General features: G+C 57.7%; 45 protein-coding genes and 9 pseudogenes (2 of these 54 only partly in view). 28 read left to right on the plus strand and 26 right to left on the minus strand.

Features of this window, described 5'->3' with window-relative positions:
* The 9 genes from ACQY1L_RS23835 to ACQY1L_RS23875 form a co-directional block, all read left to right on the plus strand.
* On the plus strand, positions 1–255 hold the 3' portion of the coding sequence (locus ACQY1L_RS23835) for a LysR family transcriptional regulator (RefSeq protein WP_430246147.1). 663 nt of this gene lie to the left of the window's left edge; only the last 255 of its 918 coding nucleotides appear in the window; its start codon lies beyond the left edge, outside the window; its stop codon occupies positions 253–255.
* A 125-nt stretch (positions 256–380) separates the two neighbouring features.
* On the plus strand, positions 381–1,499 hold the full coding sequence (locus ACQY1L_RS23840; protein WP_430246145.1) for an LLM class flavin-dependent oxidoreductase: 1,119 nt from the start codon (positions 381–383) through the stop codon (positions 1,497–1,499).
* Entirely contained in the window at positions 1,496–1,897 is a 402-nt protein-coding gene (locus ACQY1L_RS23845) for a RidA family protein (RefSeq protein ID WP_430246143.1), read from the plus strand. Before ACQY1L_RS23840 ends, ACQY1L_RS23845 begins: the two co-directional genes overlap by 4 nt.
* Before the next feature lie 51 nt (positions 1,898–1,948).
* Positions 1,949–2,947, plus strand: coding sequence for a BMP family protein (locus ACQY1L_RS23850; RefSeq protein ID WP_430246141.1), 999 nt, complete (start codon positions 1,949–1,951; stop codon positions 2,945–2,947).
* A gap of 8 nt (positions 2,948–2,955) precedes the next feature.
* Positions 2,956–4,464 carry an ABC transporter ATP-binding protein gene (locus ACQY1L_RS23855; protein WP_430246139.1) on the plus strand — a complete coding sequence of 503 codons (1,509 nt, stop codon included), beginning with the start codon at positions 2,956–2,958 and terminating at the stop codon, positions 4,462–4,464.
* Positions 4,461–5,561, plus strand: a complete 1,101-nt coding sequence (locus ACQY1L_RS23860; RefSeq protein ID WP_430246137.1) for an ABC transporter permease — start codon at positions 4,461–4,463, stop codon at positions 5,559–5,561. The genes ACQY1L_RS23855 and ACQY1L_RS23860 overlap by 4 nt, the downstream gene beginning before the upstream one ends.
* The gene (locus ACQY1L_RS23865) at positions 5,543–6,481 is read left to right on the plus strand and encodes an ABC transporter permease (RefSeq protein WP_430246136.1); all 939 of its coding nucleotides are present in this window, start codon (positions 5,543–5,545) and stop codon (positions 6,479–6,481) included. The genes ACQY1L_RS23860 and ACQY1L_RS23865 overlap by 19 nt, the downstream gene beginning before the upstream one ends.
* A gap of 25 nt (positions 6,482–6,506) precedes the next feature.
* Positions 6,507–7,532 carry a helix-turn-helix domain-containing protein gene (locus tag ACQY1L_RS23870; RefSeq protein ID WP_430246134.1) on the plus strand — a complete coding sequence of 342 codons (1,026 nt, stop codon included), beginning with the start codon at positions 6,507–6,509 and terminating at the stop codon, positions 7,530–7,532.
* Between the two features lie 121 nt (positions 7,533–7,653).
* A complete protein-coding gene (locus ACQY1L_RS23875) occupies positions 7,654–8,550 on the plus strand; it encodes a DMT family transporter (protein ID WP_430246132.1) in 897 nt (298 codons plus the stop codon).
* Positions 8,551–8,596: 46 nt separating this feature from the next.
* Here ACQY1L_RS23875 and ACQY1L_RS23880 read toward each other — a convergent pair whose 3' ends face one another.
* Positions 8,597–8,998: a Rid family hydrolase gene (locus ACQY1L_RS23880; protein ID WP_430246130.1), complete on the minus strand. Its 402-nt coding sequence runs from the start codon at positions 8,996–8,998 to the stop codon at positions 8,597–8,599.
* A gap of 201 nt (positions 8,999–9,199) precedes the next feature.
* On the opposite strand from ACQY1L_RS23880, the gene ACQY1L_RS23885 reads away from it, so the two are divergent.
* Positions 9,200–10,219 (plus strand): aldo/keto reductase, encoded by a 1,020-nt coding sequence (locus tag ACQY1L_RS23885; RefSeq protein WP_430246128.1) that lies wholly within the window; start codon positions 9,200–9,202, stop codon positions 10,217–10,219.
* A 416-nt stretch (positions 10,220–10,635) separates the two neighbouring features.
* Here the strand turns inward: ACQY1L_RS23885 and ACQY1L_RS23890 are convergent, their stop codons facing one another.
* Entirely contained in the window at positions 10,636–11,601 is a 966-nt protein-coding gene (locus ACQY1L_RS23890) for an alpha/beta fold hydrolase (RefSeq protein ID WP_430246126.1), read from the minus strand.
* A 78-nt stretch (positions 11,602–11,679) separates the two neighbouring features.
* On the opposite strand from ACQY1L_RS23890, the gene ACQY1L_RS23895 reads away from it, so the two are divergent.
* On the plus strand, positions 11,680–12,306 hold the full coding sequence (locus ACQY1L_RS23895) for a TetR/AcrR family transcriptional regulator (RefSeq protein WP_430246124.1): 627 nt from the start codon (positions 11,680–11,682) through the stop codon (positions 12,304–12,306).
* Positions 12,307–12,837: 531 nt separating this feature from the next.
* Here ACQY1L_RS23895 and ACQY1L_RS23900 read toward each other — a convergent pair.
* The 5 genes from ACQY1L_RS23900 to ACQY1L_RS23920 all read right to left on the minus strand — a co-directional run bounded on the left by ACQY1L_RS23900 (position 12,838) and on the right by ACQY1L_RS23920 (position 18,324).
* Positions 12,838–14,124, minus strand: coding sequence for a hypothetical protein (locus ACQY1L_RS23900; RefSeq protein WP_430246122.1), 1,287 nt, complete (start codon positions 14,122–14,124; stop codon positions 12,838–12,840).
* A gap of 49 nt (positions 14,125–14,173) precedes the next feature.
* Entirely contained in the window at positions 14,174–15,682 is a 1,509-nt protein-coding gene (locus tag ACQY1L_RS23905; protein WP_430246120.1) for a tripartite tricarboxylate transporter permease, read from the minus strand.
* A 10-nt stretch (positions 15,683–15,692) separates the two neighbouring features.
* Positions 15,693–16,160 (minus strand): tripartite tricarboxylate transporter TctB family protein, encoded by a 468-nt coding sequence (locus ACQY1L_RS23910; protein ID WP_032488983.1) that lies wholly within the window; start codon positions 16,158–16,160, stop codon positions 15,693–15,695.
* A 32-nt stretch (positions 16,161–16,192) separates the two neighbouring features.
* On the minus strand, positions 16,193–17,269 hold the full coding sequence (locus ACQY1L_RS23915) for a tartrate dehydrogenase (protein WP_032488981.1): 1,077 nt from the start codon (positions 17,267–17,269) through the stop codon (positions 16,193–16,195).
* 116 nt (positions 17,270–17,385) lie between these two features.
* Positions 17,386–18,324: a tripartite tricarboxylate transporter substrate binding protein BugD gene (locus ACQY1L_RS23920; RefSeq protein WP_430246388.1), complete on the minus strand. Its 939-nt coding sequence runs from the start codon at positions 18,322–18,324 to the stop codon at positions 17,386–17,388.
* 187 nt (positions 18,325–18,511) lie between these two features.
* On the opposite strand from ACQY1L_RS23920, the gene ACQY1L_RS23925 reads away from it, so the two are divergent.
* A complete protein-coding gene (locus tag ACQY1L_RS23925) occupies positions 18,512–19,258 on the plus strand; it encodes a GntR family transcriptional regulator (protein WP_430246118.1) in 747 nt (248 codons plus the stop codon).
* Positions 19,259–19,290: 32 nt separating this feature from the next.
* Here the strand turns inward: ACQY1L_RS23925 and pyk are convergent, their stop codons facing one another.
* Genes pyk through ACQY1L_RS23945 form a run of 4 tightly spaced genes read right to left on the minus strand, consistent with a single transcriptional unit; the run spans position 19,291 to position 24,406 of the window.
* Positions 19,291–20,715 (minus strand): pyruvate kinase, encoded by a 1,425-nt coding sequence (gene pyk / locus ACQY1L_RS23930; protein WP_430262156.1) that lies wholly within the window; start codon positions 20,713–20,715, stop codon positions 19,291–19,293.
* A gap of 6 nt (positions 20,716–20,721) precedes the next feature.
* Positions 20,722–21,990: a glycerate kinase type-2 family protein gene (locus tag ACQY1L_RS23935; RefSeq protein ID WP_430246116.1), complete on the minus strand. Its 1,269-nt coding sequence runs from the start codon at positions 21,988–21,990 to the stop codon at positions 20,722–20,724.
* Complete coding sequence (locus ACQY1L_RS23940) at positions 21,987–23,081, minus strand: tartrate dehydrogenase (protein ID WP_430246114.1); 1,095 nt, start codon at positions 23,079–23,081, stop codon at positions 21,987–21,989. Before ACQY1L_RS23940 ends, ACQY1L_RS23935 begins: the two co-directional genes overlap by 4 nt.
* 26 nt (positions 23,082–23,107) lie before the next feature.
* Positions 23,108–24,406, minus strand: a complete 1,299-nt coding sequence (locus ACQY1L_RS23945) for an MFS transporter (protein ID WP_430246386.1) — start codon at positions 24,404–24,406, stop codon at positions 23,108–23,110.
* A gap of 131 nt (positions 24,407–24,537) precedes the next feature.
* Here ACQY1L_RS23945 and ACQY1L_RS23950 point away from each other — a divergent pair, with 131 nt between their 5' ends.
* Positions 24,538–25,452 carry a LysR family transcriptional regulator gene (locus ACQY1L_RS23950; protein WP_430246112.1) on the plus strand — a complete coding sequence of 305 codons (915 nt, stop codon included), beginning with the start codon at positions 24,538–24,540 and terminating at the stop codon, positions 25,450–25,452.
* A gap of 88 nt (positions 25,453–25,540) precedes the next feature.
* Here the strand turns inward: ACQY1L_RS23950 and ACQY1L_RS23955 are convergent.
* Positions 25,541–25,928: pseudogene (locus tag ACQY1L_RS23955) on the minus strand (methyl-accepting chemotaxis protein); the annotation flags it as partial.
* A 6-nt stretch (positions 25,929–25,934) separates the two neighbouring features.
* On the opposite strand from ACQY1L_RS23955, the pseudogene ACQY1L_RS23960 reads away from it, so the two are divergent.
* A pseudogene (locus ACQY1L_RS23960) lies at positions 25,935–26,618 on the plus strand (M20/M25/M40 family metallo-hydrolase); the annotation flags it as partial.
* Between the two features lie 224 nt (positions 26,619–26,842).
* Here the strand turns inward: ACQY1L_RS23960 and ACQY1L_RS23965 are convergent.
* Positions 26,843–27,739, minus strand: coding sequence for an alpha/beta fold hydrolase (locus tag ACQY1L_RS23965; RefSeq protein ID WP_430246110.1), 897 nt, complete (start codon positions 27,737–27,739; stop codon positions 26,843–26,845).
* 513 nt (positions 27,740–28,252) lie between these two features.
* Here ACQY1L_RS23965 and ACQY1L_RS23970 point away from each other — a divergent pair.
* Positions 28,253–28,642 (plus strand): annotated as a pseudogene (locus ACQY1L_RS23970) (winged helix-turn-helix transcriptional regulator).
* A gap of 64 nt (positions 28,643–28,706) precedes the next feature.
* On the opposite strand, the gene ACQY1L_RS23975 reads toward ACQY1L_RS23970, so the two are convergent.
* From ACQY1L_RS23975 to ACQY1L_RS23985, 3 genes are all read right to left on the minus strand, one after another.
* On the minus strand, positions 28,707–29,588 hold the full coding sequence (locus tag ACQY1L_RS23975; protein WP_430246108.1) for an arginase family protein: 882 nt from the start codon (positions 29,586–29,588) through the stop codon (positions 28,707–28,709).
* A 544-nt stretch (positions 29,589–30,132) separates the two neighbouring features.
* A complete protein-coding gene (locus ACQY1L_RS23980; protein WP_430246106.1) occupies positions 30,133–31,101 on the minus strand; it encodes an SDR family NAD(P)-dependent oxidoreductase in 969 nt (322 codons plus the stop codon).
* Between the two features lie 97 nt (positions 31,102–31,198).
* On the minus strand, positions 31,199–31,954 hold the full coding sequence (locus tag ACQY1L_RS23985; RefSeq protein WP_430246105.1) for an SDR family NAD(P)-dependent oxidoreductase: 756 nt from the start codon (positions 31,952–31,954) through the stop codon (positions 31,199–31,201).
* Positions 31,955–32,070: 116 nt separating this feature from the next.
* On the opposite strand from ACQY1L_RS23985, the gene ACQY1L_RS23990 reads away from it, so the two are divergent.
* Positions 32,071–32,655, plus strand: coding sequence for a TetR/AcrR family transcriptional regulator (locus tag ACQY1L_RS23990; RefSeq protein WP_070147328.1), 585 nt, complete (start codon positions 32,071–32,073; stop codon positions 32,653–32,655).
* Here the strand turns inward: ACQY1L_RS23990 and ACQY1L_RS23995 are convergent.
* The 3 genes and pseudogenes from ACQY1L_RS23995 to ACQY1L_RS24005 all read right to left on the minus strand — a co-directional run.
* Positions 32,645–32,965 carry a hypothetical protein gene (locus tag ACQY1L_RS23995; RefSeq protein WP_070147329.1) on the minus strand — a complete coding sequence of 107 codons (321 nt, stop codon included), beginning with the start codon at positions 32,963–32,965 and terminating at the stop codon, positions 32,645–32,647. The genes ACQY1L_RS23990 and ACQY1L_RS23995 overlap by 11 nt on opposite strands.
* An 86-nt stretch (positions 32,966–33,051) precedes the next feature.
* Entirely contained in the window at positions 33,052–33,759 is a 708-nt protein-coding gene (locus tag ACQY1L_RS24000; protein ID WP_430246384.1) for an alpha/beta hydrolase, read from the minus strand.
* A 186-nt stretch (positions 33,760–33,945) separates the two neighbouring features.
* A pseudogene (locus ACQY1L_RS24005) lies at positions 33,946–34,128 on the minus strand (hypothetical protein); the annotation flags it as partial.
* A 140-nt stretch (positions 34,129–34,268) separates the two neighbouring features.
* Here ACQY1L_RS24005 and ACQY1L_RS24010 point away from each other — a divergent pair.
* The 7 genes from ACQY1L_RS24010 (at position 34,269) to ACQY1L_RS24040 (ending at position 39,968) form a co-directional block, all read left to right on the plus strand.
* Positions 34,269–34,883, plus strand: a complete 615-nt coding sequence (locus tag ACQY1L_RS24010) for an RNA polymerase sigma factor (protein WP_233741621.1) — start codon at positions 34,269–34,271, stop codon at positions 34,881–34,883.
* A 10-nt stretch (positions 34,884–34,893) separates the two neighbouring features.
* A complete protein-coding gene (locus tag ACQY1L_RS24015; RefSeq protein WP_070147330.1) occupies positions 34,894–35,238 on the plus strand; it encodes a hypothetical protein in 345 nt (114 codons plus the stop codon).
* On the plus strand, positions 35,235–35,627 hold the full coding sequence (locus ACQY1L_RS24020; RefSeq protein WP_070147331.1) for a periplasmic heavy metal sensor: 393 nt from the start codon (positions 35,235–35,237) through the stop codon (positions 35,625–35,627). Before ACQY1L_RS24015 ends, ACQY1L_RS24020 begins: the two co-directional genes overlap by 4 nt.
* Positions 35,628–35,802: 175 nt before the next feature.
* On the plus strand, positions 35,803–37,302 hold the full coding sequence (locus ACQY1L_RS24025; RefSeq protein WP_070147332.1) for a lyase family protein: 1,500 nt from the start codon (positions 35,803–35,805) through the stop codon (positions 37,300–37,302).
* Positions 37,303–37,550: 248 nt separating this feature from the next.
* Entirely contained in the window at positions 37,551–38,282 is a 732-nt protein-coding gene (locus ACQY1L_RS24030) for an MBL fold metallo-hydrolase (RefSeq protein ID WP_430246102.1), read from the plus strand.
* Positions 38,283–38,470: 188 nt separating this feature from the next.
* Positions 38,471–38,956 (plus strand): GFA family protein, encoded by a 486-nt coding sequence (locus tag ACQY1L_RS24035; protein WP_430246100.1) that lies wholly within the window; start codon positions 38,471–38,473, stop codon positions 38,954–38,956.
* Positions 38,957–39,137: 181 nt separating this feature from the next.
* Positions 39,138–39,968 (plus strand): class I SAM-dependent methyltransferase, encoded by an 831-nt coding sequence (locus tag ACQY1L_RS24040; RefSeq protein ID WP_430246098.1) that lies wholly within the window; start codon positions 39,138–39,140, stop codon positions 39,966–39,968.
* A gap of 141 nt (positions 39,969–40,109) precedes the next feature.
* On the opposite strand, the gene ACQY1L_RS24045 is transcribed toward ACQY1L_RS24040, so the two are convergent.
* Positions 40,110–40,844 (minus strand): TetR/AcrR family transcriptional regulator, encoded by a 735-nt coding sequence (locus ACQY1L_RS24045; RefSeq protein WP_430246096.1) that lies wholly within the window; start codon positions 40,842–40,844, stop codon positions 40,110–40,112.
* Here ACQY1L_RS24045 and ACQY1L_RS24050 point away from each other — a divergent pair.
* The 5 genes and pseudogenes from ACQY1L_RS24050 (at position 40,843) to ACQY1L_RS24070 (ending at position 48,588) form a co-directional block, all read left to right on the plus strand.
* A complete protein-coding gene (locus tag ACQY1L_RS24050) occupies positions 40,843–41,580 on the plus strand; it encodes an SDR family NAD(P)-dependent oxidoreductase (RefSeq protein WP_430246094.1) in 738 nt (245 codons plus the stop codon). The two genes, ACQY1L_RS24045 and ACQY1L_RS24050, sit on opposite strands and share 2 nt — an antisense overlap.
* Before the next feature lie 488 nt (positions 41,581–42,068).
* Positions 42,069–44,678, plus strand: a complete 2,610-nt coding sequence (locus ACQY1L_RS24055) for a bifunctional diguanylate cyclase/phosphodiesterase (protein WP_430246091.1) — start codon at positions 42,069–42,071, stop codon at positions 44,676–44,678.
* 24 nt (positions 44,679–44,702) lie between these two features.
* Positions 44,703–45,947, plus strand: a complete 1,245-nt coding sequence (locus ACQY1L_RS24060) for a type III PLP-dependent enzyme (RefSeq protein WP_430246089.1) — start codon at positions 44,703–44,705, stop codon at positions 45,945–45,947.
* A 7-nt stretch (positions 45,948–45,954) separates the two neighbouring features.
* Positions 45,955–47,199: a DMT family transporter gene (locus ACQY1L_RS24065; RefSeq protein WP_430246376.1), complete on the plus strand. Its 1,245-nt coding sequence runs from the start codon at positions 45,955–45,957 to the stop codon at positions 47,197–47,199.
* A gap of 57 nt (positions 47,200–47,256) precedes the next feature.
* Positions 47,257–48,588: pseudogene (locus ACQY1L_RS24070) on the plus strand (IS30 family transposase).
* A gap of 7 nt (positions 48,589–48,595) precedes the next feature.
* Here ACQY1L_RS24070 and ACQY1L_RS24075 read toward each other — a convergent pair.
* The 6 genes and pseudogenes from ACQY1L_RS24075 to ACQY1L_RS24100 form a co-directional block, all read right to left on the minus strand.
* Positions 48,596–48,790, minus strand: a pseudogene (locus ACQY1L_RS24075) (DDE-type integrase/transposase/recombinase); the annotation flags it as partial.
* 67 nt (positions 48,791–48,857) lie between these two features.
* Positions 48,858–50,388 (minus strand): annotated as a pseudogene (gene ltrA, locus ACQY1L_RS24080) (group II intron reverse transcriptase/maturase).
* Positions 50,389–51,039: 651 nt separating this feature from the next.
* A pseudogene (locus tag ACQY1L_RS24085) lies at positions 51,040–51,384 on the minus strand (IS3 family transposase); the annotation flags it as partial.
* Between the two features lie 588 nt (positions 51,385–51,972).
* A pseudogene (locus ACQY1L_RS24090) lies at positions 51,973–52,103 on the minus strand (transposase domain-containing protein); the annotation flags it as partial.
* Between the two features lie 195 nt (positions 52,104–52,298).
* Positions 52,299–54,653, minus strand: coding sequence for a bifunctional diguanylate cyclase/phosphodiesterase (locus ACQY1L_RS24095; protein ID WP_430246374.1), 2,355 nt, complete (start codon positions 54,651–54,653; stop codon positions 52,299–52,301).
* A 1,922-nt stretch (positions 54,654–56,575) separates the two neighbouring features.
* A protein-coding gene (locus ACQY1L_RS24100; protein ID WP_430246372.1) for a methyl-accepting chemotaxis protein crosses the window boundary here: on the minus strand, positions 56,576–57,532 show its 3' portion. Its footprint extends 984 nt past the window's final position; only the last 957 of its 1,941 coding nucleotides appear in the window; its start codon lies beyond the right edge, outside the window; its stop codon occupies positions 56,576–56,578.

The raw sequence follows: 57,532 nt of genomic DNA on the forward strand, positions 1-57,532 counted from the left end.
AACAATCTGGAATTGACGAAGAACCTTGCCATGACGGGTCGAACGCTTGCCATCGCTCCCGTCATGGCGGCGCGCAAGGAATTGAGCGACGGGCGTCTCAGGGCCATCCCCATTGAATCTCCTGATTTTGCCGAAGCGACATCGGCTGTCTGCATTCATCGCGACCGGCAGTTGTCCTATGCGGCAAACGAGTTCCTGAAGCGCCTCGTCAAGGCGTTCAAGTCCGCGACCGAGTCCTCGAGCTACCTGAGATAACGAGCATTCGCGTTGCCAAATAGGCAACATGACATGGATCACATTCGATTACGTCCCGCCAAAAATTGCTGCTAGCGTGATCTCCATGAAGACGGGTCAAGCCCGCGAAACTGAAAGGTCAGAGCATGAATTCTGAACAGACATCCGTTGAACTTGGCGTGTTTCTGCCGGTCGGAAACGGTGGCTGGATCACGTCGACGACGAGCCCTCAGTTGCCGGCGACCTATGAGTATAACAAGCAGGTCACCGTGCTTGCCGAGAATCTCGGCTTCGACTTCGCGCTGAGCATGGCCAAATGGCGCGGCTATGGCGGCCCGAGCAAGCACTGGGATGTGACGCTCGAATCCTTGACGACCATGTCAGGCCTGGCCGAGGCGACTAGTCGCATCGGCGTATGGGGCACTGTTCACACAATGATCTTCCATCCGGCTGTGGTAGCCAAGATGGTTGCTGTTCTCGACCAGATCTCGAACGGCCGCTTCGGCCTCAATCTGGTGGCCGGATCCAATCCTGTAGACCAAGGACAGATGGGTCTTTGGCGCGAACTCGACCATGGCGGCCGTTACGAACTGGCGGAGGAGTGGATCACCGTCGCCAAGCGTCTTTGGAGCGAGGAGCGCGTCGATCACGAAGGCAAATTCTACAAGCTGACCGACTGCATGTCGAACCCCAAGCCGGCAAAGCTGCCGCCGATCATCTGTGCCGGCGCTTCAGACAGCGGCTTCCGCTTCACTATCAAGAACTGCACCGGCAGCTTCCTGCTGGGTAGCAACCGCGACGATTTCGTCAAGACGGGACTGCGCGCCAAGGAACTGGCTGCCGAAGCCGGCCGTGCCGATTTCAAGACTTATGGTCTCTTCACCATCGTCCCTGGGGCGACGGACAAGGAGGCGCAGGAACGCGTCGACTATTATAATTCCGGCGTCGATGTCGAAGCACTCGACAACCAGACGCGGGAATATTCCTCAGATCCAAGCCTGAAGCAGAACACCATGGCCAATCGCTTCATCTCGCAGGGTCAGCAGCGCAACTCCATGTCGCCGGCGGCCGTGATCGGGTCGGCGGACACGATTGCCGAGAAGCTTGCCGACATCGTCAAGAACGCAAAGCTGGACGGCATCACTGTCATCGTCCCCGACTTCATCGACGATCTGAAGACCATCGGCACGGACGTGGTGACAGGTCTCTACGAGCGGGGGGTCATGACGACCGCCCACGCGCACCAGCACGGACAAGCATCATGACTGTGATCAACCCGAAGGGCCTGAAGCAACAGAGCTACTACAACCATGCCAAAGTTCGTCCAGGCGTTCCGGTTTTCGCCACCGGTCAGGTCTCTTGGGACGAGAACGGTGCGGTGGTCGGGCAAGGCGACATCGATGCACAGGTCGCGCAGACATACGCCAATGTCGGCCACCTGCTCGAAGGGCTCGGAGCAACCCCTGACGATATCGTCAAAACGGTCACTTACGTTACCGACCCGGGATTTGCGCCTGCCATACATCGCGGCCGGCTGAAATTCTTTGACGGCGTCGAACTGCCGGCCAGCACGTTCATCCACGTCGCGGGGCTCGCGGATCCGGACTTGCTACTGGAGATCGACGTCGTCGTCATGATCCCCGCTACGGACCGGGATGCCTAGCCCAGCACACCTTCACTCCATCATCCGCTCGAACAAAAAAGGGGAACGAGCATGCGCATGATCCTTCAATCGCTGACCCGGCGTCATCTGATGGCGCTTGCCATCGGCGGCACCATCCTGTCTGCGGGGCCACTGCCGGTTTCGCAGGTTTACGCAGCCGATCCGGTCGAGGTCGCGGCACTGTTTACCGGCGCGGTTACCCAAGGTAACTGGGACAAACCGGGCTATGCCGCCTTCGACAAGATGGTGAAGAAGTATAACTTCAAGCCGTCTTATATCGAGAACGCCACCTACGAAAAGGCGCCCGCTATCCTGCGTCAGCTCGCGTCGCGCGGCGTCAAGATGATCATCTGCCACAGCTCCGGCTATTCGGCAGCCATCCAGGAAGTCGCCAAGGAATTTCCCGATACGCAGTTCGTACTCTACAGCTATGCGGCGTCGACGGGTGACCTGAAGAACTACACTGCCTGGTCAGTAAACTGGGACGAGTATGGCTTCATCACAGGGGCTGTCGCTGCGGCGTCGAGCAAGAACAAGCATATCGCCATCATATCCGGCGAAGAAATCCCGTCGGCCAAGCGCGCCCAGGAATTCACCATCAAGGGCGCAAAATCGCTCGTCGGCGATATCCAAGTCGATACGGTCTATACCGGCTCGTTTACCGACGTCGCCAAGGCAAAGGAAATCGCCACCGGCGTCATCGCGCGTGGTGCTGATGTTCTCTTGCCGTCGGCGGACCTGGCCGACGTCGGTACCCAACAGGCTGCGGACGAGGAAGAGGCACACACGATCGGTGCCTATATGGACCAGAGTGCCGCCTATCCGAACGCTGTCATCACCAGTACGGTGCTCAACTTCGACAAGGCCTATGACCAAATGGGTGAACTGATGACCGCCGGCAAGCTCGGCGGCAAGGTCTACCAGATGGACCTCGCCCACGACGGCTGGACGCTTTTCAAACCGTTCAAGCATGTCGATACCAAGGTCGAGGCAGATGTGTTCGCCACCATGGCAAAGATTGCCAAGGGCGAGCTCGACGTCACGAAATAAGTTCGCAAATGCTCAACCGCCCGTATGTCGAACTGACCGGCGTCTCGAAGAGTTTCGTGCCAGGTTTTCCCGTTCTCGAGGATGTGTCGCTCGCCTTCAGGCGCAGCGAGATCCACGCGATCCTCGGCGAGAACGGAGCCGGCAAAAGCACACTGCTCAACATCCTCTTCGGGATGCATCAGCCGGATACGGGCGGCATTCTTCTGGATGGCCGTCAGGTCATCCATCGTTCGCCTGCCGATGCGATCGCCAATCGCATCGGCATGGTCCACCAGCATTTCAAGCTGGTGCCAAGCTTCACGGTTGCCGAAAATCTCCGATTGGCTGCCTCGCCCACTGTGCGCAAGACGTTGGCGCGCAATTCCGACATCACAAGACTTGCCGACCAGTTCGGCCTGTCCGTCGATCCGTCCGCCATGGTCGGTGACTTGCCGCTGTCGCTTCAACAGCGAGTCGAAATTCTGAAAGCGCTGATCAACCAGGCGCAGCTCATTCTTTTCGACGAGCCGACAACAATCCTCAACCCGTCCGAGATCGAGGCCTTCTACCGGGTGTTGCGGCAAATTGCCGACGACGGACGCGCGGTAGTCGTTGTCACACACCATCTCGAAGAGGTATTGGCATATGCCGAGCATGCCTCCGTCATTCGCCGCGGCAAGCTGATCAGCTCCGAGCCGGTCGCAAAGCGTCAACGCAGCGATTTTGTCCGCGAGATGGTCGGCAAGTCGGTCGATCTGGATACATCGCTCGCGACCACGCGCACCGGCGAAGGCGAGGTAGAAATCTCGCTTGATCGCGTCAGCGTCGCCGCAACGCAGTCCTCATCGGGTCTCAAGAATGCGTCACTGACATTGCGGGCCGGCGAGATTGTCGGCGTCGCGGGTGTCGAGGGCAACGGCCAGCGTGAACTGTTCGAACTGCTCGCGGGATTGCGCCGGCCGGAAAGCGGTGCCGTGCATGCACGACGCCGTCATGCGGACGGTCGGGCGGTCGCGGGCCTGGTTCCGGAGGACCGGCATCACGAAGGGCTGGTTCTCGATCTTCCCGTCTCGGTCAACCTTCTCCTGAACAAGATCGGTGAAAAACCCTATTCACGCGGTGGCCGGCTGAGGCATGCGGAGATAACACGTCGGGCGGAAGAGATGCTTGCAGCGTCGGATGTGCGGGCGCGATCGGTGCATGTCACTCCGCGCACACTGTCCGGCGGCAACCAGCAAAAAGTCGTGCTGGCACGGGCGCTGAACGAAGACGCTCCGACGGTGATCGTCTACCAACCGACCCGCGGCCTCGACGTCGCGGCGAGCGAAGAAGTGCTGAAGCGCCTGCGTGCCGCGGCAAACAACGGCAAGGCCGTGCTGATCATTTCCAGCAATCTCGATGAGATCATGCGCGTCAGTGACCGCATTATCGTCCTTTACGCGGGGCAGACGGTCGGCGAGGTCGGACGGGACACATCCCGCGAAATCATCGGAGACCTAATGACCGGCGGTACAAGCCACGGGAGTGCTCAAGCGTGACACCGATCGTTGACGTCAAATCCCAAACTGTCGTCGCTCCCTGGAATGAACGCCTGAGGCGGCTGACTTCTTCCAATGCATTCCTGGTGCTGAGTTCCTTCGGCGTCAGCCTGCTGGTTGGCCTGATTATCCTGGCAAGCCTCGGCGTCGAGCCCTTCGAGGCGCTCGGCGTAATGCTGAGCGGCGCGTTCGGCTCGCGGATGGCGCTTGCCGACACGCTCGTCTTCATGACGCCAAGGCTGTTGGCGGCGCTCGCGGCACTCATTGCGATCCGATGCGGTTTCTACAACCTCGGCGCAGAAGGGCAGCTGCAACTGGGGGCGATCGGCGCCGTTCTGCCTGCGACTATGCTGCCGCCGGAACTCGGCATCCTGCTATTGCCGATCTCGATCGTCAGCGGCGCAGCGTTCGGAGCCTTTTGGGGCCTGATACCGGTCCTCCTCAAGCTATGGCGCGGTGCCAACGAGATCATCGTCACCCTGATGATGAACTTCATCGGCATCTACCTGGTAAAATATCTCGTCCAAGGGCCGCTGCAGCCGCCAGGTTCCGACTTCAACATGTCGGCAAAGATTGCAGACGGGGCAATCCTGCCGGTTCTGATAAGCGGCACGCGGCTGCATGCCGGGGTGTTTCTCGCGCTTCTCGTGGCGTTCGTGCTGTGGCTTCTTCTTTATCACAGCACGTTCGGCGTGCGCCTTCGCGCCGCAGGCCTCAGCCCGCGTGCCGCGCAGCTTCAGGGCATGCCTTTGTCGCGGCTGATCATCAGTTCGATGCTGATTTCCGGCGGTATCGCCGGTATTGCCGGCGCCGGCGAAGTGCTCGGCGTACAATACCGGCTGATCGATGGATTCAGCTCCTCGCTCGGTTTCGACGGTCTGGCGATCGCGCTCCTTGGCAGCCTTGAACCGCTCGGCGCCGTCGTCGTCGCTGTCTATTTCGGTGCGATCAGTAGTGGCACCGTTGCATTGCAGAGCTCGCTCAGCATTCCGGCCGCGCTGGCGCTGATCATGACCGGTCTGCCGATCATCTTCCTCGCCGGCATCCACGGATACAGGTTCCTGAAAGGACGGCCGCTATGGTCTTTGACGCGGTAACATTCGGCCTGCTGCTGGCGTCCGCGATCAGGCTTGCCGCGCCGATCCTGCTGGCATCGCTCGGCGAACTGGTGTCGGAGCGTGCAGGCGTGCTCAATATCGGCCTCGAGGGTATCATGCTGTTCGGCGCCTTCGGTGCCGTCCTCGGGCTCCAGATGTCCGGCACACCCTATGCAGCCGTTGCTGCCGGTGCATTGTGGGGCGTTGGCGCCGCTGCGGTGCTTGGCATCGCCGTCGCCATCCTCCGGGCCGACCAGATCGTCGTCGGCATCGGTTTCAACATCCTGGCGCTCGGGGTAACTTCGCTCTTGCGCGAAATGACGCTGTCGGCCGCCTACCAGGCGCCGTCTCTGCGAAGTGTCTCGAGCTATCGCATACCCTATCTTTCGGAGATCCCGATCGTCGGTCGCGCGATCTTCTCGCAAAGCCCCATCCTCTACGCGGCAGTGATCGTGGCGATCCTGTTCTGGATTTTCTTCCGTTACACCCGTCTCGGCCTCGTCTTCCGGGCCGTGGGCGAGGGGGCGTCTGCCGCCGATGCGGCCGGCATTTCGGTCACTGCCATACGGTTTTCCGCAATGCTGGTGACCGGCGTAATGGCCGGCATTGCAGGGGCCTATCTTACCCTGGTCGCATCCGGCGGCGTATTCGTCGACAACATCACCGGCGGCCGGGGCTATCTTGCCGTCGCGGTGGTCATATTCGGGCGCTGGCATCCGATATGGGTCATGCTCGCCTCCATCCTGTTCGGGGCGGCCGATGCCCTCCAGTATCAGGGGCAGGCGATCGGCTTGGCTATATCTCCGCCGCTCCTGCTGATGTCACCCTTCGTGCTGGCGCTGCTTGCCTGGGTTCTCGTCGGCAAGAGCAAGGCCGGTCCGAGCGAAATCGGCATTCCGTTCCTCAGGGGACAGAAATGAGCATATGCGCGGAGTGGCGACAGATATGCTGAAGCTCTTCTCTTTCGATGCTTCGACGCTCGAGGAGCATCGACGGCTTGCCGCCTGGAGCGAGGTCCTGGCTGGCTTCAAGGCGAAGTCGGTCGGCGACGCCTCGCCGCAGAGTTTCTCCGCGTCGCTTTCCGGCCTGAAGGCACCCTGGGGATTCGTGATGGCGCGGCTCGAGATGTCGGCGCAGCACATTTCGGTCGAGACGCGCGCTTTTTCGGGCAGCATATGGCTCGCGCGAATTGCCGAAGGGGCGGGCACACTGAGGACCGAGCGCGGCAGCATGCCGTTCGAGACCGGCGACATGATTGTTGGCAAGATGCCGCGGGAACTGCGCCTTACGGCGACAACGAAGACCTCGATCGATTACGTTCAGTTCACCGGGTTCCAGAACAGCTTCCGTCTTGCCTCGCTCGCCACCCCGTCCATCGCCCTGCGTCTGGCCGGAGATGTCGGATCGACAACGTTTCTGGCCGACCTCGTGAAGCTGGCGACAGCGCGCGCCGGGACGATGACTGCTGATGAGATACGGCCGCTGGAGATCACGCTGGTGGAATTCTTGATGGCCTCGATCGCTACGACCGGTGCGTCCAGCAATGTGATCGATGGCTCCAGGACAAGGAACGCCATCGCGCTCCGCGCCACCCAGGCGATCGAGCTCAAGCTGTCCGACCCGGATCTTACGCCGAGTGGTATTGCAGACCATCTAGGAATCTCGCTGCGCTACCTGCAAAAACTGTTCGAGGACGTCGGCGAAAACGCCAACCACTACATTCGCCGCCGCCGGCTGGAGCGTTCCCATCAGGACCTGGCGGATCCACTGTATTCCGGCCTGTCGATCGCCGAGATCAGTTATCGCTGGGGCTTCAACGACTCTGCCTATTTCAGCCGTGCCTTCAAGGATCGCTTCGGCATGTCGCCCTCGCAACACAGGGACCACTGGCGTTCTCAGGAACTCACCTGGTCTAAGGCGCGACCGGACATGCGCGCAAGGCAGCCCTCCGACTTGCGGATCGCCCGTTAGCTGGCGCTGCGTTCTTTTTTAGAAGCGGCTGGCAAGCCTCAACTTAGTGTTTTCGCATGCCGTCAGTGTCTGGAGCTCATGCTCCCGCCCGGCATGTCAAGTCTCATACGATAGGACATTCATGCCGAACCTGTCTCTCGCCGAAAGCGGTCAGCCCTCTGCCCCGGCCTCCCAGGTCGGCAAGGGCGTGGCTCTGATGCTGCTCGCTGTTATGTTCATTGCCCTGATCGATCCCGCCGCCAAATATGCCAGCCGTCATCTGCCGGTTCTGCAGGTAGTCTGGGCCCGTTATGCCTTTGGCTGTCTGACGGCATTCGCACTCTTCCGGCCGAGCCTCGACCCGCGCCGCTGGGGCATTCGGCGGCCCGGCCTGCAGGCTCTGCGGGCTGCTTGCCTTTTCGGTTCAACGGCCTTCAACTTCCTTGCGCTGCGAGATATGGGACTGGTCGAGAACCAGGCCATCGTCATGCTTGGCCCCGTCGTCATCACCGCCCTGTCGATCCTGCTGTTTCGCGAGCGTCTCCAGTTGTTGGTAGGGCTGGGGCTTCTTCTGGGGCTGGTCGGCGCACTCCTCGTTATCCAGCCGGGTGCCGATGTGTTCAAGCTTTCGGCGGTCTACGCGGTCGGCAATGTCCTGAGCTATGCCTTTTATGTGCTTCTCTCGAAGCGCCTGCTGTCGACGGAATCGATGCTGAGCTTGAACATTGTCGCGGTCGCTCTTCCCGCCATTGTGCTCAGCATTGCCGTGGTGCCTATCTGGCAGTGGCCTGACGACTCCAGCGGCTGGGTGGCAATGGTTTTGGTCGGCATCATTGGCGGGCTCGGCCACTTCTTCCTGGTAGTCGCCCACCGGCACGCACCAGCAAGCACGTTGGCGCCGCTTGCCTATACCCAGCTCTGCTGGGCTCTCGCAGGCGGGTTGCTGATCTTTGCGGAATTGCCCGACCTCCATACGGTGGCTGGCGCAGTCGTCGTTCTGGCTTCAGGCGCGGTGGTCATGGCATCCGGGCGTCGCTGAGGCCTGGATCGGGACTCCTATCCCGATCCATCTGTCTTGCGCGGGATCAGGCCGATACGACGGCTGTGCTGATGATCTCGACCAGGTATTCCGGTTTGACCATGTCGGCCTTCAGGCATGCCCGTGCCGGCAGCGCTTCCTTGAAATATTCGACATAGACCGCATTCATCTTGTGGTAGTCCGCAAGGTCTTTCAGGAAGATCTGGTTGAAGGTAACATCGGCCATCGTGCCGCCGGCCGTCTCGACGACTTCCTTGACGCTGTCGAGAACGCGGCGGGTCTGAACCTCAATATCGCCGACGCCGACGGTGCTGCCGTCATAGGGGTCGGTCGCCAACATCCCGGCAACATAGATGTGGTTGCCGGCCTTCACGCCCCAGTTCAGATGGTTGGTGCCGTTGGCCGTTTTGCCGATGATCCAGTCTTTGGGATGGATGGGAGTGTTCATCTCAAGATCCTTGTGTTGTCCGATGGCGCAGCAGTCAGTGCGGCGGTCGAGAACTGCATGATAGTACCCGCCATGGCTGAGTGTTTGGACAAACGCGCACAAAGATCGGACGGCTCGAAGCCAATGGTTTGCGGGGAGGGGAGGGCTTGCTAGACCGAGGTCCAAAATCAGACATCGCGCCCGACCGGAAGGAACACGGCCATGAAGTACAACTATCTCGGCAGAAGCGGCGTCAAGGTGTCCGAACTCTGCCTGGGCGCCATGATGTTCGGCGGCGCGGCCGACGAAGCCACGTCCAGCAAGATTATTTCAAGCGCTCGGGATGTCGGCGTCAATTTCATCGATACGGCCGACATGTATAATGGCGGTGAATCCGAGCGCGTCGTCGGCAAGGCAATCGCAGCCGACCGCGACCACTGGGTTCTTGCCACCAAAGTCGGCAATCCGATGGGCGCCGGCCCGAACGAAAGGGGCATGTCTCGTAAATGGATCACGCAGGCGGTAGATGCCAGCCTGAAGCGCCTGGGCACCGACCATATAGACCTTCTCTACATCCATAAGGCCGACTTCGAAGCACCGCTGTCTGAAATGGTGCATGCATTTGCAGACCTTATCCGCATGGGCAAGATCAGCTATTTCGGCGTCTCGAACTTCAAGGCGTGGCGCATGGCCGAGACCATGGCGCTTGCTGACAAGGCCGGCATCCAGGGACCGATCGCCACCCAGCCGCTCTACAATCTGGTTAATCGCGAGGCTGAGGTCGAGCAGCTTCCGGCGGCGAACTTCTATGGCGTCGGTGTCGTCACCTACAGCCCGCTGGCACGCGGCATCCTCACCGGCAAGTACAAGCCAAATGCGGCACCGGAGCAGGGAAGTCGGGCCGGCAGAGGCGACGTAAGGATGATGGAAGCCGAATGGCGTCCGGAATCGCTGCTTGTCGCTGAAAAGCTCGCAGAGCATGCGGAAGCAAAGGGCGCCAAGTCGGCGCATATCGCCCAGCAATGGGTGATGCGCAACAAGCTTGTTTCCTCCGTGATCGTCGGGCCCCGCACGATGGAGCAGTGGCAGGACTATATCGACGCGCTCGACTACAGCTACACGCAGGCCGACGAAGCCTTCATCGATCAGCTTGTCTCGCCGGGCAAGACATCGACGCTCGCACCTAGCGACCCGCATCATCCGGTCGAAGGGCGTTACATTGCACTCGCCGAAGAAGGCTGACGGCGGATCGACCTTGAATACCTTTAGCCTCAACGGTGGTCGTGTTTGTCGTCGTTGGAAAAATCTAGTAACGGGCGATCTGGGGTGCTCAGCCGCCCAGACATCCGCAGGCCTAGAGGGCTTTTCCTGGTGCCACACCGAGATCTGCTGAGCATCAAGTAGTTACGCATTGGCGATCGAATAACGCGCCTCTGGTTCAAATCTGTTCAAGGCGTTCGCTGTTCGGTGTTAGGCTTGCCGACTAGGATCGTGGGGAAATATAAAGGGCTGGCCGTAGCAACTACGGTCAGCCCTTTTTGAAGATTGCTCAAGCCGCCGTCGGTAATGAGCTCACATCCAGCGGTTCTGGTTGACTCGTCCGGGGGAAAAACAATCGCCTTCGCTATTTCGGTCGGACTCACAGGCTAATCCAACAATCATAGATTATTAGCAGACCTCACGAAATCAGCGAGTTCCTTATTAAAGCGATGTGGCTCTTCGTAAAATGGGCTATGCCCGCTATGAGAGAAGATCGAGAGTTGGCTATTCAGATGGATAGCCTTAATTCTCTCCAACATCGCAATGCGTACCAACCTGTCGTGAACGCCATACGTCAAAAGAATCGGACCGGTATAGGCTTTAAAGACGGGTTCCAGATCGGTCGTCTTCGTTTGGAGAAAACCTTCATACACGGTACGTCCAGTCATACCGTTGATGACAAGCATCCGCTGCATCTCTAGCTCGGAAGGGGGCTGGTGGAAGCATGCGGCAAGAAAATCAGCCGTCCCTTTAGTTCTTGTCGCTAGATCGTGAGAGACCGTTGGGCCAATGAAGTCGACCGTTTCCTTGCTGAAAAGGTCGGGTGATAGCTTTGTGACCGCATCCACCAGATTTACGCCAGCGATTGCCTCGCCACCATATTTACGAAGGTAAGCTCCCGCAACGTAGCCACCGAGCGACCAGCCCACTATTACGGGCCGGCGAAGTTTTGACGCACTGATGATAGCCGCCACGTCGTCCGCCCAATTATCCGCCTCTGAATAAGCATCCAGCGACGTCGGTTTGTCGGAGTCTCCGTGTCCGCGCAGATCGAAGGTAACAATCCTGAAGTTCTGGAGAGCTGGGTCGGATAGTTGCTTCTCCCAGCTTAAGCGGCTCTGCCGCAGGCCGTGGATGAACAAAATCTCGGGAGCTTTGGGATCGCCCTGCACCTCGCCCACAAGCATCGTGCCGTCGCTTGAGCGGGCGGTGACTGCATCGCGGGCGATATCCCTTTCCTTGACGGCGACTTCTTTAATCACGGTAGGCGCCGCATAAACGTGCGGCGCACCTGTTGCCGTACCGATTGTCAGGGCAAATAACCCGGCCATTCCTGAAATTAATGTACGTCGTGAATGATGCATACGTCTTTTTCCTCGTTGTTTAGTGAGCGCTAGTCAACATTCTTGACTTCCGTTGTCAAGTGTTGTTTAGTAACCGCTATGAAACATAGTGAAAAATCACGCGGCGGCAGACCTTGGAGCTTTGACCGGGAAAAGGCTGTCGAAACCGCGATGCGCTTATTCTGGCGAAGCGGGTACGAGGGTGTGTCGGTCGGCGAGTTGACAAAGGCAATTGGTATCGCCCCTCCAAGCCTTTATGCCGCTTTTGGCAGCAAGGCCGGGCTCTATCGGGAAGCGCTCGACCTCTACGAGGAGAAATTCGCATCGCTCGATCTGGACTTAGCAGAAAAGGCTGCCTCCCTTGCGCAGGCCGTGCGGGCATTATTGGAGGGGGCGGTGAGGGCTGTCACGGATCCAGACAGGGAGGGCGGGTGCATGATCTCCAGCGGCATGACCGCCTGTCATTCAGAGCACGCCGCGCTTGCTCGCAACGCAGCGGCTCGGCGTGATGCCATGCGAGAGCGTATAGCAAAGACGCTGGCGCCGTTCGTAACCGATGGCCAAACACCGCCTCTCGAGCGCTACCTGTCGGCTGTGCTACAAGGCATCTCGATCCAGGCGCGGGATGGCGCAACGCAGGCGGAGTTGCAAGAGATTGTGGAGAATGTCGTTTTAGGTGTTGAGCGTGTTAGTGCTTCGAGCTGCAGAAGGGTGCCAAGCTTCTAGCCATCAGGCCTGATCATGGCCGGGGGAAAATTATCGCGAAGTGAATCGATTGCGATTAGGGGACTATCATAGCTTTCATCTTGGCATCGCGACGGCCCACGCCGACAGCGGTTAGCTGACATGGTCAACGCGTTTCGTTTCATCCAAGTTGGATTGCTTTTTTTGTGCCAGAGCCGACACCTCGCTACGAGAGGCCGACCGTCTGGCGTGTCCAAATGTAACGGGGAAACAGGCTTGTGTGTGCCGAGCGCACTGAGCACGGCGTCTTGACCGTTGACAGCCTGGCGCAAAGCCTTCTCATCCGAGCGTCTGCAACGGCGAACTTTGCTACCCTCGTGGGCGGCGATCTTGGCGATATCGCGAACGCCGATCATGGCTAGCCCTTCGCGGGCATGGGATCGAAGCGAACATCCGCGTGTATTCTCGGCTGAGTTGCGACGCGCTCTCCTATCCGCCCGCAAATGCTGCTGCTGTCGCGTCGGTGTCGCCGAACCACTGCCGTGTCGCAACGCATTCAGCAGTCTCTCGATTTCAGTGGAAGTGGACTTCGCAACCAGGCTGCTTGCAGATCTGCTGCATCACATCGTCTTTCCGCTTATCCCGCCAGACTGGATCACGGCTGTCGAACACGATCGGCTTGAGATAGTCGGTCGGGTCGACCAGCCAGCGAATTGCCGGACGGTCGGTCTGCGGCATTTTCATCAGATCCAGCTGCTCCAGATATCCGGCATAGACCGAAAGCGAGGAGGCCTCCCGCGTTGCCGTACCGGACGTCAGGTGATTGGGCACGAATATCTTCGGTTTCAGCGCCTCCTGATACTGGATGAGATCGCGCAGGCCGTTGTTGTTGAAATTCCCGCTGGAGGCCGTTCCCATCTGAACGTCGGTCGGAGGAAGAGCTTTCAAAAGCGCCACGATCCGGCGTCCGTCTTCCAGCGTTCCATCCCATCCGCGGCCCTTGCCTTCCTTGAGTGCGCCGGCGGAATTGTGCCAGACAAAGGAGAAATGGCTGCCGCTGCGCAGGATGAAGCTGAAGAACAGGCTTTCACCTCCACCAGGCTCGCCGCCGGTCTCTAGGTTCAACTGCCCGGTGAGCGGCGAATTGGTCTTTTCGTCCGGCGTCAGGGCAACACCCTTCGGAAAGAGATCGGCATCGCGCGGATCGACGACGATCTTCACCGGCGTCGGCGGAAAGGAAAGGTCGGGCGGAACCGCAACGGAGTGAAGATGGCGGAACGCCACGACGCAGGCTTGCGGCTCAATCACGTCGAGTTGGAGTATTTCCGTCCCCGGCGTGGACCCCTTCGAGGTGACTGCGGTGCAGTCGATCTTCGATGACGGGTCGAGTTTCGCGACCGCGTCCTTCATGATCAGCGGGTCCGTCTTCATGCGTTCGAGATCGGCGGCCATGACGCCGCAGGTTTCCTCCGTCGCAAAGATGCGGGCGCCGGTCTTGCCCGCGATATAGGCGGCATTGTCGGCATGGTCGTTATGCCCGTGGCCGAGCAGAATGGCTTCCGGGTTGAGGTCCACCATGTCCTTGATGACGATCGGCGTCCGTCCGGCCTCGACTTCGAGACGTGTGACATAGGTGTCCATGTAGAATACGCGGCCCTCGACCGATGTCGCGAATGTCGAGTTCGACAGCCAGGAAAAGATCACCTTGTCATCGGGCAGCTTGCCGGTGGCGGCATCGACATTCTCGATGCCAAAGATCTTCTGCCGGGCAGCGATTGTCTCGACCAAACCGGCGTGGCCGGCGCTGGGCGTCAGGATGCTGGCGGCCAGCAGGCTCAATGCAGTCATGCTACGGATCATGAAACTCTCCTCCAGGTTCACGTCTTGGATGATTCTCGAAAATGACGGCTCAGTCCTCCTCGACGAACACCTTGTCGCGCTTCGAACGTATGGATGGCAGCAATGCGATGACGATGCACGCGAGGCCGACGGCAAGAAGGCTTGCCGCGATCGGATTGGTCACGAATACCATCGCATCTCCCCGCGAAATGATCATTGCCCGCCGGAGATGTTCTTCCAGCAACGGTCCGAGAACGAAGCCGAGCAGCAGCGGCGCCGGCTCGCAACCCATGCGGATGAGAAGGAAACCGAGTATCCCGGCGACAATGATCGCATAGACGTCGAACGGGTTGCTGTTGATCGAGTAACATCCGATAGCCGCGAACACCACGATGGCCGGAAACAGCATGCGATAGGGGATGGTCAGCATCTTGACCCACAATCCGATCAGCGGCAGGTTGAGGATCACCAGCAGGAGATTGCCGATCCACATCGATGCGATAATTCCCCAAAACAGCGCCGGCTGGCTGTTGATGACATCAGGACCGGGGGTGATGCCCTGCAGGATGAAAGCTCCGACGATCAGCGCCATCACCGGATGAGCCGGAATTCCCAGTGTCAGCAGCGGAATGAATGAGGTCTGTGCGGCGGCATTGTTCGCGCTTTCAGGACCGGCAACGCCTTCGATGGCACCGTGGCCGAACTCTTCCGGATGTTTCGAAAGGTTTTTTTCGGCCGAATAGCTGGCAAAGGACGCCAAGACATGGCCACCGCCGGGCAACACGCCGAGGATCGAGCCGAGGATGGTGCCGCGGATCACCGGTCCGGTGATCCGGCGAAAATCTTCCTTGCTGAGCCAGAGGTTCATCACCCTCTTGACGCCGACTTCGCGATCGCTCTCGTCCTGGAGATTGCGGAAGATCTCGGCTACGCCGAACACGCCAACCGCTATGGAGACGAAATTGATGCCTTCGGTGAGTTCCATCTGTCCGAAGGTGAACCGTTCCTGGCCGGTATAGATGTCCTGCCCGACCGTGCCGAGAAGCAGGCCGACGACGATCATCCCGAGCGCCTTCAGGACCGAGCCGTGTGCCAGCGAAATGGAGACAAGAAGACCGAGCACGATCAGTGCGAAATATTCGGGCGCTCCGAACTTCAACGCCACCGAGGCGAGCGGAGGAGCGGCAATTGCCAGGAGCAGGGTCGCCACGCAACCGGCGAAGAACGAGCCGAGTGCGGCCGTCGCCAGCGCCTGCCCGGCTCGGCCCTTGCGGGCCATCTGGTAGCCATCGATCGCCGTCACGGCAGACGAACTCTCTCCCGGCAGGTTGATCAGAATGGCGGTGGTCGAGCCGCCATACTGGGCACCGTAATAGATGCCCGACAGCATGATCAGCGAGGTGACCGGCGAAAAGGTGAAGGTGATCGGCAATAGCATGGCGATCGTCGCGGTCGGCCCGATGCCTGGGAGGACGCCGACTAGCGTCCCCAGCAGGACGCCGACGAAGCACCAGACGATGTTGACCGGAGTAAGAGCTGTCTCGAAGCCGAGTGAGAGATTGGAGATAAGATCCATCATTACAATTACCTCAGCGTCCGAAGACTGGTCCGAAAGTCGGCAGCGTCACGGCAAGACCGATCTTGAAAATCACGAAACAGAGCACGGCCATCACGAGCGCCATGACACCCGCAGAGAAAACCGTGTTCTTGCGGGATGCCATCGCCGACATGAACGTGCAGATGACGACCACCGGTACCAGTCCGAGCGGTCTGGCGCCGGCACCGAAGATCGCCAGTGCCAGGCAGACGAGCACGAGCGCCCGCCAGGACACTGGACCGTCATGCGCCTCAGGGACCTTTCGAAAGCCGGCGATCATCGTGAAGGCGCCGAATATCGCAAGCAGAACCGCGAGCACGACGGGAAAGAACCCTGGGCCCATCTGCGTCGCAGTGCCGAATTCGTAGCGGGATCCCTGGATTGCGAACAGTGCTGCAATCGCGATGAAGATCCCGCCGGCGACCACGTCGCGCCGACTTCCTTGTTGTTGTTCAGTCATGGTTCCCTCCCTGTGCAGCCACTTCCTGATGGTTAGAGGATATTCGATCCAGCGATTGCTTCGCAGACAGCGTCGGTGACTTGCTGGGTATTGGCGGTTCCGCCGACGTCGGGGGTGAGGATGCCGGCCTCGGTAACGCGTTCGACGGCGCTCATCAGCCGGGTTGCTGCGTCCTTTTCACCGAGATGTTCGAGCATCTGCGCGGCGGTCCAGAAGGTTGCGACCGGATTGGCAATACCCTTGCCGGTGATGTCGAAGGCGGAGCCGTGGATTGGTTCGAACATCGACGGGAAACGGCGTTCCGGATCGATATTGGCGGTCGGTGCGACACCGAGCGAACCGGCCAGCGCGCCGGCCAGGTCGGACAGGATGTCGGCGTGCAAATTGGTGGCGACGATGGTGTCTAGGCTCTGCGGCTTTAGCGTCATGCGCACGGTCATGGCATCGACGAGCATCTTGTCCCAGGTGACGTCGGGAAACTCCTTCGACACTTCGGCGGCGATCTCGTCCCACATCACCATGCCGTGGCGCTGGGCGTTCGACTTGGTGACGACCGTCAGAAGCTTGCGCGGACGTGCCTGGGCGAGCTTGAAGGCGTAGCGCATGATGCGGGTGACGCCGACGCGGGTGAAGATCGCCACCTCGGTGCCGACTTCTTCCGGCAGGCCCTTGTGGGCGCGGCCGCCATGGCCGGAGTATTCGCCTTCCGAGTTTTCGCGTACGATCACCCAGTCGAGATCACCCGGGCCGCAATTGCGCAAGGGTGGCGTGATGCCCGGCAGGACCTTGGTCGGACGGACATTGGCATACTGGTCGAAACCCTGGCAGATCGGCAGGCGCAGACCCCAGAGCGTGATATGGTCCGGCACGTCCGGCGCGCCGACCGCGCCAAAGAAGATGGCGTCGAACTTCTTCAGCTGCTCGAGGCCGTCGGCAGGCATCATCACGCCGTTTTTTTTGTAATAGTCCGAGCCCCAGTCGAAAGTCTCGGTATGAATGCTGAAGTCGCCGCTACGTTTCTCTAGCGCTTCCAGGACCTGCAGTCCCGCAGCAATCACTTCGGGACCGATCCCGTCCGCGGGGATCGCAGCTATCTTGTATTCACGCATCGTGGTTCTCGACTAAGGGAGTTAAGGGAGACTTGGGCAGCGCAACATCAGGGTTGCGCGCCTTGTCTGTCGCAAGGTATTCGAGGACGGCGCGCTCCGGCCGTCCTCGGGGAAGCCTATTTTCCCGCTTCACTGATGACTTTAGCGAGACGTTCGACTTCAGCCTTGAATTTCTGATCGAGAGCCGCAGGTGTTGCCATGTCCTGGGCAACAGGCACGGTACCAAGGCTGGCGAACCGTTCGATCACCATCGGGTCCTTGAGTGCGGTCTTGAGCGCCTCGGACAGTTTTTCGCGGATCGGAGCTGGAGTGTCCTTGGGTGCCCAAAGGGCGTGCCAGGCGCTCAGTTCGAAACCCTTCAGCCCACCTTCGTCGACAGTCGGAAGATCAGGAAGAACGTCGATCCGGGCTTTTGTCGTGACGGCATAGGCGTGCACTTCGTTGGCCTTGATCTGCGTCGTGGTATTGGTGGTCTGGTCGCATGCCAGATCGATACGTCCGCCGATCAGGTCGGTCATTGCCGGACCCATGCCCTTGTAGGGAACGAGGGTGATCTTGGTGCCGAGTGCATCCTGAATCAGTCGACCGCAGAGGTCCGAAACAGCGCCGGTACCGGCAGTCCCGAAGGTAACGGTCGTTGCGTTCTTCTTCACGTAGGCGACCAGATCCGCAAACGTCTTCGGCTCGAGATCCTTGCGCCCGACGATCGTCATCGGAACTTCGGTGATCAGGCCAACGCTCGAAAAATCCTCGATCGGCTTGTAGGCAAGGTTCGGGTAAAGTGCCGCAAAGGTTGCGACGCCGATATGATAGAGCAGCAGCCGGTAACCATCCGGATCGGCTTTGGCGACGTTTGCCGCTCCGAGTGAGCCGCCGGCGCCACCCATGTTCTCCACAAGAACCTGCTGGCCGAGCGTCTTCGACATCGACTGGGCCACCAGCCGCGCGACCGTGTCGCTCGGACCGCCGGCTGCGGCGGGTACCATGATGGTGACAGGACTGCTGGGGTAGCTGTCCTGTGCCTGCGCGACCCAGGGCAGGGTGGTCGCAGTCATAAGTACGGCAATGAAACGGGAATTTCTCTGGGACACTTTCACCTTCCTCCTTGGCGAAAAGATCGTCAGCCTCCACTGACGATCAAGCATGCCAGCTTGCATGCAAGCTGAAATCTATTGACTTACGGCTGTTTGTCAACATCAAAGACAGTTCGTTATTCGCGCATTGTGCGGGACACCGGAGACCATGGTAAAACCAGGCCAGATATTGCGTGCTGCCGTCAGGGAAACCGCCGAGCCGCAGACGGAACTTGCCGGGGATTCCGTTTCTTCCGCGGGCCGTGTGAGCGCTGCCTATCACGCAATCCGCAATGCCATCCGAACCAACGTCTTTCCCCCAGGCTACCAGGCTGCCGAAATCGAGATCGCCCGTCAGCTTGGGATGAGCCGGACCCCGGTCCACGAAGCCATGGCGCGGCTGCAGGAAGATGGGCTGGTACGCATCCTGCCGAAAAAAGGCATCATCATTTGCGCGCTGTCTCCTGCCGACATCGAGGAGATCTACGAGGTCACGATAGCGCTCGAGGGCGCTGCCGCTGCGCGGCTTGCCATGATCGACGCATCGGTCAAGGTCGAAGTGGTGGCGATCTTGCGCAATGCGACCGAAGCCATGGTTGCAGCGCTGGATCGCAACGATCTTCCCGCCTGGGCGGCGGCGGACGAAAGGTTTCACGAAACGCTGGTGGCGCGCAGCGGCAATAGCCGTTTGACCCGCATGGCCGGCACGGTCGCTGATCAGCTGCATCGCTCCCGGATGTTCACCCTCAACCTCAGGCCGCTGCCGACCTGGTCCTCGGACGAACATCTCGCGATCATCGAGGCGATCGAACGGGGCGATCCGACCACTGCAAGCCGTGCCGCCCGGTTGCACCGCAAGCATGCTCACGATCAGCTGGTGCCGCTTATCGCCAGGTTTAACCTCAAGAACCTGTAGCGCAGACACGGCACGCGCCGTGCCCGCCGCCGTCAACCCGCCTGGGTGACACGCAGATTGTTGGTGCTGCCCGCCGTCGCAAACGGAAAGCCCGTCACCACGACGATCTGTTCGCTTTTCTCTGCCAGGCCGGTTTGCACCGCGGCCTGTGTGGCGCGATCGACGGATTGTTCATAGGTGTCGACTGTCGGCGAAAGCAGGCTGACGACGCCCCACATCAGTCCGAGCTGACGCGCGGTCTGTTCGGATGGCGTTAGGGCGAGGATCGGGAGCGGTGGCCGTGCCCGGCTGATTCTGGAAGCGGTCGTGCCGCTGACCGTGAACGCGACGATAACAGGGGCCTTCAGGGCAATGGCGACATCTGCCGCAGCGGTGGCGACTGCGTGCGGAGGGGTATGGGCAATCTGTGGTTCGGTCGCTTCGAGGATCGGCCGGTAGAATTTATGTTTTTCGGTCTTTTCGATGATACGGCTCATGATCTCCACCGTTTCGACGGGGAAGGCGCCCGTTGCAGACTCCGCCGAGAGCATCACGGCGTCGGCGCCGTCATAAATCGCTCCCGCCACGTCCGAGGCTTCTGCGCGCGTCGGCGTCGGCGAGGTCACCATCGAGTCCAGCATCTGCGTGGCGACGATCACCGGTTTGGCGGCGATACGGCAGGCGCGGATGAGTTCCTTCTGACGGCCCGGCACATCCTCGGGCGGGATTTCCACACCAAGATCGCCGCGCGCCACCATGATGGCGTCGGAAAGCGCCACGATATCGTCGATCTCGTCCAGTGCCGAGGGTTTTTCGATCTTGGCGATCAGCCCGGCCCTGTCGCTGACCAGCGATCGGGCTTCAATCATGTCGCGGGCGGTCTGCACGAAGGACAAGGCGATCCAGTCGACGCCGAGTTCCAGCCCGAATTCGAGATCCTTGCGATCCTTCGGGGTGAGGGGGGAAATATCGAGGACGGTTCCCGGCAGGTTGACACCCTTGCGGTTGGATATCGTTCCAGCGACGATGACTTTTGCATCGATGAATTCGTCGCTGACGCCCTGCGCCCGCACTCGCACCCGTCCATCGTCGATCAGCAGATCGTCGCCCGGCTTGACTGCCGCGAAGATCTCGCGATGGGGGAGGGGGATGTCCATCAGGCCGCGCCCCGACTCGCTTCCGCAGACGAAGCGGATTTCCGCGTCCTTCGCCAGCTCCAGCCGGCCTTCCTGAAGCACACCGATGCGGATCTTCGGGCCCTGCAGGTCCTGAAGGATGCCGATCGAGGTTCCCAGCTCCTTTTCCAGCGCGCGGATGTGGCGGTAGACGGCGGCATGGTCGTCGCGGCTTCCATGACTGAAATTGAGCCGGAACGTATCGACGCCTGCCAGGAACAGCGACCTCAGTATTGCCGGTGAACTTGAGGCAGGGCCGACTGTTGCGACGATCTTGGCGCGGCGGTTGCTGCGAATGAACATGTCAAATTATCCGATCAGGATTGCGCGTATGTCGTTGACATTTGTGAGGGTCGGTCCGGTGATCACCAGGTCGTCGATCGCCTTGAATGCGGTGTAGCTGTCGTGGCGGGAAAGTGCCGAGCGGGGGTCAATTCCACTCCCGCGCATGCGTGCGAGGCTGTCCGGGCCGATCATGGCGCCGGCAGCATCTTCTATCCCGTCGATTCCGTCGGTATCGCCCGAGAGTGCCCATATGCCCTCCGCACCGTCGAGGCCGATCGCCAGGCTGAGAAGAAATTCGCTGTTGCGTCCGCCGCGGCCCTTCGTATCGGCGGGAAGCGAAACGGAGGTCTCTCCGCCGGAAAGAAGCACCGCCGGGCCGCGGACCGGCAGACCTTTTGTGCTGGCCGACATGGCGATGCCAGCAAACACGGTTCCGACATCCCGTGCTTCGCCCTGCAGCGCATCGCCGAGGATGACAGGGGTAAGGCCATTGGCAGCGGCGACGGCGGCGGCTGCATCCAACGCCATGGAGGGCGAGGCGATCATCCTCACATCCGACGATACCTTGCCGGTACAATTGCGGGCGCCGCCATTGGCTAGCACATCCTGTGCTGCCGGAGGAAGGACGAGGCGATATCTGGAGACGATCTCGCGGGCATCGTCGATAGTCGTGTCGTTGGCAACCGTCGGACCCGATGCGATTTCGGAAGGATCGTCGCCCGGCACGTCGGAGATCACCAACGTTACCACTCTTGCCGGATGGGCGAGTTGGGCGAGCCTACCGCCCTTTATTCCGGAGAGCTGCTTGCGTACTGCGTTCATCTCCGAAATGGTCGCGCCGCTTGCCAGAAGCGCCTTGTTGACCGCCTTCTTGTCAGCCAACGTCATCCCGGCTGCAGGCGATACGAGAAGCGAGGAACCGCCCCCGGAGATCAGGGCGATGACCAGGTCGTCTGGCCCGAGATCCCTGACGGCGCCGATGATCCGGACCGCCGCCTCGACGCTCATGTCGTCAGGAACGGGATGTGAGGCCTCGATGATGCGTATCCGCCCGGACGGCACGGCGTGACCGTACCGTGTCACCACGACGCCGCTCAAATCCACATCGCTCCAAACGGTATCGAGAGCTGCAGCCATCGCAGCGGATGCCTTGCCCGCACCGATGACGACGCAGCGACCCATCGGCCGTTCCGGCAAATGCCGGCTCAGGACCCTTGCCGGATCGGCACTGGCCACCGCTGCGTCGAATATTCGACGCAGCGTATTGCGGGCAGAGGCATTATCCCAGGTCATCCAACCGCCGCCATCTTCAGGATGTTCGATCCGGCGATTGCTTCGCAAACAGCGTCGGTGACCTGCTGGGTATCGGCGGTTCCGCCGACGTCTGGCGTGAGGATGCCGGCCTCGGTAACGCGTTCGACGGCGCTCATCAGCCGGGTGGCTGCGTCCTTTTCACCGAGATGTTCGAGCATCTGCGCAGCGGTCCAGAAGGTTGCGACCGGATTGGCGATACCCATGCCGGTGATGTCGAAGGCGGAGCCATGGATCGGTTCGAACATCGACGGGAAACGGCGTTCCGGATCGATATTGGCGGTCGGTGCGACGCCGAGCGAACCGGCCAGCGCACCGGCCAGGTCGGACAGGATGTCGGCGTGCAGATTGGTAGCGACGATGGTGTCGAGGCTCTGCGGCTTCAGCGTCATGCGCACGGTCATGGCATCGACGAGCATCTTGTCCCAGGTGACGTCGGGAAACTCCTTCGACACTTCGGCGGCGATCTCGTCCCACATCACCATGCCGTGGCGCTGTGCGTTCGACTTGGTGACAACGGTCAGAAGCTTGCGCGGACGTGCCTGGGCGAGCTTGAAGGCGTAGCGCATGATGCGGGTGACGCCGACGCGGGTGAAGATCGCTACCTCGGTGCCGACTTCTTCCGGCAGGCCCTTGTGGGCGCGGCCACCATGGCCGGAATATTCGCCTTCCGAGTTTTCGCGCACGATCACCCAGTCGAGATCACCCGGGCCGCAATTGCGTAGCGGCGGTGTAATTCCGGGCAGGATCTTGGTCGGACGGACGTTGGCATACTGGTCGAAACCCTGGCAGATCGGCAGGCGCAGACCCCACAGCGTGATATGGTCCGGCACGTCCGGCGCGCCGACCGCGCCAAAGAAGATGGCGTCGAACTTCTTCAGCTGCTCGAGGCCGTCCGCCGGCATCATCACGCCGTTCTTCTTGTAATAGTCTGAGCCCCAGTCGAAAGTCTCGGTATGAATGCTGAAGTCGCCGCTACGTTTCTCCAGCGCTTCCAGGACCTGCAGTCCCGCAGCAATCACTTCGGGACCGATCCCGTCCGCGGGGATCGCAGCTATATTGTATTCACGCATCGTGGTTCTCCTTTCAAGTTCGTCTATCAATGTTGATCTGCGGTACGCGTGTCGGCGGCTTTGGGGCCAGACCGCGCCAGAATAAGTGTAAGGATCGCCGAGATCAGTAGGAGGCCGGCCACGAAATAGAGGCCACCGGTGAAGCTTCCTGTAGTGTCCTTGATCCATCCGATCATCGACGGTCCGACGAAGCCACCGAGGTTGCCGATGGAATTGATAGTGGCAATGCCAGCGGCTGCCGCGGGACCCGAGAGAAACATGGTTGGCATGCTCCAGAGCGGCGGCTTCGAGCAACTGATGCCGACATTGACGATGGTCAGAGCGATGAGAACCATAAACACACTGGTTGCGCCGGCCGCAAAGGCAAGTCCGGCTGCGGCGAGCAGGCATGCCCCGACCACGTGCCAGGTGCGTTCGCCCGTTCGGTCGGAATGACGAGCCCACAAGACCATTGCCACGACCGCGAATATGCCGGGAACAGCATTGATGAAGCCCACCTCGATGGCAGACAGGCCGAATTGCTTGATGATTTGAGGCGCCCAGATGCCGAGCGTATAAAGACCTGCCGACGTTCCGAAATATACCAAGGCAAGCGCGATTACGCGGATGTCAGCCAAGCCTGCCATGACGCTATGGCTCGCCGTTCCCCTGCCCGCCTGCTCTGCATTCATGGTTTTTACCAGCCAGTTGCGTTCTTCTTCGGTTAGCCATTTGGCCTTCTCAGGACGATCGGTCAGGAAGAACAATACGACGACGCCGAGGATCAATGCCGGCGCCGCCTCAATCAGGAACATCCACTGCCAGCCGGCGAGCCCCATCAGACCATGCATTTCCATCAACGCGCCGGAAATTGGAGATCCTAGCACCGTCGAAAGCGGTGCAGCGGCCATGAAGATTGCGGTCACCGCGGCTCGACGCCGGGCAGGAAACCAGAAGCTGAGATAAAGGATGATGCCGGGAAAGAAGCCCGCCTCGGCGACTCCAAGAAGAAAACGGAGGGTGTAGAAGCTGGTTGTCCCTTGCACGAACGCCATTAACCCGGACACGATGCCCCAAGTGATCATCACTCGGGCGATCCAGATGCGAGCGCCGACCTTGTTCAGAATGAGGTTCGAGGGCACCTCGAACAGAAAATAGCCGACGAAGAAAATACCTGCACCGATACCGAAGACCGTCGACGAGAAGCCAAGATCCTGATTCATGGTGAGAGCTGCGAAACCGATATTCACGCGGTCGAGAAACGCGATGAAATACAGCAGCATAATGAAAGGTACGATACGAAAAGTGATCTTGCGCAGCACGCGCGCCTCAAGGTCGTTCGTCACGACGCCATCCTCCCGGAATACATAAAGAAGCGCACCTCCTGCGCTTGCATTAATCTTAAGCGGTTGAGCCTTGACGCTCAACCGCGTCAGAAATATATAAAAAGGTGATATAATAGTTTCGAGTGTATCCTATGGAATTGAACCAGCTTCGGTGCTTCGTTTCGGTTGCCGACGAACTGCATTTCGGCCGGGCGGCTCAGAAGCTGGGACTTATGCCTGCATCTTTATCGCGTCATATCCGGATGCTTGAGGAATCACTTGGTACTCGCCTGTTGGCGCGCACAACACGCAGCGTCGCTTTGACGGACGACGGATTATTTCTTTTAGAGAGTGCACGGGACATTCTTGAAAGGACTGAGGTCCTACAGAAGCGCTTTCAGACGTCTCGACAAGAGCGAGTGGAAACGCTTCGGATTGGTGCGATCGACAGTGCCGCCGCCGGTCTTTTGCCAATGCTTCTTCATGACTTTAGGCAGCAGCATCCTGAGATAGCGACGCAGCTTTCGGAGGACAAAACCATAAGGTTGATCCCGAAGCTGCTTTCAGGCGGGTTGGACCTCGCGTTTATCCGCGCACCAGACTTTGTTGATCCGAAGCTAAAGACGATTTTGTTATTTCATGAGACGGCTGTAGTCGCAATGTCGGAAAATCATCGCCTTGCTAACAAAACTAGCGTCACGATCCATGATCTTGCCGATGAACCGCTCATCGTGCCTGAGAGAAGGTCGCGTCCGCACAGCCACGATTTGACGATGAAGCTGTTCATTGAAGCTGGTTTGCAGGCACGCGTAGCTCAGCTTGCAGAAGAAAAGCAAACAATCGTCAACCTTGTAGCTGCTGAGATTGGTCTTGCTATCGTTCCTGAGTGGACTGCACGGCTTGCGGTGAGTGGCGTACGCTATGTTACGCTGCAAACGGATGCAAAGGAGGCAATGAATAAATTGCCTTTATCCGCAGCGTGGTTAAAGGGGGTTCGCGATCCGGGTCGGGACCTTATAGTCAGCTTGTTGCAAAGCCGGATCTCGCAATATGCACAAAACGCATGAACCGACGTGCTAATGAACTGCGCTTCTCACAGCGTCATCGACGCGCGAGCCGCGTTTAAATGACTAACCAGTTGGTAATAGCATACGGGCCGTAACCTTGCTCCCGGGCCGAAGTGGCAATGGATACCATGTGATCGTTGACGTTAGAGACGGCGCGCTCGATGCTTTTAAGGGCTTCTCCGGTGTCACGCACGAGCCTTACACCGCTTTCCACTTCGGAACTCGATCCGCGGATGAGTTCTTTGATTTCCTTTGCTGCCCTCGCCGAGCGCTGGGCTAGTTCCCTGACTTCCTGCGCGACGACCGCAAACCCTTTCCCAGCCTCGCGCCCGTGCCACCTCGACGCCCGCGTTCAGCGCCAGGAGGTTCGTCTGAAACGCGATTTCATCGATAACGCCGATGATACTCGCAATCTGATTCGCGGAGGCCTCGATGCGCCCCATGGCGTCGACGGCGTTGGCGACTACCGTGGCTGAATGCTTCTCTGGCAGGGCATTCTCTGGGGCAAGATCATCATCGACGGGATCGGCGGCCATGCCGAGCTGACGCCGAATGCCTGGTACACCAGCGGGCCGGTCGACGCCGTGCAGCTTTGCCGCCAGATGCTCGACGGCATCGATATCCTCAACCGTCGCTGGATGTTCGACCCGAAGAAGAACCATCCGCTTATGAATTTGCCCAACCAGATCATTGTCACCCAGATGACTGCAGGAGAGCATCCGTCCTCGATGGCCGGCCGCGCCGAGATCATCATCGACGCACAGTATCTGCCGAGCGAGAAGGACGAGTTCGCCCTCGGCGGCCATGTGAAGCGCGAGATCGAGGAACACGTCCGCAACGTCTGCCAGGCGGATCCCTATCTGCGCGAGCATCCCGCCCGCGTCGAATGGATTCTCGATGCCGATTGCGCCGAGATTCCTGCCGATAGCCCGTTCGTGTCGATCTTCCAGCAGGCGGTGGAGACGGCCAACCTGTCGCCGAAGCTCTCCGGCTTCGGCGCCCATAGCGACATCGGTCTGCCGACCGGTCTCGGCAACACGCCGACCGTGAATTTCGGACCCGGCGATCCAGCGCAGGCGCACCAGCCGAACGAACGAGTCTCGGTTCGCGACCTCGTCGATTGCACGAAGGCTATGGCTCTGGCGGTGCAGAAATGGTGCAACTAGATTGAAAAAGTGAGGGAGGTCGCCAACAACGGGTGACACCTTTTCGGGCCAATTGGTGTTAAACAATGAAGGGGTCGAAGGTTCGACTCCCTTCAAGGGGAATACGGACACCTTTGCCCCGTTGATCTTCCGAATTTCTAAAGGTCGCAACAGAGTCGGCAACCGATAGGCGCTGAAGCCCTTGTGTAAATTCGGCGGTCCGTCATGCCGCAAGGGACGGGCGGCTATTCATTGGCCTCAACGGTCCAAGATCTGACGGTCATGACAGCGTCAGCGAAATCCCGTGGAACCTCCCATGGCAAGTTGTGCCCACATTCTACCACACGGTGTTCGTGCCTGGCCTTGAACATCGCTGCATGGCTGGCAGTCCCGCCCGGCTTTAGCGGGTCCTGCGTTCCGTCGAGGGTTACTGCGGGCACGAGAATGGGTGGCTTGGTCGCCAGCTGTAGCTCGAGCCCAGCGAGCTCTGGATCACCGTCTGCAAGGCCGAAATCAAACCGATAAGAGTGGATCACCACGTCGACAAAATCAGGGTTATCGAATGAGGCCGCTGTCCGCTCGAAAGTCTCCTCGTCGAATGACCAGGTCGGTGACCATTGCTGCCAGAGCATACGGCAGAGATCACGCCGATTTAGGGTTAGGCATTCCCGACCGCGCTCATGCTGGAAAAGATGCTGGTACCAGACCGCGTATTCCAGCTTTGGAGAAAAGGTATGGCTGAGCTGCTCCACATCGATGATGTCGTAACCCGCGTAGGAGACCAGCCCAGCTACTCGTTCCGGCCACAGTGCTGATGCTACACATGAAGCAAGGCCACCCCAGTCATATCCAGCCAAAATGGCACGTTGAAGACCGAGCGCGTCGAGAAGGTCGATGACGTCCGTGCCCAGAGCGGCCTGCTGGCCGCTCCGCATCGATGAGGCCGACAGGAATCGGGTCGGCCCGAAACCACGCAGGTAAGGGACAATGACCCTGGCTCCCGCTGCCGCCAAACGAGGGGCAACTTCGTCGTAAGCTTGAGGGCCATACGGGAAACCGTGTGATAACACGACAGGCCATCCGTCGCTTTCGCCAAATTCATAATATGCAATCTCAAGAGAAGGGGTGTTAACGGTTCGCATTATGTCTTCCTCGCTTATCCGCAATGGTTGGGAAAACACGGGCGAGGCGTTTGTTCCAGCAGGCAGCTAATTTGAACTTGTCGGCGATGTGAGGCTGGTTCTCACGCTAAGAACATCGGCGATCGCAAATCCAGGTTTAGAGAGAAACAACTGATACGAAACTGTGCGCGGGGCTGGATTTTTAAGAGGAAAATTGTTGCTGGAGCTGCGTTTCGAGTACGGTCCGCATAGAGATGGCTGGTCGGCCAATAACCTTTGCGAGGCCGCCATTGCCTTCTTACATTCGCCCGCCTTAGCCGCCCGATAGTAGCTGGCCATGGATACCGCCGGATGTAGCTTCCTGGATCTTCAAGAATATGTTTTAATCTAAAAAATACAATCAGGTAGGCCCGCGCTAGAGCAACGTTGGCCTTGGTGAACGCTGCGCGGAAGCATTCGCATCAACGGAGCCGAGGCCTTGTAAGGGCATCTATAGCCCGATAACACGGTAAGAACGCGTACACACAAAATTGCATGCAGGTGCAAAAAGGATACTGTCATGCCAAGGTTCGTCATTAGCGCGTCGACTGCAATCCCGGCTGCTCGGTCGAAGCAGCCGTCAGCCTCATCGACGGCAAGTGGAAATGCGTCGTGCTCTTCCACCTCCTGCGCGGTACGTTGCGCTTCAACGAGATCCGCCGTCATGTCGGCGGCGTTACCCAGCGCACCCTGACGAACCAGTTGCGAGGGCTCGAAGGGGACGGCCTGATCGAGAGGAAGGTCTACGCCCAGGTGCCGCCGAAGGTCGAATACACGATCTCGCCGCTCGGACGCAGCCTCGAGCCGATCCTCGTCGCTCTGAAGGGCTGGGGAGACAGCAACATCGGCCGGTTTGGAAAACCCAACGCCGCCAACGCCGCTTAAGGAAGCGGTCGCAGACCCTCGCGTATGCGTAATTCAAATGGCTTCACCATACCAATCAACCACGTCAACCTGAAAGTATCGGCAGGCGAGCGAGGGCTTTTCGTAGATTCTCAGCATCCCACGGCAGATGTTCGGCGATGGTAAGAGCAATGATATCGGTTACTTCTCCTAACGCGAGCAGGAGGCCAACCACCGTTTCAAAGGACATTGTGCCTGTTGGCGAAGCTTTAAACTGCTCGGCTAACCCGGCAGGATTATTAAACAACTGGGCACGGAATTGACTAGGGTCAATGACGTCAAGATCGAAATGAACCAAGAGCTTGGAGGCCCCGGTTTCCTTTGCCCAATCGGCGACCTCGGCGAATGATGCCGTTAGTTCATCAGGAGAGAACACACGCGGTTTGATTGCCTCCACCGCGAGGCGGCTCCGCTCAGAAATCTTCCTCTTGTCTATTCCCACATAGGCAAGCCGCGCAGCCGGGATAGGAACCTTAGCAAATGCTGCAAACTCTGCGTCACCTTGTCCCAGCAGGTTCAGCATAGGATAGCTATGGGCGTGACTGGAAACCTTCGAAGTTGCGAGATCAAAATGCGCGTCGATCCACAGTACGGCCACATCACCTGCGTATTTGGCGGCCATGTATGAGAATGGAGCGAGCGATACAGAGCAGTCACCTCCGAATGTAACAATCCGGTCAGGGTCTATATCCTCTATAATCTTCAGGGCGGTCCGGTTTTGCAGGAGTATCGCAGTTTTCCCAAGTATGCCTTGCTCGCTCTTAAGCGAAGTGCCGTCGGGAAGGCCGACTGGAACCTCGACTAGCTCAAATTCGCCGCCCCGTGGGGCGAGCCACGCCAAAAGCTGTGCGCCAAGATAATAGACAGGATCATTGCCGCCCTGCCACTGCGGCATAAGCAAGCGAAGCGACTTCGTGGAAGATGGCATCGGCTCGTTTCCCTGAGTTGATAGGCTTTTTCGCCCAACTTTGGTCTGGTAGTAAAGGACGACGAAGCCCCGTTGCTCCTTACCCACTAGCCCCGCCCGGCATTAAAGGGTTTTTGCTGCTTGCCTTCGGTCAATAAGGGGTGACGAACAATAATACATCACTCATACAGGCAAGCTCTACCTCAGCAACGCTTGCGTGGCTCGACGTCTGCAGGACATCCACCTCCACAAACCTGCATATCCAGTTTCTGGATCTTGGTGGCAAGCCTCTTCAAGGCGGCCCTCGCAACTGGGTGCTTATCAACATTCTGTGCCATTCACCGGCAAGCCTCCCGTGGACGTTTCAGTATATTTTCGCTCGTCTCGTGCATTGTCTCGATACAAGCGGCAAGTGGCACAAAATGATGCCCCCTACCTTTATCGGCGAGGAAAGGGCGTCGCAGCCGTTACCGTGATGCAGAGGGATTACGACAATATAAGACGGGTCGAGTCGTGGCGGCGAACGCCTCTGATAGATTCAGGCATCCAACCGTAACGTCAGGCGCTAAAGCAGGCACTCGCTCATTTCCCAAAGCCAGGCAGCGGCTTCCGGATCGATCGAATGCGACGCCGCATCGGCTGGGATTTGGCTGTCGGTATGCGAATGGGGGTCATCGCTCAGTGGCGCGACGTCGTTGTCCTTAAGATAGACGCCGCCGATGTTGTCGAGCAAGGGACTGACCGCGGCGAAGACGATCGTGCTGGCGCCCTGGGCCGGAGTCTTCTTTCCGACTGCTGGATCGATGATCGGTCGCCCTGCCTCGTCGATAAGCCCCATTCTGCGCAACGCCTCGTCGCCTGCAGCGCTGTTGAGCTTGGTACCTGCCACGACGCCGGGATGGACAGCATAGCCACGAATAGCCTCCGCCGCATGACGGCGATCGAGTTCGACCGCAAACAGCACATTCGCAGTCTTGGACTGGGCATAGGCAGCGCGCCCGTCAAAATTTGTCGTGAAGTTGGGATCATCCCAGCGGATGCGCCCGAACCGGTGCGCCCCGGAGGATACGTTGACCACCCGCGCGCCCATTGCGGCTCGTAGCGCAGGCAGCAGCGCTAGCGTGAGCTGGAAATGGCCCAGATGGTTGGTGGCGAACTGCGTCTCGTATCCGCGCGCGTCGTGTTTCGGCCCACCGGACGCGCTCGCATTGTTAACGAGGATATGCAGCGGCTTGCCCGCCTCCATCCGACGGGCGGCGAAGGCGTCTATCAAGAGGGGGTCGATCAGGTCGAGTGTGTCAACTTCTACGCGCCGCAGTCCCTTCAGCGTATGGGCGGCCATATCGGGATTGCGGGCTCCGACCACGACCGATGCGCCAGCCTTGGCAAGCGCACGCGTGACTTCTAGGCCGATCCCGCTGTGGCCACCAGTGACGATGACGTTCAGGCCCGTGAGATCGATCCCGGAGAGGATGTCGTCGGCTGTTGAGGCAGGCCCGAACCCACTGCCGAGCGGATACTGCTTATGGTTCATGTGGGTGGTCCCATCTGGAGTAAAGGGGTGGCCAACTTCACGGCAACCACCCACAGAAGCGTAGCCTTCTTGGCGATCCGCCTCTGGTGTTCGGGTGTTAGGCGAGCATGCCGCCATCCACCAGTATTTGTGTGCCAGTGATGTAGGCGGCGGCTGGCGACGCAAGGAAAGCGACCAGTTCGGCGACCTCGTGGGCTTGCCCGTAACGACCGAGCGGGACCATGGTCTTGATCATCTCGGCACGGCTGCCTTCATCGGGGTTGGCTTCGGTCGCAATCGAGCCGGGCTCGACCGTGTTGACCGTGATCTGGCGAGCGGCGAGATCGCGCGCCCAGCCCCTGGTCATGCCGACCACGGCGTGTTTCGTCATCCCGTATGAGCTGGCACCCGGCGTGGGCACGCGCTCGCTGAAGAAGCTGCCGATATTAACAATCCGCCCGCCGTCCCGCATAGCCGAGACGACTGCTGAGGTCGTGTACCAGATACCGCGGACGTTGATGTCCATCTGCCGTTCGAAGGTGGCGTCCTCGACAAGGCCGATCGGACCGTGCTCGGCTATCCCTGCATTGTTCACCAGGATGTCGAGATGTCCGCCGAGTTGGTCGAGAGCTTGTACCACGCCCGCCCTGACGGCGTTGACATCACCGGCGTCCGCTTTAATCGCAAAGGCCGCCCCGCCGCCCGCGACGATTTCGTTGATGAGCGCCTCGGCCCTCTCGGCGCTCTTCGAGTGAGTGAAGGCTACCCTTGCACCGCGTTGAGCGAGAAGCCTGACGCAGGCCGCGCCAATGCCGCGGCTGCCGCCCGTCACGAGTGCGGTCTTTCCGGCAAGGCTGAAGATTTCGGTGGTCATAGGGCATTCTCCGTTAGCACCACAGTATGGTCAAAGCCCGCTGTCTAAGATAAGATTAAACGGAACAATGTTCACCATAACAGCGGAACATCGTTCCGTTTGTCAAGAGGCGTTTTATGCGATCCGGTGCAGGGGGTAAAGTGGAAGAGTCGGACGTTCGGTCGATGCGGGCCGATGGCCAGCGGAATCTCGACACGCTTCTGCGGGCGGCGAAAGAGGTGTTTGCCGTGGACGGGGTGAATGCGCCTATACGCACTATTGCGACCAAGGCAGGCCTTGGTGTGGGCACGATATACCGCCACTTCCCGCAGCGGTCCGACCTGATCGCAGCTGTCTTCCGCCGAGAGATCGACGACTGCGCGGACGCTGCCAACAATCTGGCGCGACTTCATGACCCGGTCGAAGCGTTAGAGCTATGGATGCTGCGCTTTTGCGTATTCTTCGCGACCAAGAAGGGGCTGGCCGAGGCCCTCCATTCGGGCGAATCCGCTTACTCGTCCTTGCCTGGCCATTTCGAGGCGCAACTTCGTCCTGCCCTTGAAAACCTGCTGGCCTCGGCGTGCGCCACCGGTCGCATCCAGGCCGACATCGCTGCAAGCGAGCTGCTGGGCGCGATCGCTCGCCTGTCGATGTCGGACAGTGGCGATGCAGCACAGGCGCAACGGATGGTGGCGTTGTTGGGGAAAGGCCTCAGGCTTTGACGATGCGTCGAGAAAAGGCGGCGGCTACAATCAGCCTGCCTCGACGTCTTTCAACGAAGTTCGACAGCGCCAGCCCGAGCACTAGATGCTTTTTCAAAGAACGCTTTGTCTGAGCGCAAGCCGCTATGGTCTTCGAAACCTGCCATAGGCCGATAAGCCCCAGTTTTGTTGACTTTAAATCATAGATCGTATGGGCATCGCGCTCATGTACACCGGACGGATTGACGGCGAAGCCGCCTCCGTGGTCCATCAGCCGAAGTGCAGCGCGAAGTGCCGTCGCCGCGTCGCTGCTCGGGAGTTGGGCAAGCACAAAGCCAGACCCTCGACCGATCCTAGATGGATGCAAACAGCTCTTCTTCGATCACTCGGCATGTCCAATAGCATCAGCACATTTACTTACTGAATCTGCCTGCGAATAAACAGATCCACCGCGGCAGTGTAGGCTCCGGGTTTTCCGAGGTCTTCGTTGATCACGCCATGACTTTTGTCGACTGGCGATACCCCTACACTCAGGCCGAGCGATCTAGCTTTGTTGGCTAATTTACCTGCCTGAGGGCAGGAGTCGCTCCGCCTTGACGAGCATACCAGCAGCATCGGCTTTGCCGCTGACTGCAGCTGAGCCGTTGGCGATACCTGGCGCCAGAAAACGGGGTCATTGCCAAAGACACGGTCGTAGAAGCGAGGATGAGATGCCCGCATGATCTCGGTCACATCGTAGGCAGCGCTGTCAAGCGCGACCGTGCCGCGCCATGGAAGCGCCCCTACCTGTGTCGCCATGGCCGGATCAGCGGACAGCAGCATGACCAGATGTGCCCCAGCAGAATGCCCCATCAGCACGAAACGGCTCGGGTCACCCCCTAGGCTTCGCACGCGCTTCTGGGCTGCCGCAAGAGCGTTAGCTACGTCCTGAGCCTGAACGAGCGGATCAGCGTCTGGCAACAGGCGATTGTCGACTGATATGAAGATAAAGCCTTTCGGGAGCCAGTAGCGGACTTTGTTGCTGACTGTGTCGGGTGATGATTTGGAGCCACCCGACCACGCTCCACCATGCACCATGAAAATGACCGGAGCGTTTGCTGCGCCATGCGGAACATAAATGTCCATGCGCTGCTTAACGTCGCCTCCGTAAGCTACATTTCGGTAGACCTTAGTCTCTGCAGGGGGCATGCTCGGAGGCCTGGCAGGCTCGCCTGCGGCTGGCATCACTGAAGCAATAGCTGTCCGGCAGCCACTGGATAGAAGCTTGGCGTTCTCTCGGAGGCACTGGGCAATGGCTCCTCCGCCCGGTCGAGTGCCGGGGCATAATGTGCCTATGTCAGCCCGACATGCTTGGGCCAGCGCTCGGACTTTTCCAGGGTGCAGTTCCTGGGATTGCCCGACCGAAGCTGAGAAAGTTACCATCCCACCAAAAAGAAGGAAAAAGGCCGTCCGCATTGAGTTTCGCATTTTTAGCTCCAGGAAAAGATGTTCCATGGACTTCTACGGCCAGTGAACCTACCTCCTACGGCAGCCCTCAAAAAACATGTGTCGGCGTAGGACTCATCCTCTCCGCTCGTATGAGCAGTGACACCAGGTTCAGGGCGGGGAACGCTACGAGATGAGATGCGACACTGATGATGGTACGCGAGGCGTTAAGGCCACTGGACGGGCAGATCAAGAAAAACGCGCGCAGTGTTGACACCGATCAACAACTCATCCTGTCGATAGTTGCGGGACGTGAGGACGCATTGGCACACCTTGTAGAGCGTCACGGCAAGAGCCTGACGGCGTTTACCCGGCGGTACTTGGGTAGCTACGATGAGGACGCTGATGATATTGTCCAGGGGGTGTTTTGGACCGTCTGGCGTAAAGCCGCCAGCTTCGACCCGGGAAAGGCGCAAGTTAAGACCTGGCTTTATCGGATAGCCGCTAATCGGTGCATTGATGCCGCCCGACGTAAGGCAGTGCTGCGTTTCGTGGGCCTCCATGCAATGGCCGGCGATCCGGCTTTGGACGATCCGGATGCCGAGACGACAGCTTTAGGACGGTCGCAACTAGCGTTAGCTAGAAAGGGGATCCTCAAACTGCCTCGGCGGCAGAGGATGGCGTTGCTCCTCCGCGGTGTCGGCGATCTCGATGTTCAGGCAATAGCCAAGATTATGGACGTCAGCACTGGCTCCGTGGAGCAGCTCTTAGTGCGCGCACGTCGTGGGTTGCGGGACTATATGGAAATTGCAGAGAGAGGATAGAAGCACCGCAATGACTGACAACGAGATGGAAATACGAAAACGCTGCTTTGAGGCAATTGACCATATGGTCAGGGAGGCTGCCATCGACCCTATCGACGAAGGCCAGCTCGTACGAAAGGTTCTAGACAGAGTGCGCGCCGGCGACGAGAGGACGGTCGGGCTGACATGGTCCGCTCTTGCATCGCCTCGCATGGCGGCAGCTGGAGCGCTTCTGCTCGCTGGATCGGCCTTGGTTGGGGGATATCAGACGTCCGATGCGCGTTTTAACGCAGTTGACGTCTCGCTGCTTACGGTTGCCGCAGGGTCGCCGGCGATCCTTCTTGCTGGACTTGACAGCTTGGAGAGGAGCCAATGAGCCGCACTCGTCTCCAAACCGCCTTTTTGATCCTGCTGATCTTTTCACTTGCGGGCAATTTCTTTGCCGTCGGCTATATTGCCCATGGGTGGCGTTCCGGTTCTGCGGCATCATTCCTGGATTTTGAAGCCCGATATCAATCGGACGTGCGGGCCGCTTTTGGCGATGTGCTGCGTGAAAACCGAGATGCCGTGCGCTCCGCAGTGGCCGAACTGACGGCGGCGCGTGATGCTCAGGCGGACCTTGCCCGCCAGCACCCGCTCAATGAGACTACCATCCGTACGGCAATGGCCAACGTCAGGGGCAAGACCGAAGCGCTGCAGACGATACTGCAAGAGTACCTTCTCTCTGCCCTAAAACATGCAGAGGCCGATGCAAAAAATCCTTAGGGACCATAGCATTTGAAATAACCATTCTTGAGCAACTTTGAACCAGCGACTGCGCAGCAACAACCGTAAAGGGGTATCACTCGGGGAGCCTTTGCCTTGGCCTCGGCAGGATCGGGACCGTCATTGACCCTTCTGCTTTTACGGTTACGTTGGTAAGACACCTTGGGAGGATATCATGAAACTTTATCCGTTTTCACTAGCGCTAGCTCTTTTGACTACCGCCATTCCAGCGTCCGCCGCAGATAGGCAGGTGCGAGACGAGTTCTTTTGGCTTGGTGAAATGAACAAGGCTACCGCTGTAATCAACACGGATGAGGGGCTGCTCGACAAGTCTCTCGCTACGGCGATCGCCGCTGGACTTGCGAAGGTCATAGACGATGGCAACCGACCAAATGCTAAACGCCCTTCCACTGTAATAACTTTCGAACCGTTGCTCGTTAAATCCGCTGGTCCCGAGGCAACTCTGTTACATGCGGGTCGATCCAGCCAGGACATGCACGCGACCTACCGTGCCGCCATACTGCGCGACGATCTTCTTAAACTTGCCGAACAGCTTAACAAGACCTCAGCCACTCTTGGTGCGCTCGCAGGAAAACATGTCGGCACGATTGTGCCGAATTACACAAATGGCGTCGCGGCCCAACCCAATAGTTTTGGCCACTATCTGCTAGGTCATGCTGCCGGTCTTGATCGCGATGCCCAACGGATCCGGGAGACTTATGCGCGTATTGACCGCTCGGCCATGGGTACCACGGTTCTAAACGGAACGAGTTGGCCTCTCAACCGAGAGCGCATGGCGGACTACCTCGGATTTGCAGCGACCGTCGACAATGCTTATGACGCGGGGCAGATCACCTCAACTGAACAGCCTGTAGAAGTTGGCGCCATCGTCACGAGCGTCGCCCTGCATACCGGGCAGTTTATCGAAGACATCATGACACAGTATGCGCAGCCCCGCCCCTGGATCCTCCTGCAGGAGGGCGGCGGCAACACATACGTATCGAGTGCAATGCCGCAGAAGCGCAATCCGGGCTTGCTTAATGCTACCCGTCAGGATGCCTCGACTGCCCTTACTTTGGCAATGGGACCCATCATCCAAGCCCACAACATTACCCCTGGCATGAGCGACGCAAAGGACGTCGACACCAACAGTGCCATGGTAGCGAGTGCTGTGAAGGTGCTTGCGGGATGGAACAAAGTTCTCAGCTCGCTGGTGATCGATCCAGATCGTGCGCTGGAGGAACTTAACAGCGACTGGACTGCTTCCCAGGAACTGGCGGACGTGCTGATGCGAAAATACAAGCTGCCCTTCCGCGTTGGGCATCACTTTGCGTCTGAAGTCGTTGACTTTGCCAAGGCGAAGAACATCAAGCCGCTGGATTTCCCATATGCCGAGGCCCGCCACATTTATGCGGACGCCGTCAAGGAAACCCAATTTGCGCCAGAACTGCCTATGAGCGAGCAGGAGTTTCGCGCGGCACTTGATCCGGTTGCTATTGTCAAGAACCGCGCCTCAGCCGGCGGTCCGCAGGCAAGCGAGATGAAGCGAATGTTGGATCAGGCGAAAGTGACGATTGCTGATCAGGAGGGTTGGATCATGGAGCGCCGGACGAAGATCAGCACGTCACTTGCTAAGCTTGATGCAGATTTTGAAGCATTGAAGGCTGCTAGGTAGGAAGTTTGATGCTGATCCTGTCCACTGGCCGGACCTCAGGTTTCTGGAAACAGATGCTGCCGTCCGTTACAATCCCCGCCACAGGCACAAGTTGGCATGTGAATTAACAAGCCCGGGAACGTCACTTGCTGATCCTTCGCACGATGCCTGCGGCAACGCCAGGAAGATATAGCGCTCCGCCACAGGGTACGTCTGATCCCACCAGTTCGTGAAGCCCTACATAAAGTCGAACAAGACCGACATCATCGATGCTGAGGCAGCCACGCGACCAGCGATGCAAGTCGCGTCCACAGCAAGCAGTACTTGATCATCTGGATAACCCTTTTCTGGAAAGCTTGCGCGCGCGAAACATCCAGCCGGAAGACGTGGATTTTATCCTACATACCCATATCCACTCTGATCATGTCGGCTGGAATACGAAACTGGTCGAGGATCGCTGGATCCCTACGTTCCCGAATGCGCAAGTTGTATGTTCGGATCTTGAGTGGAAATACGGTGCCGCGCTGAACGATGGCGACGACGCCAAAATAGCGGCTTGCCGTGCTGAAGCGGCCCTTGGTGAACCCGTACGTATCCCGGTATCAGGCACTTATCTCGACAGCATAAGACCGCTCGATGGCATGGTTACAGTGCGCCGAATATCAATCAATGGCGACGAAATTCTGCCTGGTATTCGGTTTCTTCCCACTCCTGGCCATAGCATTGGTCACGCATCTATCGAAATCATTTCGGACGGTCGCGCCGCGTTATTTGCGGGAGATGTCTTCCATCATCCGGCAGAGATCTACGAACCAGACCTCGTAAGTGTCTTTTGTGAGTTTCCCGATGCTGCACGAGCTTCGCGCCGCAGATTTATGACGCGAGCCGCAGACAGTAATACAACCGTTTTTACAAGCCACTTTCCTCTTTCTTCGGCGGGACGCATTGTGAAGCAAGACGAAAATTATTCTTGGGAATTTATCTACCCGATCGACCCTTAGACACAAGAACCTAAACGACACCGACGATCCAAGATTATGCTTGCCGACCTCTTTGGTTTTCTCTGCGCAAAGGTCACATGCGCTAGCTCCTTTCAAGCCGGCGTCAATTTGATTTTTAGATCCAGCTGGCTCGTTGGTTACGCCGAGATAGTTCGACGATGGCAGCACATTTCTGAAAGGATGCACCTATGACTGACAATCTGAATTATCACCTCGCTTCCTGCCGTTGTGGGTTTGTGCGTTTGAAAGCCAACGGGCAGCCTCTTACGACCGGAGCCTGTCACTGCGAGGGTTGCCGTCGTATGAGTGCCGGGCCTTATTCGCTCGGCGCGATTTATGCCGATGAAGCTGTCACCATTGTGTCGGGTAAGACATCCCCCATAGGGGCTGATCCATACGCTGGTCACCAAGGGTGCCCACATTGCGCCAGTTGGGTGATCAGCCGGCCGCCCGTACTCGTTGATATGGTTGTGGTCCGCTCGGCGCTTTTTGAGGACGCTGCAGCTTTCGCTCCGTTTGTGGAAACGTTCACTAGCGAAAAGCTTCCATTCGTCAGCTTGATCGCGCCTCACCGTTTTGAACGGTTCCCGAACCCATCAGAATTTCCCACTTTGATGTCAGAATATGCGAAATGGGTACACGCAGTACCTTCGGCCCGCCCTCCCGTCGATTGATTGGGCGAAGCGTTTAATGAACTCGCACGCTCGGCTGTTCTTCAATTCGTTTAATCTAGGACCGTTGCCAATTAGGGCTTCGTAATCAGCAAAGTCTTCGCGGCATTATCGCGGTGAGATTTGCGTCTATATTCGAGCCGATCGGGTCTTCCCGTTAGGTGCAGCGCAACAAGGTGGGTGAATGACCGATCCAATTTCTGAGGATTTGAAGGTCCGTATAAAGGCTCCCTGGGAAGCTGGAGACTTTGGTGCGATCGCGAACAGTGTTGGAGCTCCGATAGCGCGCGACTTTGCTATGAATTTGGAAGCGTCCGTTGCAGCCAAAATTCTTGATGTTGCATGCGGGACTGGTGGTGTAACCATACCCCTCGCTAGGCGCGGCTTTGCTGTCACGGGATTAGATATCTCGCCGAAGCTGCTTTCAGAAGCGCAAGCCCGCGCCGCTTCTGAGGGTCTAGAGATAAGTTTCGACGAAGGCTTGATCGAAGCGCTTCCCTACGGTGACGGTTCATTCAACAAAGTTGTGTCTCTGTTCGGAATAATGTTTTCTCCTCTTCCGGACCAAGCCGTCCATGAAGTTGCACGGGTTCTTAAGCCTGAGGGGGGGATTGTGCTTGGAAACTGGATGGAAGCGGGATTTTCGGGGAAGATGAAAGGGGTGATGAAACCTTACCTCCCTAGACCGAAGGAGGAGAGTGTTTCTCCTGACGCGTGGGGCGAAGCCTCCTACGTCAGAGGAAGGCTGGCCCCGTGGTTCAACGACATCGAAACCGAGGTAGTCGCAGCCCCTTGGCTCATCTCTATGCCCCCAAGGGAGGCCGCGAGATTTTTTATCAAGTGCTCTGGGCAACTCCAGTTGCTGATACCTGCTGTAGGTAACGAGAAAGCCCAAGCGCTATCGCAAGTCATTGAGGAGTTGTTTGTCGTCAACAATAAATCCAACGAACCGCGCTACACCCTTATTGAGAACATGTATTTGCGCGTGAAAGCTTGCCGTAACCGTGCATCCTGAGGCCTGACCTAGATGTTCACCTACCTTTCCGCCGCATTAGCTTCCAAAAGTGCTCGTCAGTTAGCTCCAAACGCTGGTTGAAACCGGTAAACCTACCGTCCTTATCATCAGACCGGTTCGATTGCCGTGCCGATCGCAGGCTTAGTCCTTGAATATCGCTTTAGTAACAACCTCAGTCAGATAGCCGCTTCGCGGAGCGAATGTCGATTGATTACTAATCCAACCGAGCCCTCCCATAAGTGCAAACAAATCGAGCCCATTAACGTCAGGCCGAGCCGACCCCTCAGTTTGGGCACGCTCAAGAAGGCGAGCACCAACTGTTCTGACGCTTGTGCACGCCTCATGCAGCGCTGACTTTTCGTTCGCTATAGCCTCAGCCATTATGTCGACGGTGCCGCTGTATCGTTGGACAAAATGAACGCCGTCACGGAACCAAAGAACGAGCGCTTCGTCAGGAGACGACGATGTCAAGAGTTCAGATGCACTCCGTATTAATACAGCAAGGCTTTGTCGAAGCAATGTTTCGAGGAGAGCTTCGCGAGTTGGGAAATGTCGAAACAGTGTTGCTAGCGAGACGTCGGCTTGCCGTGCAATGTCTCGTAGCGATGCTGTAACCCCCTCTTTGGCGATAACGGCATCTGCGACGGCGAGCAGATGGTCGTAGTTCTTTTTAGCGTCCGCTCTCATGTTCCCTCTTGAAAAAGTACCAGTGGTACGTATTTTAGTTTCAACGATACGTTTGCGGTCTGACTTAATCGTCTTGGTAAGCAGTTCAAGTGCTTGAACAATAAAATGGTTGGGCGGCACAAGACGTAGACTAGCGCTGGATGAACTTCCGCTGTTTCGCCGCCGGTACAACTCGAAGGGAATGAACATGGGAAAGCTCGAAGGTAAGGTTGCAGTTGTAACTGGAGGATCAAGTGGGATGGCGCTTGCCAGTGCCAAGCTATTTGTTGAGGAGGGTGCATACGTTTTCATAACAGGGCGTCGGCAAGATACGCTTGACGAAGCTGTCAAGGCTATCGGTCGCAACGTGACGGGTGTTCAAGGGGACGCCTCCAATTTGGAAGATCTTGACCGGTTGTTCGCAACTGTACAGAGCGAGAAAGGCAGCATCGACGTGTTGTTCGCCAGCGCCGGGGTCGGTGGCGACGCGCGCAAGTTAGGCGAGATCACCGAGAGCGATTTCGATACAATCTTTGGTCTCAACACCCGTGGTACGCTTTTTACCGTTCAGAAGGCCTTACCGCTCTTCAACGACGGAGGTTCAATCCTGATGACAGGCTCAATTGCGTCGGTAAAAGGCTGGCCAGACTACAGTGTATACTCAGCAAGCAAGGCTGCGCTCCGTTCTTTTGCACGCACTTGGCTGAATGAACTGAAGGATCGGCATATTCGGGTCAACGTTCTTAGTCCGGGACAGATTGCGACACCCATTCAGGAAAAAATGTTCGATGAGGAAACGAAACGACAGTTCGAAGCTTTGATCCCTCGCGGAAAGATGGGGCGACCTGAGGAGATCGCGACCGTAGCGTTGTTCCTTGCGTCCGGCGACTCCAGTTACGTTAATGGCATCGAGCTGTCGGTTGATGGGGGGACATCCGCAATATAGGCGTTGCATATCGACCGTCTTATCCTTCCACGTCTTAGCGATGCGACGGTCGATGACGGGTCAGATCCGGGGTGTCTGTTCGCTTCACGCCACTCACCACTGTGCGGTCGCCGGAGATACAGGCTGTTGCTGGCCGAGTTTAACCCTCGAAAGCAGGACATTAGCGCTGTATACCAGGGTCAACAAGCCTCGAAGGACGCTGGAGTTGAGCTCATGTCGCGGTGCGAAGACGGGGTTCTGTTAACGTTCCGGAACCAGTGAAGATCTCTAGTTAACAGCTCGTGTGAATATGGTTGCAACAGCCTGTACTAATAAACGACGGAGCAAAAAGGCATCAGGCCACAATTTTCCACATTAATATTATTGATACCTTAAATACATAAATCATTCATTATCGATAAGATCTAGAGCAGCCAGTAATTAAGAAAAAAATAGTACAGCTCGCCATAAACACTCTGTGGTCATTCATGGTGCAGTGAGGCGAGTTGATGTTCTCTCCGAAATTATACGCAAAGCCTCTTTCAGGAGAACGTTTTACACGGCGTATCGTGATGCCGATGGCTGGAATCCTAATTGTAGCGATGTTTGTCATCTTCGCATTTCTCTTCGTCAGCGCTGATCGGCAGAACAAGTTGGAAGTCGAAGCCTCAACGAAGCTTGCTCAGACGGCTCTTGCCGTGAAAAGCCGCGAGATAGCTAGGAATCTCAAGGATTATGCGGTCTGGGAAGATGCCTACAATAATCTTCATCTGAGGGTGGACACCGAATGGGCGGCCACGGATGGCAATATAGGCGCGAACATCTTCCAAGGCCTTGGATATGAGTTGGCTTTTGCGATCGACCCCGCTGCTCGAACCATCTATGGCGTGATCGATGGGATCCCTCAACAAGTTGACGCCTTCTCTATCATTCCGATTGGACTACGCGAACTGATCGCGCAATCGCAAAGTCAGGCAGAGCCCGTGACGGGTATGCTCAAAACAGGAAACGACGTCCTTATAGTCGCTTCGACCTCCATTCTGCCGCCGTCGCTTGAGCGTGCATCCGTGGACGGCAAGTCTCTGTCTTCGCTTGTGTTTGTAAAAAAGCTCAACGCATCGTTTTTGGATAAGATGGGGCATGACTATCTGCTCTCCGACCTTAAGTTCAACGACCCAGAGCCCGTGGATGCGGAGGCCTCGGTCAAGTTATTTTCGCCCAACGGGAAGTCGCTCGGCGCGATCACTTGGTCTCCTGCCAAGCCGGGTCATAAGCTTCTTCCACTTCTTGCTCCTCCGCTGGGGCTTTGCGTCGTCATTCTCGGTGCATTCTCAATGCTTGTCGTGCGAAACGTGCGCAAATCGACCCAGGCTCTAGAAGAGTCGGCAAAGACCGTTCAGGCCTATGCCTTGACGCTGCAGGAAAGCGAGGCACGTTTCAAAGACGTCGCGGAGGCGTCGTCGGACTGGATCTGGGAATGCGATCCGCAACTACAAATGATGTTCCTGTCGACACGGTTTTCTGACGTGACCGGAATAGCGGCGGCAAATGTTCTCGGTAAGACGCTACCGCAGTTTTTTCAGAGCGATAGCGGCACCGATGGGTGGGCAAGATTGCTGCAGGAGACGACGGACAGACATGCGTTCCGTGATCTGCGATGCCTTTACAAGGATGCCTCGGGTACAACGCGCGTTTGTCGCCTTGCCGGGCGCCCCAGTATCAACAGCCTCGGCAAGTTCGTCGGCTTTCGCGGAACGGCCACCGATATCACCGAGGAGGTTGAGGCACAGGCGCGAGCAAGCCATCTGGCGCAACACGATGCCTTGACCGGACTTCCGAACAGAGTGCTGTTTCGAGAACGACTGAACGCAGCGCTTGCCAGCAACGACAGCAAGCTTTCGCGCGTCGCGGTAATTTGCCTCGACCTCGATCACTTTAAAGAGGTCAACGATACACTCGGACATGGCGCAGGTGATGTACTGCTTCGTCAGCTTTCCCAGAGGCTGGGGGCCTGCGTCCGGCCGACTGACACAGTGGCGCGTCTTGGCGGCGACGAATTTGCAATCATTCAGGTCGGGGTCAATCAGCCATTTGAAGCAGAGAAGCTCTGCCGCAAGTTGATCGAAGTCGTCAGGGCACCGTTCGAAATCGAGGGGCATGAACTGTACGTTGGCGTCAGCCTCGGGATAGCGGTGTGCGACGAGTCAGGAAATGATCCGGAACGCATTCTCAAGAATGCTGATATTGCATTGTATCGTGCGAAACAGGCAGGACGCGCCACTTACAGAATATTCGAGGCGCAGATGGACCTCGAGCTGCAAGATCGGAAAGCGCTAGAGCACGATCTAAGGCAGGCTATCCTTAAGAATCAACTCGAGCTTCATTACCAGCCGCTAATCGATATCGGGAGTAAGGCGGTTGTCGCCGTAGAGGCGCTAATTCGCTGGCGTCACCCGACCCGCGGTGTCGTTTCTCCAGTGGATTTCATTCCACTTGCAGAGGAAACCAACCTGATCGTTGCCATTGGCGAATGGGTGCTGGAGACAGCCTGCCGGCAAGCGCTCGACTGGCCCAATCTACGCGTCGCGGTCAACCTTTCTCCGGTACAGTTCAAAAGCCGCGAACTGATCGAAGTTGTGAAGGACGTGCTTCATCGAACCGGCCTCGAACCCGCCCGTCTTGAATTGGAGATTACAGAAAGCGTACTGATCAACGATGTAAGTTCCGCACTTGCAACGTTGAACGCGTTAAAGGAACTTGGCGTTAAAATTGCCATGGATGATTTTGGCACTGGTTATTCCTCGCTCGGCTACCTCAACTCCTTCCCATTCGACAAGATCAAGATAGACAAATCATTTATCGGTGGCATGAGCGATAAGGATAAATCGGGCGCAATCGTTAAGTCGGTCATCAGTCTTGGCCAAAGTCTGAATATGGTCACAACCGCAGAGGGCGTCGAGACCGCGGAGCAGGCATCGTTCTTACGGGAAGAGGGGTGCGATCAGCTGCAGGGTTATTTCTTCAGCCGGCCGATCACCGCGAGCGAGCTCACCAGCTTCATTGAGGATTGGGATGGCGGACAAAACTACGGCCAATCCCGTTCCAACGTCGCAGCTTAGACAGATCAACAGCAGGGAATGAAGATGACTGCACAGAATATTCGCGCTCTTGAACCGGATGCCACAGATAGGTTTCAACAGGTTCGGCAGCAGATCGAGCTCGCAATACCTAGTATCGACCGGGCACGGCGCGTTGGACCTCCTCTACCTTCATTTGCAAGCGTAGACGAAGTCATTTCGGAAATGCGTCCGACTGAACCGGTCTTCTGCCTCGAGCCCGCCAAAATAAGGGACGCAGCGAAACGGTTTAGCGTCTTTCCCGGCCGTGCACTTTACGCGGTCAAGTGCAATCCGCATCCTTTGGTGCTCGAGACCCTTTATAAAACGGGGATCACCGACTTCGACGTTGCATCTCTTGAAGAGGTTCGTCTGATCGACAGCATTTTAGGGAAGGCTGCCGGCCAGTTCTTCAACAACCCGGCGAAATCTCGGCCTGCCATTCGCACAGCATCATTCGATCACGGAGTGCGTTTCTATACGGCCGACTGCGAAGAGGAGATCGAAAAGATCTTCCAAGAGGCCGACATGAACAGCGACCTGATCGTCGCCGTGCGACTTGCAACGAAGCCGGCGGATGCACGGTATGTTTTGTCGACAAAGTTCGGCGCGCAGCCCGCCGATGCGGCCCGCTTACTTAGAATAATCCAAAAAAGAGGCGTAAAAGCGGGCATCTCCTTTCATGTCGGATCGCAATGCCTTGCTCCTGAGGCATTCGCGGCAGCAGTGATGCTGGCGGGAAAAGTCTCTCGTAGTGCCGATGTTCCCTTGAGCGTACTCAATGTCGGTGGAGGCTTCCCAGCTCCTTATCCTGGCGACCGTGTTCAAGGTGTAGAGAACTATTTCGGGCAGATCGTCCACGCGAAGGCAACCGTAGACTTGCCGCCCGGTTGTATCATCCTCTGCGAGCCGGGACGGGCGCTGGTAGCGGAAGGCGGCACGACGATCGTCCAGGTCGTGGTCAGAAGAGACAAAGCTATTTACATCAACGATGGCGTTTTCGGCACACTACAGGAACTTACCCATCCGAAAGAAACCCGACCGGTTCGCCTGATACGTCACCACGCCCGTCAAGCGTCGCCGGTGACCAGCTTCAAAGTGTTCGGCCCGACCTGCGACTCCAATGATCTGCTCGGCTCAAACTTAGCGTTGCCTGGCGACGTCCAAGAGGGCGACTGGATCGAGATTGGCATGATGGGTGCATACAGTCTTTCGATGCGCACTCATTTCAACGGTTTCTTCGCTGACAAGATCGTCGCTATCGGAGAGTAGAATTGTGATGCCCGCAGGGAAGAAACGTCCGGGGCGTAAATTTGCATCTCTTATCGGAGCTGCGGGTGTTGTGTTGTGGGCCACCGAGACGGTGCTCGTCACAGTCACGACGGCAGTTCCACCGCTGCAAACGGTCGCCTTGGCGTTCATGTTCGCCGCAGCGATGTCGCCGGCTGTGTGGATTGCCACGGGGAGCCATCCCTTAGAAGCGTTCCGGCAACCGTTCAGCGTATGGGCGCTGACCGTCGGCGCGCTAGTTGGATATCACAGCTGTATTTATTACGCGACGCAGCAAGCGCCTCCGGCTGCGGCGGCGCTTCTGCAGTCGACCACACCGTTGATGATCGTCGTTGCATCAGCGTTCCTTCCGGGAGAGCGACTTCGCTGGTGGCATGTCGTTGGGGCGACACTCGGTTTCATTGGGGTCGTTCTATTGATTGATACCGGGAGCGGTGTCGGCAATACCGCATCGGCGATCTTCTACCTCTGCGTGATCGGCGTCGCTGCGGCACTATGGGGTCTCTACTCGGTTTTGACGCGACTGCTGCCGGATGTGCCGTCTTCGGTTCTCGGCCTATTTTACGCAGCCTCTGCCATCGTAACCTTCGCCGCGCATCTCTTACTGGAGGACTGGGTCCAGCCGAACTCGACGGAATGGATGGCGATTGCGGCACTCGGAATATTTCCGATGGGTCTGGCAATCTACTTCTGGGACTTCGGGCTGAAGAAAGGCGATATGCAAGCTCTTGGTGCGTTTTCCTATGTGGAGCCGTTTATCGGCGCCGTCATAGTTGCGGTGTTTACCGGCGTTGCACTTAGTCTGTCTCTACTCTGGTCGGGCCTGCTGGTCGTCACCGGAGCAGTTATTGCCAGCGCCAGTCTCTGGAAGAAAACAGCCGACGCAACCGAACCTGCGGCAGCTTTACCGCAAACCGTTTGGACCTCCGCGGTCTCAAGAATCTCAAGCTACTCTGAGCTCCAGAGCGTGACGAGCCTGGTGTTAGACCGGCTGCTGGTAATGGCCCGCAGCTACGACGATCCACGCCGTCACGACGACGAGATGCGCGAGCTCCTTCAAGCTCTGGATGTTGTCTTGCAGCTGTGGGACGAGCTGGATCAACCTGCCGTTCTCCGATCTGGCGAAATTACTCCACTGCGAACGAAGCAGCGGCAAGGGGATGCAGGGAGTCAGGGGTGGTTGCCTGACATGGCGTTGAACCGCGCCGGGTTTGCCGGAGGCCATTTCGTTTAAGTTATGCGGCCATGGCTGCTTCGTCCAGCACGGCGTAATATCGCTTCTCGGCTTCGGCTGGCGGTATATTCCCAACGTCCGTCCGCATGGCAGCGTGAAGAGCGCGGACGCTTCTGGCAAGCTATTGCCTTGGGGCGGTCAAGTGAGGAAGCTGCGTTGGATGCCGGAGCATCCGCCCCGCTCGGCCCGCGCTGGTTTCGAGAGGCAGGTGGAATGCCGCCAACACATATGGCGCCATGGGCGAAGCCGAGAACAGCCGTTATCTTTCCTTTTCGGAACGCGAGGATATTGCAATGAAGCTTGCCAAAGGCGTCGGCATCCGAGCCATTGCTTGTAAGCTCGGGCGCTCAGCAAGCACAGTCTCACGGGAAATCCGCCGTAATGCTGCTACCCGAAGTGGTCGGCTGGACTACCGACCAAGCACGGCGCAATGGCATGCCGACCGCGCTGCCCGTCGACCGCGCGCATGCAAATTGGCGAGCAATCCGATCCTCCGCCGATATGTTGAGGAGCGTTTGGCTGGTAAAGTCTCCAATGGAGGGGGGCTCGCTTTCGACGGCCCGGTAGTGATGTGGAAGAAGCGGCGAGCGGTTCACCGTCAGAGCCGCAGGTGGTCGACGGCGTGGAGCCCAGAGCAAATCGCGCACCGCCTTAAGATTGACTATCCAGAGAATGAGGCCATGAGGATCAGTCACGAGGCGATTTATCAGTCGCTGTATATCCAGGGGCGCGGAGCGTTGCGCAGGGAGCTTACCGCCTGCTTACGCACCGGCCGAGCGCTGCGTGTGCCACGCGAACGATCACGATCTCGGAACAAGTCCTTCATTGGTGATGCTGTCATGATCAGCGACCGGCCCGCCGAAATCGAGGATCGGGCGGTGCCAGGTCATTGGGAAGGTGACCTTATTCTGGGTCTTGGGAGCTCGGCCATCGGCACCCTTGTCCTCCCCCGCATGGAAGGGCATCAACAGGGTCCACGAGTGAAGAACGGACCCGCGCTCGCGGGACATGGCGCGGAAGCAGTCCGCAAAGCAATTGTTCGCTCGATGGCAAACCTTCCGAAGCAATTGCGTCAATCGCTCACATGGGATCAGGGAGCGGAAATGGCCCAACATCCCGAGCTGCGCATCGACACCGGCTTGGCGGTCTACTTCTGCGATCCGCAGAGCCCATGGCAACGTGGTTCCAACGAGAACACGAATGGTCTATTGCGCCAGTACTTTCCTAAAGGCACGGATCTGAGCCGCCATACGAATGGAGAGCTGGATGCTGTAGCTCACTCTCTAAATACAAGACCGCGCAAAACGCTCGGCTGGAAAACACCTGCTGAAATCCTCGACCAATTCCTGGCGAGGCGGTAGAAAGGACACTGTTGCGACGACCGCTTGAATCTGCCTTGAACACCGCGATCCGAATGATGCACAAGGCCGCCGCCATGCGCAGGACGCCGATCATGAAGTGCCTGCTCCAGCGCATCGAGGACGAAGCTTGCATGTGCTGTCCGGCTCGCCCGCCAGCCGACGATGCGACGAGCAAAGACATCGATGACAAAGGCCACGTAGACGAAGCCCTGCCAAGTAGCGAGTGGAGTAAGAAGCGCAGATGCGCTTCTCCTCCCCGAACCGTACGTGCACCTTTCAGCGCATACGGCTCTCTATTCAAGCTTGGCCCATGGCCATAGCAACTTCATGATAGTTCGATGTGACGGTACTGCGGTTCTCGATCCGGAAGATGTATGGGTTCTCCTCCGGATTGCGCCACCGGAACTGCGCCTTGGGGCTTGAGACAAGCCGTTTCAACACTTTTCCGACGGGGTCACCGCGTTCATTCCGACCAAACACGAGCCAGGTTTTCGCCTTGCCCGGTTCTGGGGCCCTGAACCATTTCCGCATCAGGGGTTTGATGTGGGATCGGTATTTGTGCCCCAGCCAATGCGCCATTTTCCAGAACACGACATGATCGATGCGCCGGAAGACGTACGCCGTGAAGTCGGTGAACTTGTAGAACGCCGCCCATCCCACCAATTGGCGGTTCAGGCCAGCGATCATGTCGACCGCACTGACACTATGATTGCCGGAAAGGGTTTCGGTAAGTCTGCGAACAAACCCCTTTGCCTTTTCCTTGGGTATCGTCGTGACGATGGACATCCGTCCATGTGCCCCACGCTTGCGGATGATCCGGTGCCCCAGAAAGACGAAGCCGTCATTGACGTGTGTGACATGGGTCTTCTCCATGTTCAGCGTCAACTTCAACTCGCATTCCAGAAACGCCCGGCATTCCTCGCGGATTTCCTCTGCATGAGCCCTGGTTCCTTTTACGATCACGACGAAGTCGTCAGCGTATCGGCAATAGGCAACAGCCGGTTTCCATTGCCGGTTCTCGCGAGCCGTGATGGGGCGGCCCTGCTTGATGCCGAAGTTCCATGCCCATCGGTCCTTGCGGGCCTTGTCGCTCAAATATTTCGCTTCCAGCCACATATCAAACTCGTGAAAGCATGATGTTGGACAGGAGCGGTGACAGAACGCCACCTTGCGGAACACCCTCGCTGGAGGCTGTAAACAGGCCACGGTCGATGTGGCCTGCCTTCAGGAACCGTTGGAGAAGATCGACGAACCGTCCGTCCTGCACCCGTCGCCGCACGCATCTCAGAAGCAGTCGGTGATGGACCGTGTCGAAGTAGCTGGCCAGATCACCTTCGATGATCCAGCGGCCCCTCGTCGTGTCGGCTCCATCCTGAAGCTGTATCCTTACGGTGCGGACGGCATGATGCACGCTCCGTTCCGGCCGGAAGCCATAGGATAAACGATGGAAATCGCTCTCCCAGATCGGCTCCATGGCCATCAGCATGGCGCGTTGAACGATGCGATCCGTCAGGGTCGGAATACCCAGTGGTCGTAGCTTGCCGTTTGATTTCGGGATATAGATGCGCCTGACCGGCTGGGGGCGATAACTCTCCTCCAACAGGCTTGCTCGCAGGTCGTCCAGATGCTGATCCAGTTTGACCTGCAGTCGTTGCTTATCCATTCCGTCTATACCCGGCGTTCGTGCGCCACTTGACGCAAGAACCATCCGAGCGGCCTCGGCAAGCCATTCCCGGTTGGCAATCAGCCGAAGAAGCCGATCAAACCTTCGGTTTGGATCGCTCTCGGCCCATGTTGCGAGCTTGTGCTGCATTTCGCTGATTATCAAAGGTCTTCACCTCGTTTGGTCAGATAGTTTGCACTTCAAGCAGTTTGAACTGTTCCCCTTCGCCATGTGGCAGGCTTTCCCTGCCGCGGACTACTACGAGAACTCCGCCAACATGATGGACATCAGGGTCAACTCCCTTGCGACGCAATACTTCGTTGTCATTCCATCATGCCTTCCCTCGTTCATATGCTGGACGTCGGCGTATTGGTGAGGCTGCCGGTCGCAGTCTTTTCCCTTGCGTTCCGCAAGTCGATGCCGATGCCATGGTCTGGCTGCATTCTCCCCATGACCCACCGCGAGCATCCTTACGTCTGCGCTCGCGTTCGGATGCACGCCGACATACGTGTCCGGCGACATCATCAGCATTCCGCCTGTTAAGCCGTGTAGGCGAAGGCGACATTCCAGCCCTCAGATGCGGGTTAACCGGTTCGTGTTCCTCAACCTTCCAATACTTCAGCCTCGGGAACCATCTTGGCGTAACGACTTCGCCTCAATCCCCTTTACCTGCGGGCTACGTCACCCTGCCAGTTGACGGCAGGTCACCGCCGCTTGGGCTCATGTCCCCTCGCAGCAGGGGACAGGCAAATCTTCACATCCTCCTTTCTCTTTGCATTCCAGTCATATGCCTCCCCGTTTGGGGCGAGGCGCACTGTAGGTGATGTCCGTGACCCACGCCTTGTCCGGAGCAGCAACGTCGAATTGACGGTCCAGAGTGTTGTCGATGACAATGGAAGGCCTGCCGCCATAAACTCCGGGACGGCGCTTGTAGCCGATCTGAGCCTTTATCCCGGCAATCCGCGTCAGACGCGCAACCCGGTTGGGGCAGCATGTCTCGCCGTGATCGAGCAGGTCGTCATGAAGCTTGCGATACCCGTAGACCCTGCCGCTCTCTTCCCAAGCCGTCTGGAGCAGATCAATCTGCCGCTTGTCCTCACAGGCACGCTTGCTCAAGGGCATCCGGAGCCAGGCATAAAACCCGCTGGAATGGATGCGGACCGACGCCCCCTAGAGCCCATCGGCAATATACCGCCAGCCGAAGCAGAGGATCAGTATTAGCCAAGCTGGACGGGCTGCGTATCCTAAACAAAATGGCCTCTGGCGAACCCCGGTGCGGTTCATTCTACGTATATTCGCGCATTGTTGTATCGGTTAGGACCTGCGAAGGTTAGGCACTGACTGATGGAGGCAGGCGTGGCTAATTTCGAACAGCTTGTAACATCCGTTGTAGCGACGCTTAGGGAAGTTACGCCTCGCGACAGTGTGGAGTTGGGAGTAATTCACGGCTTTTGCCTCGATGCTGCCGAAGAAAAAGCCCCGAACCTTATCACATTTCTAAGTAGAGTCGAAGGACTTCAGGCGTTGTCAGCGCAACTTTCTCGGCTCCCTGATTTTTTACAGCCGGTTGGAGTGGAAGGAGCGACTTGGCTATTCGTACAGAAGAGCACACCCTGAAGTAAACTACGTGTCCGTCTGCCGAATTTACAGTCGGACCCTGGCCGTACGTCAGGTGAGGCGACGCTGTGATTCCATTTTGGTCACTTTATTTTTCGCTTTCTATGCTTCTAAGCGGCAAGCTGAGATCCTTCATCTTGCGTGTTTCCACGGCATGTGTTCATCGAGATAGTTGCTGGGCCAGCCGATCGCCATGCGATCGAGGGTCGGGTGAGCCATGCCTGCGGATCGACGTTGTCCATCTTCGCCGTCTGAAGGAGTGTTTTCCGAGCTGATATGGTATTCATCCTAGATAGATTGGCGGTTTGCTACAGCTTGTTTTAGCGTCCTGTTCCTCAGTTGGGCCTTTTGAACAGGCCCCCTGCATGTCACTGCGTAAACTTAGTAGAATCCGCAATCATCGTCACCGCACCTGGATAAGTGGGCGACTTGTCCCCACCCGAGCGGCTGAGCCGTTATCAAGCAGCTTCTTTGGACTGCCCTTCTAAGAACCGTCTCATTGACGCAGCATCGATCGGACGGCTGATAAGATAGCCTTGGATTTGATTGCACTGCTCCGCAATAGTAAAGGCCCGTTGCTCATCTGTCTCAACACCTTCAACAGTCACAGACATATGCAGTTTTGAGGCAAGGGTCGTGATGGCTTGGATGATGGCGACACACTCCGGGTCGCGTGGAGCATGTCGAATGAAGGACTGATCGATCTTGATTTTGCTGAAGGGGAATCGACGGAGGTAGTTCAACGAGGAGTACCCTGTTCCAAAATCATCCATTGAAATTCGGATGCCTATTGCTCGCAGCGTCTGGAGTGTATCGAACGCTAAGGCTTCGTCCTGCATGAGAGCGCTTTCCGTGATCTCAAACTCAAGCCGACAGGCAGGCAAACCGCTTTCCTCTAATGCCGACAGGACGGTTAACGGGAGGGACGTATCGCGAAGCTGAACAGCCGACAGGTTGACGGCGACAGAGATATCGGGATGCCACGTTGAAGCTTCGAGGCATGCGGCGCGTAATATCCACGTTCCGATCGAACCTATGAGGCCGATCTCTTCAGCAAGCGGAATAAACTCAGCAGGCGGGACCATACCGCGTGTCGGATGACGCCAACGCGCCAGTGCTTCTGCACCTTGGACTTTGCCTGTTCTCGGATCCACTTGTGGTTGGTAGTGAACTTCGAACTCGTCCCGAGCCAATGCGCGGCGCAGGTCGAGCTCCAGCAGCCGGCGGTTCTCGGCGGTTGCGCTCATGCTTTCTTCGTAAAAACGGTATGTGTTGCCCCCGGAGTGTTTTGCGGCGTAGAGCGCCAGATCTGCATGTCGCGTCACGTCGGAAGGGTCGCCGCCGTCGCCAAGAAACAGCGCAATCCCGATGCTGCCTGCAATATAGATAATGGCTCCATCAATGATGAATGGTTCGCTGAGAGCGTCGATGATGTCTCTCGCAATTAGAGCCACGGAACCATCATCATCAAGAATTAGCGCAAATTCATCCCCGCCAAGCCTGGCGAATAAGGAGACATTCGCTCCGAGCGCCGATAGCCTTTTGGAAACCCTCACGAGGAGGTCATCGCCGACCATGTGACCAAGCGTGTCATTTACTGTTTTGAACCGATCCAGGTCGAGAAGGCACAGCGCAAACCCCGCTCCGGCCTTGGCCGCTTCTTTGCAACGAGACGCCAAAGCCTCGTTGAACTGGAGCCTGTTGGGAAGACCAGTTAAAGTGTCGGAGTAGGCAAGCGATCGGATCTTCTGTTCGTTGCGGATCCGCTCACTTTGGTCGCGCACCGCTATCACGGTCTGCTGCCGGCTTCCCACACTGACTAACTTCCATAGGACGCGAACCGGGATCAACTGTCCTGATGTTGTCAGCAGTTCGGCATCTTCTTCTTCGTGCTCTGGAATCGCGCTTATATTGACGTTTGGAAGGATAGTAACCAGAGCCTTATTCGCTAAATTGCCGCTCGTGCAGCCTGCCAATCGCGCTAGACTGGCGTTCACCGCGTCGATCGTCTCTCCGTCGCAGATCGCCAGGCCTTCCACAGCTAGATCAGCGAGTTGACGAAGCTTCTTGCGATCACGTGACAGTTGGGCCTTCGCCGCTATAGCAAGACGGACGCCAAGAAGAGCGAGCAGCACAAGTCCTGCACTGACTGTCGCGACAATCGGCGCAACAATTTCGGGTGATAGGGCGGATGATGGCAGTTCGACCTGCGGGTCGAACTCAAGCTGCAGTGCAGCCATGCCGAAGAAGTGAAGGATGCTGATACCTGCGATCAGTAGCAAGCTCGCACAGTTTCGAACCGACGGGCTGCGCTCGCCAGCTGTAACCAGCGCCGCGCCAAAGAGTGGTAGGGACAGGAAGAGGGACCAAACAACCAGGCCGTAGTTCCAAGTTACGCGACCGGTCACAAGGTAAGCATACTGGCCGAGATAGTGGAGGAGGGCGATGCTCATGCCGAGGAAGACGCCGGCCGACAGTCGCCGCCGGCGGCTGCGTGATCCTATGACACTTCCGACAGACAGACCTATGCCTACAACTGTCAATGCGAGGGAGAGCGCGGTTAAAACTGGGTCAAATCCTGATAGCATTCCAGGTCGAAACGCAAGCAAGCCGATCATGTGGGTTGACCAGGCTGTGCAACCGGCTGCCATAATGGCTATCAGGGCCCACTTTCGTTTTTCGCTTTCGTCTGCGCGTGCTGCGTGACGTGCTACGGCAAAGGATGCGTAAACGCCGACAAGACAGACAAGACCAGCTAACTGAAGTAAGGACTGATCATGTGCTTCGCGCAAACAGTTATAAACGTACTGCATTTGGGGCCCTCAAATGGGGCCAACCTACGGTTCGCGACTTAATATTCGGAGTCGTCTGTCAGTTTCGTTAGATGTTCCACGAGACGCAGTTAATCAATCATACTTTGGTCATTGACCGATGGTCGGCTCGCGAGCTCCGTGAGAACAGTAATTTCACTATCATCGCTGAGGTCTCACCGTTCCAAGCCCATAGGCTTCAAACGTCAGCATCCGGACTAGTCGGCGGACGAGAATGTCAACGAGGCAACATGCTTGGCCTACGATTCTATGTTGGCAATCACGTTCCTATCCATACGGAAAGCAGACCTGATGGCATATCAACCTTGTCACTTATCTATCGCTCGTAGAAGGCAAGGACGAGATCGAACGGCACAGAAGGTCTTAGCATGATTGGAAGGGAATACCGAGGCAAAGTTTGCGGTCGAGTTCGATACGGAAACGAGCAGGCAGGTAGCCGAGACAGCGGCAACAACGGTGCGCGCAGTTAAGCATCCTCTACGAGGGTCTGCAGCAAATGAGGAAGCATCATGCCATGAACTGCAGGTCGATGACAAAGCCGCCGAACTTTTAAAGAGCACGATCGTTTGAGTTTTTTCTTGATTCCAAGAGAATGATATAGATGGTCCCCGAAAGCCGAAACGCTCGACAGAATAAACAGCCGACCCGTTGCCTTCTGTTGGCGTTTTTGATGGTAGTGCTCAATGTCGCGCGTACAATTGCTGATTCATCGTTCGACATGGTTCTTCTAGCAGGCGAGCATGTTAAACTTCAGAGACTCGTTTGCTCGCAAATACGAGCCGGCTGATAAAGTGGATTTACGTGCTCTCAGGATCATGCTTGATAACGCAGCGTCAAAAGGGGAATTGCATTTCAGCTTTTCCGAGGAATAAGACGGAGTTTTTTATGCCCCGCCGCGGTTGGGAAGAAATGTTGAAATGCGACGTTTGCGGGCACAGAGGATGGGTGAAGCTGTGTAAAGAAAGCGACCAGTCTGCTCGTATTGACGATAAAATCTATGTCGCGGGAATGCCTGACGGGTTAAAGGACGCTGGCGGCAACAGACGCTTTCATTGTATCGATCACCTCGCTGCTAAGGTGTAGCGTTGCCAATTTGTACCACGGCAGCTTGGGTGATGGGGTCGACTTTGGCCGATATGCGCGTAGGCTTAAAGTATCGGCCGCAACCGAAGAGGGCGACTGAGAGTCATACGTGCTCCCGCCTGCGTAAGGACGGGTGCAACATGGGTGGTTTTCACCGGAATTTGCTAGAAATTTTGCATGATCGCTTACGCTTTACAGCGCAATTCCGGCTGTACGTGCAGATCTTGTGAAGCGGGCACTTCTCTCCACCCAGGAAACTGACGTCGGAATTGTATCCGATATCGACGAGGACGTCCATGCTTTGATCGACCGGCTTGCTACTGCCGACGAAAGAGCAGGTGGAATGTCGCAACCGTGGTGACTGCTGATTAACGTCGAACGTATGCTCGCAATTGAAGCGACTCTGGGAGTGACCCTCGAAGATCATAATCTACCAGGTAACGGACCACCAACCGAAACGGCGCATGAGAAGCGTGCTCAAGTTCCGGAAGACGAGAAATGGTCATAGGCCCCTCTCTCCTACCATACGCGACCTGCCGGTTTCGCTTGTGGCCGAAGGTGAGCATCTATAGTTGATAATGCTTCAGTCGTCGATAGACCGATGCCGACCACGACCGCTTGATACTAGGGCGATGGTACCGTCAAGCATCCTAATCGCATCAACCGCTTTGCTCTTAAACGAGACGCCGAAGCCGAATGGCACGACCTCCCGTTGTCAGAGACAACGGGCGCTTAATCCACGCAAGTCGCTCAGCCCGCCAACAGCCGCGGTATCGACTGATATCCGCGGCTATTCTTTGCTGAACGCTCCAGGCTGCGTCTCAGAATTCCTCCCACTCGTTGGCAGCTACAGCGGCATTGCCGGAGAAGGCCGTTGCCAGCTTACGGCTCAAGGCACGGGCCGGCGAAGCTCCGGATGTTTCGCGGCGTTCTGAAGGGCGAAGTGCCTGGGGCGGCGTATATCCACGTTGACCGCCTGCACCCGACAGCTTGAACTGCGACAGGAGCTCGTTCAGGGATGCTGCGTCGCGCGCCATTCCATGGCTTGCGGCAGTCTGCTCCTCGACCATTGCGGCGTTCTTCTGGGTGTCCTGGTCCATCGCGTTGACGGCGGTGTTTATTTGCTGAAGGCCGGACGATTGTTCCTGAGCGCTCTCGACGATTGCGCTCACATTGCGGTTGATTTCCTGGACTTCCGCAACGATCGTTTCCAGTGCGCGGCCGGTTTCGCCAACCAGAAGTACGCCGTTCTGGACCTGTTGGTTGGACGCATTGATCAATGTCTTGATCTCTTTCGCAGCATTGGCAGAACGCTGAGCAAGTTCACGCACTTCCTGTGCGACGACCGCAAAACCCTTGCCGGCCTCCCCTGCGCGGGCGGCTTCGACACCGGCGTTTAGAGCGAGAAGGTTGGTTTGGAAGGCAATCTCATCAATCACCCCGATGATGTTGCCGATTTCGCCCGAAGACTTCTCGATCTGCTGCATAGCCCTGACAGCGTTCTGGACGACTTCACCGGACTTCTCGGCGCCCTGGCGGGTGCGGGCAACGAGAGAGCCGGCTTCCTGAGCGCGCTTGGCGGCGTCCTTGACGGTGGTGGTGATTTCTTCGAGCGCTGCTGCGGTCTCTTCGACAGACGCGGCCTGCTGTTCGGTTCGCTTGGCAAGATCATCGGCGGACGACTTGATTTCAGCGGAACCAGCTTCGATACTGCGCGCATTCTCGGCAACATGTTCAAGTGCCGACTGCAGCTTTGACGCAGACGCGTTGAAGTCGTT

It is taken from the genome of Neorhizobium sp. DAR64862/K0K3 (genome assembly GCF_050500185.1).
GTDB lineage: Bacteria > Pseudomonadota > Alphaproteobacteria > Rhizobiales > Rhizobiaceae > Neorhizobium > Neorhizobium soli.

Excerpts from the sequence above, each read along its gene's own strand:
- ACQY1L_RS23845 (WP_430246143.1), top strand. The coding sequence starts at position 1,496 with ATGACTGTGATCAACCCGAAGGGCCTGAAGCAACAGAGCTACTACAAC.
- pyk (WP_430262156.1), bottom strand. The coding sequence starts at position 20,715 with ATGTTCATTCGCAGCAACCGCCGCGCCAAGATCGTCGCAACAGTCGGC.
- ACQY1L_RS23870 (WP_430246134.1), top strand. The coding sequence starts at position 6,507 with ATGCTGAAGCTCTTCTCTTTCGATGCTTCGACGCTCGAGGAGCATCGA.
- ACQY1L_RS23990 (WP_070147328.1), top strand. The coding sequence starts at position 32,071 with ATGCGATCCGGTGCAGGGGGTAAAGTGGAAGAGTCGGACGTTCGGTCG.
- ACQY1L_RS24055 (WP_430246091.1), top strand. The coding sequence starts at position 42,069 with ATGTTCTCTCCGAAATTATACGCAAAGCCTCTTTCAGGAGAACGTTTT.
- ACQY1L_RS23965 (WP_430246110.1), bottom strand. The coding sequence starts at position 27,739 with ATGCGAACCGTTAACACCCCTTCTCTTGAGATTGCATATTATGAATTT.
- ACQY1L_RS24065 (WP_430246376.1), top strand. The coding sequence starts at position 45,955 with ATGCCCGCAGGGAAGAAACGTCCGGGGCGTAAATTTGCATCTCTTATC.
- ACQY1L_RS24050 (WP_430246094.1), top strand. The coding sequence starts at position 40,843 with ATGGGAAAGCTCGAAGGTAAGGTTGCAGTTGTAACTGGAGGATCAAGT.
- ACQY1L_RS24095 (WP_430246374.1), bottom strand. The coding sequence starts at position 54,653 with ATGCAGTACGTTTATAACTGTTTGCGCGAAGCACATGATCAGTCCTTA.
- ACQY1L_RS23925 (WP_430246118.1), top strand. The coding sequence starts at position 18,512 with ATGGTAAAACCAGGCCAGATATTGCGTGCTGCCGTCAGGGAAACCGCC.
- ACQY1L_RS23980 (WP_430246106.1), bottom strand. The coding sequence starts at position 31,101 with ATGAACCATAAGCAGTATCCGCTCGGCAGTGGGTTCGGGCCTGCCTCA.
- ACQY1L_RS23935 (WP_430246116.1), bottom strand. The coding sequence starts at position 21,990 with ATGACCTGGGATAATGCCTCTGCCCGCAATACGCTGCGTCGAATATTC.
- ACQY1L_RS23975 (WP_430246108.1), bottom strand. The coding sequence starts at position 29,588 with ATGCCATCTTCCACGAAGTCGCTTCGCTTGCTTATGCCGCAGTGGCAG.
- ACQY1L_RS23985 (WP_430246105.1), bottom strand. The coding sequence starts at position 31,954 with ATGACCACCGAAATCTTCAGCCTTGCCGGAAAGACCGCACTCGTGACG.
- ACQY1L_RS24025 (WP_070147332.1), top strand. The coding sequence starts at position 35,803 with ATGAAACTTTATCCGTTTTCACTAGCGCTAGCTCTTTTGACTACCGCC.
- ACQY1L_RS24020 (WP_070147331.1), top strand. The coding sequence starts at position 35,235 with ATGAGCCGCACTCGTCTCCAAACCGCCTTTTTGATCCTGCTGATCTTT.
- ACQY1L_RS23920 (WP_430246388.1), bottom strand. The coding sequence starts at position 18,324 with ATGACTGCGACCACCCTGCCCTGGGTCGCGCAGGCACAGGACAGCTAC.
- ACQY1L_RS24030 (WP_430246102.1), top strand. The coding sequence starts at position 37,551 with ATGCTGAGGCAGCCACGCGACCAGCGATGCAAGTCGCGTCCACAGCAA.
- ACQY1L_RS23885 (WP_430246128.1), top strand. The coding sequence starts at position 9,200 with ATGAAGTACAACTATCTCGGCAGAAGCGGCGTCAAGGTGTCCGAACTC.
- ACQY1L_RS24045 (WP_430246096.1), bottom strand. The coding sequence starts at position 40,844 with ATGTTCATTCCCTTCGAGTTGTACCGGCGGCGAAACAGCGGAAGTTCA.
- ACQY1L_RS23855 (WP_430246139.1), top strand. The coding sequence starts at position 2,956 with ATGCTCAACCGCCCGTATGTCGAACTGACCGGCGTCTCGAAGAGTTTC.
- ACQY1L_RS23865 (WP_430246136.1), top strand. The coding sequence starts at position 5,543 with ATGGTCTTTGACGCGGTAACATTCGGCCTGCTGCTGGCGTCCGCGATC.
- ACQY1L_RS23905 (WP_430246120.1), bottom strand. The coding sequence starts at position 15,682 with ATGATGGATCTTATCTCCAATCTCTCACTCGGCTTCGAGACAGCTCTT.
- ACQY1L_RS23850 (WP_430246141.1), top strand. The coding sequence starts at position 1,949 with ATGCGCATGATCCTTCAATCGCTGACCCGGCGTCATCTGATGGCGCTT.
- ACQY1L_RS24015 (WP_070147330.1), top strand. The coding sequence starts at position 34,894 with ATGACTGACAACGAGATGGAAATACGAAAACGCTGCTTTGAGGCAATT.
- ACQY1L_RS23875 (WP_430246132.1), top strand. The coding sequence starts at position 7,654 with ATGCCGAACCTGTCTCTCGCCGAAAGCGGTCAGCCCTCTGCCCCGGCC.
- ACQY1L_RS24035 (WP_430246100.1), top strand. The coding sequence starts at position 38,471 with ATGACTGACAATCTGAATTATCACCTCGCTTCCTGCCGTTGTGGGTTT.
- ACQY1L_RS24000 (WP_430246384.1), bottom strand. The coding sequence starts at position 33,759 with ATGGACATTTATGTTCCGCATGGCGCAGCAAACGCTCCGGTCATTTTC.
- ACQY1L_RS23950 (WP_430246112.1), top strand. The coding sequence starts at position 24,538 with ATGGAATTGAACCAGCTTCGGTGCTTCGTTTCGGTTGCCGACGAACTG.
- ACQY1L_RS23880 (WP_430246130.1), bottom strand. The coding sequence starts at position 8,998 with ATGAACACTCCCATCCATCCCAAAGACTGGATCATCGGCAAAACGGCC.
- ACQY1L_RS23940 (WP_430246114.1), bottom strand. The coding sequence starts at position 23,081 with ATGCGTGAATACAATATAGCTGCGATCCCCGCGGACGGGATCGGTCCC.
- ACQY1L_RS24060 (WP_430246089.1), top strand. The coding sequence starts at position 44,703 with ATGACTGCACAGAATATTCGCGCTCTTGAACCGGATGCCACAGATAGG.
- ACQY1L_RS23895 (WP_430246124.1), top strand. The coding sequence starts at position 11,680 with ATGAAACATAGTGAAAAATCACGCGGCGGCAGACCTTGGAGCTTTGAC.
- ACQY1L_RS23915 (WP_032488981.1), bottom strand. The coding sequence starts at position 17,269 with ATGCGTGAATACAAGATAGCTGCGATCCCCGCGGACGGGATCGGTCCC.
- ACQY1L_RS23840 (WP_430246145.1), top strand. The coding sequence starts at position 381 with ATGAATTCTGAACAGACATCCGTTGAACTTGGCGTGTTTCTGCCGGTC.
- ACQY1L_RS24040 (WP_430246098.1), top strand. The coding sequence starts at position 39,138 with ATGACCGATCCAATTTCTGAGGATTTGAAGGTCCGTATAAAGGCTCCC.
- ACQY1L_RS23910 (WP_032488983.1), bottom strand. The coding sequence starts at position 16,160 with ATGACTGAACAACAACAAGGAAGTCGGCGCGACGTGGTCGCCGGCGGG.
- ACQY1L_RS23900 (WP_430246122.1), bottom strand. The coding sequence starts at position 14,124 with ATGATCCGTAGCATGACTGCATTGAGCCTGCTGGCCGCCAGCATCCTG.
- ACQY1L_RS24010 (WP_233741621.1), top strand. The coding sequence starts at position 34,269 with ATGATGGTACGCGAGGCGTTAAGGCCACTGGACGGGCAGATCAAGAAA.
- ACQY1L_RS23890 (WP_430246126.1), bottom strand. The coding sequence starts at position 11,601 with ATGCATCATTCACGACGTACATTAATTTCAGGAATGGCCGGGTTATTT.